This window comes from Microtetraspora glauca (assembly GCF_040656155.1).
Classification (GTDB): Bacteria; Actinomycetota; Actinomycetes; order Streptosporangiales; family Streptosporangiaceae; genus Microtetraspora; species Microtetraspora glauca.
Genome location: NZ_JBFALK010000021.1, coordinates 115,343 through 173,013, shown reverse-complemented (window position 1 = coordinate 173,013; position 57,671 = coordinate 115,343). Strand labels below are relative to the sequence as shown.

Annotated in this window: 54 protein-coding genes and 1 pseudogene (1 of these 55 cut by a window edge); 28 read left to right on the top strand and 27 right to left on the bottom strand. The window is 68.5% G+C overall.

Going from position 1 to position 57,671, the window contains the following annotated elements:
- The first annotated feature begins 370 nt into the window (after positions 1–370).
- The gene (locus AB0I59_RS32580; RefSeq protein WP_358138974.1) at positions 371–766 is read left to right on the top strand and encodes an NUDIX hydrolase; all 396 of its coding nucleotides are present in this window, start codon (positions 371–373) and stop codon (positions 764–766) included.
- Here AB0I59_RS32580 and AB0I59_RS32575 read toward each other — a convergent pair.
- The 6 genes from AB0I59_RS32575 to AB0I59_RS32550 all read right to left on the bottom strand — a co-directional run bounded on the left by AB0I59_RS32575 (position 738) and on the right by AB0I59_RS32550 (position 6,945).
- Positions 738–1,115, bottom strand: a complete 378-nt coding sequence (locus AB0I59_RS32575; RefSeq protein ID WP_358138972.1) for a hypothetical protein — start codon at positions 1,113–1,115, stop codon at positions 738–740. The two genes, AB0I59_RS32580 and AB0I59_RS32575, sit on opposite strands and share 29 nt — an antisense overlap.
- Before the next feature lie 56 nt (positions 1,116–1,171).
- The gene (locus AB0I59_RS32570) at positions 1,172–1,654 is read right to left on the bottom strand and encodes a GntR family transcriptional regulator (RefSeq protein ID WP_358138970.1); all 483 of its coding nucleotides are present in this window, start codon (positions 1,652–1,654) and stop codon (positions 1,172–1,174) included.
- Positions 1,651–5,355 carry an FHA domain-containing protein gene (locus tag AB0I59_RS32565; protein WP_358138968.1) on the bottom strand — a complete coding sequence of 1,235 codons (3,705 nt, stop codon included), beginning with the start codon at positions 5,353–5,355 and terminating at the stop codon, positions 1,651–1,653. The genes AB0I59_RS32570 and AB0I59_RS32565 overlap by 4 nt, the downstream gene beginning before the upstream one ends.
- Before the next feature lie 49 nt (positions 5,356–5,404).
- Positions 5,405–5,848, bottom strand: coding sequence for a CBS domain-containing protein (locus AB0I59_RS32560; protein WP_228642821.1), 444 nt, complete (start codon positions 5,846–5,848; stop codon positions 5,405–5,407).
- A gap of 133 nt (positions 5,849–5,981) precedes the next feature.
- Complete coding sequence (locus tag AB0I59_RS32555) at positions 5,982–6,182, bottom strand: IS3 family transposase (protein WP_358138966.1); 201 nt, start codon at positions 6,180–6,182, stop codon at positions 5,982–5,984.
- A 334-nt stretch (positions 6,183–6,516) separates the two neighbouring features.
- Positions 6,517–6,945, bottom strand: coding sequence for a nuclear transport factor 2 family protein (locus AB0I59_RS32550; RefSeq protein WP_358138964.1), 429 nt, complete (start codon positions 6,943–6,945; stop codon positions 6,517–6,519).
- Between the two features lie 88 nt (positions 6,946–7,033).
- Here AB0I59_RS32550 and AB0I59_RS32545 point away from each other — a divergent pair, with 88 nt between their 5' ends.
- From AB0I59_RS32545 to AB0I59_RS32520, 6 genes and pseudogenes are all read left to right on the top strand, one after another.
- A complete protein-coding gene (locus AB0I59_RS32545; protein WP_358138962.1) occupies positions 7,034–7,597 on the top strand; it encodes a TetR/AcrR family transcriptional regulator in 564 nt (187 codons plus the stop codon).
- Positions 7,598–8,125: 528 nt separating this feature from the next.
- Positions 8,126–8,548: a VOC family protein gene (locus AB0I59_RS32540; protein ID WP_061261050.1), complete on the top strand. Its 423-nt coding sequence runs from the start codon at positions 8,126–8,128 to the stop codon at positions 8,546–8,548.
- A 66-nt stretch (positions 8,549–8,614) separates the two neighbouring features.
- A complete protein-coding gene (locus tag AB0I59_RS32535; RefSeq protein ID WP_358138958.1) occupies positions 8,615–9,649 on the top strand; it encodes an aldo/keto reductase in 1,035 nt (344 codons plus the stop codon).
- Between the two features lie 4 nt (positions 9,650–9,653).
- Positions 9,654–9,844 (top strand): annotated as a pseudogene (locus tag AB0I59_RS42170) (DNA glycosylase AlkZ-like family protein); the annotation flags it as partial.
- A gap of 272 nt (positions 9,845–10,116) precedes the next feature.
- Entirely contained in the window at positions 10,117–10,752 is a 636-nt protein-coding gene (locus AB0I59_RS32525; RefSeq protein WP_358138954.1) for a hypothetical protein, read from the top strand.
- A 334-nt stretch (positions 10,753–11,086) separates the two neighbouring features.
- The gene (locus AB0I59_RS32520) at positions 11,087–11,554 is read left to right on the top strand and encodes a hypothetical protein (protein ID WP_358138952.1); all 468 of its coding nucleotides are present in this window, start codon (positions 11,087–11,089) and stop codon (positions 11,552–11,554) included.
- A 182-nt stretch (positions 11,555–11,736) separates the two neighbouring features.
- On the opposite strand, the gene AB0I59_RS32515 is transcribed toward AB0I59_RS32520, so the two are convergent.
- Complete coding sequence (locus AB0I59_RS32515; RefSeq protein WP_358138950.1) at positions 11,737–12,072, bottom strand: LLM class flavin-dependent oxidoreductase; 336 nt, start codon at positions 12,070–12,072, stop codon at positions 11,737–11,739.
- Here AB0I59_RS32515 and AB0I59_RS32510 point away from each other — a divergent pair.
- On the top strand, positions 12,071–13,345 hold the full coding sequence (locus tag AB0I59_RS32510) for a C39 family peptidase (RefSeq protein ID WP_358138948.1): 1,275 nt from the start codon (positions 12,071–12,073) through the stop codon (positions 13,343–13,345). The two genes, AB0I59_RS32515 and AB0I59_RS32510, sit on opposite strands and share 2 nt — an antisense overlap.
- Positions 13,346–13,675: 330 nt before the next feature.
- Here the strand turns inward: AB0I59_RS32510 and AB0I59_RS32505 are convergent, their stop codons facing one another.
- From AB0I59_RS32505 to AB0I59_RS32480, 6 genes are all read right to left on the bottom strand, one after another.
- Entirely contained in the window at positions 13,676–14,422 is a 747-nt protein-coding gene (locus AB0I59_RS32505) for a GntR family transcriptional regulator (protein ID WP_358138946.1), read from the bottom strand.
- 83 nt (positions 14,423–14,505) lie between these two features.
- A complete protein-coding gene (locus AB0I59_RS32500) occupies positions 14,506–15,546 on the bottom strand; it encodes a dihydrodipicolinate synthase family protein (protein ID WP_358138944.1) in 1,041 nt (346 codons plus the stop codon).
- 1 nt (position 15,547) lies between these two features.
- Positions 15,548–16,564: an NAD-dependent epimerase/dehydratase family protein gene (locus AB0I59_RS32495; protein WP_358138942.1), complete on the bottom strand. Its 1,017-nt coding sequence runs from the start codon at positions 16,562–16,564 to the stop codon at positions 15,548–15,550.
- Between the two features lie 60 nt (positions 16,565–16,624).
- Positions 16,625–17,683 (bottom strand): Gfo/Idh/MocA family protein, encoded by a 1,059-nt coding sequence (locus tag AB0I59_RS32490; protein WP_358138940.1) that lies wholly within the window; start codon positions 17,681–17,683, stop codon positions 16,625–16,627.
- Positions 17,680–18,897, bottom strand: a complete 1,218-nt coding sequence (locus tag AB0I59_RS32485; RefSeq protein ID WP_358138938.1) for a BNR-4 repeat-containing protein — start codon at positions 18,895–18,897, stop codon at positions 17,680–17,682. Before AB0I59_RS32485 ends, AB0I59_RS32490 begins: the two co-directional genes overlap by 4 nt.
- 23 nt (positions 18,898–18,920) lie before the next feature.
- Positions 18,921–19,691 (bottom strand): HAD-IIA family hydrolase, encoded by a 771-nt coding sequence (locus AB0I59_RS32480; protein ID WP_358138936.1) that lies wholly within the window; start codon positions 19,689–19,691, stop codon positions 18,921–18,923.
- A 498-nt stretch (positions 19,692–20,189) separates the two neighbouring features.
- Between AB0I59_RS32480 and AB0I59_RS32475 the strand changes: the two genes are divergently transcribed.
- From AB0I59_RS32475 to AB0I59_RS32465, 3 genes are all read left to right on the top strand, one after another.
- Positions 20,190–21,578: an iron-containing alcohol dehydrogenase gene (locus AB0I59_RS32475; protein ID WP_358138934.1), complete on the top strand. Its 1,389-nt coding sequence runs from the start codon at positions 20,190–20,192 to the stop codon at positions 21,576–21,578.
- A 10-nt stretch (positions 21,579–21,588) separates the two neighbouring features.
- Complete coding sequence (locus AB0I59_RS32470; RefSeq protein ID WP_358138932.1) at positions 21,589–22,272, top strand: beta/alpha barrel domain-containing protein; 684 nt, start codon at positions 21,589–21,591, stop codon at positions 22,270–22,272.
- 324 nt (positions 22,273–22,596) lie between these two features.
- Positions 22,597–24,135 (top strand): hypothetical protein, encoded by a 1,539-nt coding sequence (locus AB0I59_RS32465; RefSeq protein ID WP_358138930.1) that lies wholly within the window; start codon positions 22,597–22,599, stop codon positions 24,133–24,135.
- A gap of 294 nt (positions 24,136–24,429) precedes the next feature.
- On the opposite strand, the gene AB0I59_RS32460 is transcribed toward AB0I59_RS32465, so the two are convergent.
- Positions 24,430–25,188: a glycerophosphodiester phosphodiesterase gene (locus tag AB0I59_RS32460; protein WP_358138928.1), complete on the bottom strand. Its 759-nt coding sequence runs from the start codon at positions 25,186–25,188 to the stop codon at positions 24,430–24,432.
- Positions 25,189–25,781: 593 nt separating this feature from the next.
- Between AB0I59_RS32460 and AB0I59_RS32455 the strand changes: the two genes are divergently transcribed.
- The 5 genes from AB0I59_RS32455 (at position 25,782) to AB0I59_RS32435 (ending at position 32,997) form a co-directional block, all read left to right on the top strand.
- Positions 25,782–27,017, top strand: coding sequence for an extracellular solute-binding protein (locus AB0I59_RS32455; RefSeq protein ID WP_358138926.1), 1,236 nt, complete (start codon positions 25,782–25,784; stop codon positions 27,015–27,017).
- The gene (locus tag AB0I59_RS32450; protein ID WP_358138924.1) at positions 26,999–27,994 is read left to right on the top strand and encodes a carbohydrate ABC transporter permease; all 996 of its coding nucleotides are present in this window, start codon (positions 26,999–27,001) and stop codon (positions 27,992–27,994) included. Before AB0I59_RS32455 ends, AB0I59_RS32450 begins: the two co-directional genes overlap by 19 nt.
- A 122-nt stretch (positions 27,995–28,116) precedes the next feature.
- Positions 28,117–28,905 carry a carbohydrate ABC transporter permease gene (locus tag AB0I59_RS32445; RefSeq protein WP_358138922.1) on the top strand — a complete coding sequence of 263 codons (789 nt, stop codon included), beginning with the start codon at positions 28,117–28,119 and terminating at the stop codon, positions 28,903–28,905.
- 218 nt (positions 28,906–29,123) lie between these two features.
- Positions 29,124–30,656: a trypsin-like serine peptidase gene (locus AB0I59_RS32440; protein ID WP_358138920.1), complete on the top strand. Its 1,533-nt coding sequence runs from the start codon at positions 29,124–29,126 to the stop codon at positions 30,654–30,656.
- 250 nt (positions 30,657–30,906) lie between these two features.
- Entirely contained in the window at positions 30,907–32,997 is a 2,091-nt protein-coding gene (locus AB0I59_RS32435; protein ID WP_061259494.1) for a hypothetical protein, read from the top strand.
- A gap of 53 nt (positions 32,998–33,050) precedes the next feature.
- Here AB0I59_RS32435 and AB0I59_RS32430 read toward each other — a convergent pair whose 3' ends face one another.
- From AB0I59_RS32430 to AB0I59_RS32410, 5 genes are all read right to left on the bottom strand, one after another.
- Positions 33,051–34,373: a HEAT repeat domain-containing protein gene (locus tag AB0I59_RS32430; protein WP_358138918.1), complete on the bottom strand. Its 1,323-nt coding sequence runs from the start codon at positions 34,371–34,373 to the stop codon at positions 33,051–33,053.
- A 154-nt stretch (positions 34,374–34,527) separates the two neighbouring features.
- A complete protein-coding gene (locus AB0I59_RS32425) occupies positions 34,528–34,953 on the bottom strand; it encodes a hypothetical protein (RefSeq protein ID WP_061259492.1) in 426 nt (141 codons plus the stop codon).
- Between the two features lie 2 nt (positions 34,954–34,955).
- Positions 34,956–35,339 (bottom strand): protealysin inhibitor emfourin, encoded by a 384-nt coding sequence (locus AB0I59_RS32420; RefSeq protein WP_358138916.1) that lies wholly within the window; start codon positions 35,337–35,339, stop codon positions 34,956–34,958.
- A 119-nt stretch (positions 35,340–35,458) separates the two neighbouring features.
- Complete coding sequence (locus tag AB0I59_RS32415; RefSeq protein ID WP_358138913.1) at positions 35,459–36,940, bottom strand: trypsin-like serine peptidase; 1,482 nt, start codon at positions 36,938–36,940, stop codon at positions 35,459–35,461.
- A 332-nt stretch (positions 36,941–37,272) separates the two neighbouring features.
- Positions 37,273–37,719 carry a MarR family winged helix-turn-helix transcriptional regulator gene (locus tag AB0I59_RS32410; protein ID WP_228642901.1) on the bottom strand — a complete coding sequence of 149 codons (447 nt, stop codon included), beginning with the start codon at positions 37,717–37,719 and terminating at the stop codon, positions 37,273–37,275.
- Positions 37,720–37,770: 51 nt separating this feature from the next.
- On the opposite strand from AB0I59_RS32410, the gene AB0I59_RS32405 reads away from it, so the two are divergent.
- The 4 genes from AB0I59_RS32405 to AB0I59_RS32390 all read left to right on the top strand — a co-directional run bounded on the left by AB0I59_RS32405 (position 37,771) and on the right by AB0I59_RS32390 (position 40,803).
- Entirely contained in the window at positions 37,771–38,424 is a 654-nt protein-coding gene (locus AB0I59_RS32405) for a TIGR03086 family metal-binding protein (RefSeq protein ID WP_358138911.1), read from the top strand.
- A 67-nt stretch (positions 38,425–38,491) separates the two neighbouring features.
- Entirely contained in the window at positions 38,492–38,926 is a 435-nt protein-coding gene (locus AB0I59_RS32400; RefSeq protein ID WP_358138909.1) for a RidA family protein, read from the top strand.
- A 131-nt stretch (positions 38,927–39,057) separates the two neighbouring features.
- Positions 39,058–40,512: an alpha/beta hydrolase gene (locus AB0I59_RS32395; RefSeq protein WP_358138907.1), complete on the top strand. Its 1,455-nt coding sequence runs from the start codon at positions 39,058–39,060 to the stop codon at positions 40,510–40,512.
- Between the two features lie 114 nt (positions 40,513–40,626).
- Positions 40,627–40,803, top strand: a complete 177-nt coding sequence (locus AB0I59_RS32390) for a hypothetical protein (RefSeq protein WP_358138905.1) — start codon at positions 40,627–40,629, stop codon at positions 40,801–40,803.
- 21 nt (positions 40,804–40,824) lie between these two features.
- On the opposite strand, the gene AB0I59_RS32385 is transcribed toward AB0I59_RS32390, so the two are convergent.
- Together AB0I59_RS32385 and AB0I59_RS32380 are read right to left on the bottom strand one after the other, a co-directional pair.
- Entirely contained in the window at positions 40,825–42,252 is a 1,428-nt protein-coding gene (locus tag AB0I59_RS32385; RefSeq protein WP_358138903.1) for an MFS transporter, read from the bottom strand.
- Between the two features lie 263 nt (positions 42,253–42,515).
- Positions 42,516–42,695: a hypothetical protein gene (locus AB0I59_RS32380; RefSeq protein WP_358138901.1), complete on the bottom strand. Its 180-nt coding sequence runs from the start codon at positions 42,693–42,695 to the stop codon at positions 42,516–42,518.
- 1,184 nt (positions 42,696–43,879) lie between these two features.
- On the opposite strand from AB0I59_RS32380, the gene AB0I59_RS32375 reads away from it, so the two are divergent.
- The 6 genes from AB0I59_RS32375 to AB0I59_RS32350 all read left to right on the top strand — a co-directional run bounded on the left by AB0I59_RS32375 (position 43,880) and on the right by AB0I59_RS32350 (position 50,468).
- Positions 43,880–45,163, top strand: coding sequence for a PucR family transcriptional regulator (locus AB0I59_RS32375; RefSeq protein ID WP_358138899.1), 1,284 nt, complete (start codon positions 43,880–43,882; stop codon positions 45,161–45,163).
- 117 nt (positions 45,164–45,280) lie between these two features.
- The gene (locus AB0I59_RS32370; RefSeq protein ID WP_061259485.1) at positions 45,281–45,655 is read left to right on the top strand and encodes a N,N-dimethylformamidase alpha subunit family protein; all 375 of its coding nucleotides are present in this window, start codon (positions 45,281–45,283) and stop codon (positions 45,653–45,655) included.
- The gene (locus AB0I59_RS32365; RefSeq protein WP_358138897.1) at positions 45,652–47,937 is read left to right on the top strand and encodes a N,N-dimethylformamidase beta subunit family domain-containing protein; all 2,286 of its coding nucleotides are present in this window, start codon (positions 45,652–45,654) and stop codon (positions 47,935–47,937) included. The genes AB0I59_RS32370 and AB0I59_RS32365 overlap by 4 nt, the downstream gene beginning before the upstream one ends.
- A gap of 598 nt (positions 47,938–48,535) precedes the next feature.
- Positions 48,536–49,555, top strand: a complete 1,020-nt coding sequence (locus tag AB0I59_RS32360) for an AAA family ATPase (RefSeq protein ID WP_358138895.1) — start codon at positions 48,536–48,538, stop codon at positions 49,553–49,555.
- Entirely contained in the window at positions 49,522–50,001 is a 480-nt protein-coding gene (locus AB0I59_RS32355) for a hypothetical protein (RefSeq protein ID WP_358138893.1), read from the top strand. Before AB0I59_RS32360 ends, AB0I59_RS32355 begins: the two co-directional genes overlap by 34 nt.
- 110 nt (positions 50,002–50,111) lie before the next feature.
- Complete coding sequence (locus AB0I59_RS32350) at positions 50,112–50,468, top strand: site-specific integrase (protein WP_358138891.1); 357 nt, start codon at positions 50,112–50,114, stop codon at positions 50,466–50,468.
- Between the two features lie 540 nt (positions 50,469–51,008).
- Here the strand turns inward: AB0I59_RS32350 and AB0I59_RS32345 are convergent.
- From AB0I59_RS32345 to AB0I59_RS32335, 3 genes are all read right to left on the bottom strand, one after another.
- Positions 51,009–51,452, bottom strand: a complete 444-nt coding sequence (locus tag AB0I59_RS32345) for an AAA family ATPase (RefSeq protein ID WP_358138889.1) — start codon at positions 51,450–51,452, stop codon at positions 51,009–51,011.
- Positions 51,453–51,749: 297 nt separating this feature from the next.
- Complete coding sequence (locus AB0I59_RS32340; protein WP_358138887.1) at positions 51,750–52,433, bottom strand: hypothetical protein; 684 nt, start codon at positions 52,431–52,433, stop codon at positions 51,750–51,752.
- Entirely contained in the window at positions 52,369–53,919 is a 1,551-nt protein-coding gene (locus tag AB0I59_RS32335) for a hypothetical protein (protein WP_358138885.1), read from the bottom strand. Before AB0I59_RS32335 ends, AB0I59_RS32340 begins: the two co-directional genes overlap by 65 nt.
- Positions 53,920–54,094: 175 nt before the next feature.
- Here AB0I59_RS32335 and AB0I59_RS32330 point away from each other — a divergent pair, with 175 nt between their 5' ends.
- Positions 54,095–54,829 carry a YybH family protein gene (locus AB0I59_RS32330; protein ID WP_358138883.1) on the top strand — a complete coding sequence of 245 codons (735 nt, stop codon included), beginning with the start codon at positions 54,095–54,097 and terminating at the stop codon, positions 54,827–54,829.
- Positions 54,830–54,942: 113 nt separating this feature from the next.
- Here the strand turns inward: AB0I59_RS32330 and AB0I59_RS32325 are convergent, their stop codons facing one another.
- Positions 54,943–55,314: a DUF5997 family protein gene (locus AB0I59_RS32325; protein ID WP_061259480.1), complete on the bottom strand. Its 372-nt coding sequence runs from the start codon at positions 55,312–55,314 to the stop codon at positions 54,943–54,945.
- Positions 55,315–55,369: 55 nt separating this feature from the next.
- On the opposite strand from AB0I59_RS32325, the gene AB0I59_RS32320 reads away from it, so the two are divergent.
- On the top strand, positions 55,370–56,098 hold the full coding sequence (locus tag AB0I59_RS32320) for a LysR family substrate-binding domain-containing protein (RefSeq protein WP_082777390.1): 729 nt from the start codon (positions 55,370–55,372) through the stop codon (positions 56,096–56,098).
- A 79-nt stretch (positions 56,099–56,177) separates the two neighbouring features.
- Here AB0I59_RS32320 and AB0I59_RS32315 read toward each other — a convergent pair whose 3' ends face one another.
- Both AB0I59_RS32315 and AB0I59_RS32310 read right to left on the bottom strand, forming a co-directional pair.
- Entirely contained in the window at positions 56,178–57,536 is a 1,359-nt protein-coding gene (locus tag AB0I59_RS32315; RefSeq protein WP_358138881.1) for a carboxylesterase/lipase family protein, read from the bottom strand.
- Positions 57,533–57,671 carry the final stretch of a M28 family metallopeptidase gene (locus AB0I59_RS32310; RefSeq protein ID WP_061259509.1) on the bottom strand. Its footprint extends 1,172 nt past the window's final position, so only the last 139 of its 1,311 coding nucleotides appear in the window; the start codon falls outside the window, past its right edge — the gene reads right to left on this strand; the stop codon is at positions 57,533–57,535. The genes AB0I59_RS32315 and AB0I59_RS32310 overlap by 4 nt, the downstream gene beginning before the upstream one ends.

Here is a 57,671-nt window from a genome sequence, read left to right as displayed (position 1 = left end):
ACATGATCAAGCCAGCGGCATGAGGACGAGCATTCCCCGTCAAGATCGAAGAGCCGCTAAGGGACACCTCGGAAGGTCAGGCGCCGGATATGGGCAGGGAGGCTTGCTTGTTCTTGTCGGCTTCGGAGAAGGGGAGGGGGTTCGGCGAGGATGTCGCGGCCTGGTGAACGAGCCGCACCCGGCGCGGCCTCCTGCTTGCTGATCTTCTCCCCGAGAATCCTTATGACCGCGTCAGCCTGTCCAGCGAGTCGATAGCAGACCGCTCTGCTCCTGGAGGGTGTCAAGGTCGTAGTAGTGCAGGTAGACCGGCACGTGGGGATGGCTGACCTCGGGATGGTCCCGCAGCATCCTGGCCGCACCGTCTAACAAAGTGAAGCATCCGGCGTGCTCGCCCAGCAGCACCAGGCCGCGGGCTCGGCGGTACGTGACAGCGTTGCCGCCGGAGTCGCGGCCTTCGATAGGAAAGGGCCGGATCCTCCTACTACGTCGGGCACCGGGCCGCGCTCTGCGGGGCTTGTGGGAGATTCCCTACGGGCAGGTGGAAGACGGCGAGCCACCCGAGCTTGTGGCAAAACGCGCACTCCTGGAGAAAACCAGCCTGGCCAATGTCGACCTCGCTCGATACCCGGGATACTTCGACTATCCGACCGTTGCGGATAGAGAGCCTCACGTCCGCTCACTTACCAGTAAGGGGCCGACGGGAGCGAAGGTGCCGGTTGGGTACTGGAAAAGACTCGCTAGAACGCTTCGCGAGACATTCGCTTGAGCGCGACGATCTGACTGGCCGCGAAGCCGCCAACGTCTATAGCGATGGCCAGAAAGGTCATCAGGACCACGATGCTCGCTGCGGCAAACGAGACGGCGGCGAGCACACTCGCAGCCAGCACATTTGCCGCGAGCACGAGACGCAGGCCGTCACGCAGAGGACGGAAGCTGAGCCACCACACAACGCCGGCCCACAGCACGACACCGCTACCGACCGCCGCGATGACAAGTGCTGGCAGCTGAACTGTAGTCGTGGTCAGAGGTGCGGTAGCAGCGACTATGAGCCCGACGACGAGACAGTAGACCGCATCCGCGCGAAGACTGAGGCGTCCGAATTGACTCCCTGGCATGCACAAATCCTACATATCCGGGCCATATGGTGCTTAGGACTTCTTAGGACGGCAGCTCAGCCAGTTGGATATGCGTCTTCCAGTTCGTGACGGTCGGCGGGAAGAAGCACCTTCACCACGATGATTGGATGCCCCGAGGCGTCACGCACGGCCGCGTGCACGTCCAAGACCGGCGTGTTCTTCGGCATGCCAAGCTGCTTCGCCTCATCCGCCGAGGGCATACGCGCGGTGATCTGCTCGATGATGTGATCAACCCGCACGCCTTTACGCGCCTGGAGATGGTCCCGGATGCTGCCGGCCAGTGCGTCAGCGCTCGTCAGGTCCGTCCCCTCCGACAGGTCCAGGGGCAGCCAGAACGAGACGATCTCGGACGGCTCACCGTCGCGGACGACCAGGCGGCGCCGCAGGAACGCCCGGCTTCTGGCCGGCAGATCGAGCAGCGCGGCGACCCGGTTGGGTACGGCCTGGGCGCCCGCTTCCAGCACCTCACCAGCGGAGCCGGTTTCGGGGTTGGTCAGGTAGGCGTGACCGAGCGTCAATCGGGAAGCGGTAGTGGACCGCCGTGGCCGGGCAGACCCCGGTCGGCCGGGATCGTCTCCTCGACCGCACCGTCGGCGGTGATCCCCTGGCCGCGGGTCTGCTCGGCGAGCCGCCGGTAGTAGGCCGAGACCACAGCGAGCGTCTCGCGTGCCGCGTTCAGCAGCGTGGCTCCCGCCTGCTCGACGACGTCGGCCTCATGGATCTCGAACGCCCGAATTCCTTCCAGCACAGCGGTTTTCAGGTCGCGCAGCAGTTGGACGTCGACCTGCGCGTAGACGCGGCACAGCGCCGTGACCGGCCGGAAGTCGTCCCCGGCGAGCAGTGACTCCTTGACGGCGGATACGGAATGCCGGACCAGCCCGACATCCGGCCGAGCGGACATGGCGGCGAGATCGGTGTCGAAAGACCGGATGTCCTGGTGCGGGTCGCAGAAGCCGACGGTGAGTTGCCACAGGGTGCGCAGGTCGTCGTGCACCAGCCCGTCCAGATAGCTGACCAGGAACCGCCGGTGCGACTCGAGGACGTACTGCGCCTTGAAGGGCGTCAACTCCCGGGGATCTTCACCCAACGTGGTGACCAACGTGGTGAATCCGTAGTCCGCGGTCAACGCGTTCTCCATGCCGACCAGCAGGTACACGAACCGTACCCAGGTCCGGAACAGTTCTTCCAGCGGCAGCGCGTGCAGACCGTCTTCGGTGAGGACGACGCCCCAACGAGAGCCGAACCGCAGCCGGCGCAGATGGCCGATCTGGTACATCGCGAGTTGGGCGTCGATCTCGGCGTGCGCGTGGTGCAGCACTTTTCGATACGCCGCGGTCGCGTCGAGCCCGACGTGATTGCGGACGATGTCCGGCCCGCCGATGTGCAGGTGCAGGAATTCGCTGACGTCGAACACCGCGCCGCCGATCGCCATCCAGTAACCCGCGTCGGAGGTGTTGTGCTGCGCCAGATCCGACACCTCGAAGCGGGGACCCTGCTGCGCGTGGCCCAGATAGGTGGTGAAGACGTCCTCGCCCAGACGCCCGTCGGCCACCAGTTGGCGGAGGAACTCGCGGCCGTCGCCGGGCACGATGCCGGTCAACGCCTGCAGTACGGAGACGGCGAACCGTGCGCTGCCGCACACGTAGACGAATGCGCCGCGACCGCCGTCGTCGGTGGACCGCAACAGCTCCCAGAGTGCGTCCGCCTCGGCGCGGATCACGTCGTCCACCCGGCGCCGCTGTCCGGCCTGGACGACGTGGCGCCGACCGTCGAAACCGACCGCGGCATCGGCGCGGGAGAACGCGACGGAGAATTTCAGCCGGCCCGCGGCCGCCGCCTCGTCCAGGCCTGTGTGCTCGACGAATTCTTCCGGCGTCCGGATCCCCAGATAGAGCAGATTCTCACCAGGCCCGGTGCGCGCGGAGACGAACCCGAGGAACGGGGCGATCCCGGACCCGGCCGCGAACATGACGACGGGCCGGGCAGGATCGGCCGGCAGCCGGAACCGGGGCGTGGAGACGATCTGCAGCGACAGCCGCTGCCGACCCTCGACGCTCGCCCGGCGCAGGAAATGCGATGCCGTGCCTTTCCGTTCCCGCGGGTACGACCATGGCGTCCGGGCGGAGGTGTAGTCGAGACCGGCGACCACCAACTGCAGCGTGGTGGCCGGCCCGCCGGGCGGCGGCGCCGAGGCGATCGAATACAGCCGGAACGGCTCGGGCGGAATCACCGCGCAGAACGCGTCGTCCTCACGCGGATCGGCCTTCCACAGCCGGGTGACGTCATATCCGCCCGCGTACAACAGGTTCAGGACGTCCCACAGCTCCCACTGGTCCTCCATGCGGGCGTCCACCACTCGCTGCCACGAGCCCACGGCTGTCAGTTTCACCAGCCGTTTCGCCAGCTCCCGTCCGATCGGCCGGAGCCGGGCGAAACGCAGCAATGTCCGCAGCGGCAGTACGTCGACCTCGCCGTAGCCTGCCCGGCTGGCCACCGCCGCTCGCCACTTCGGGGTGAGCCGCACCAACTCGTCGCCGGTCGCCTGCAGGGCGGCGACGGTGCGGCGCACCAACTCGTCGTCGTTCTCGGCCAGCACGCCGACCCGGTCACCGGGCAAGTGGTGCACGCCCTGCCCGGTGACGTCGATCTCCAGATAACAGGTCCAGGCGCCGGACTCTCCGCTGACGACACGACCTCGACGGGCGGTCCCGAACACCACCGGCGGACCCACCGGTGGGCGGCGCTCTTCGCGGACGATGGCCAGCTGGCCGTCCACCTTGTCCCAGGTCCGGTCCTTGAACAGTCCGGTGAACCGGGCGCCGGTCGTGACCTGTCGGCCGACCTTGAACGCCACCTCGAGAAAGCCGTACGCCTTGATGCGGTGCAGGCCCATCCAGCCGCGGTCGCCCAGATAGGCGTCGAGCATGGCGTTGTAGATGCCGCGCAGGGTGCTGTTGCGGGTGTCCTCGACGTACTGGCGCACCGACACCTCACGCAACGCGGCCACCAGCTCCTGCCAGTGCCGCGGGAAGAATCCGGCGAGGTAGACGCTCTGTTGCCCGACCAGCGAGCCGTATTCTCGGCGCTCGAGAAACGCGTCCAGCGCGTGGATCTGCGGTTGCGCGGTGCCGCTCGGGCTGGGCGCTCCATCGAAGATCGGGACGCCCGCGGTGCCGACCGTCTTGGCCCACAGCACCTGGTCGAGCGAATGCCGGGCGCGGGGGTTGGGATCGATCTGCGGATAGATGGCCTGGGTGACGTGCTGCAGCCGGTCGAGGATCACCAGTAGCGCGCTCTCCAAGGCGGCCGGATCGTCCGCGACAACGGCCTCCTGAGCATCCAGCATGGCGCCCAGCACGGGCGTGAGGCCCATCGCGAAGTCGGTGGTGGCCAGGTAGAATACCCGCTCCGCCGCGTTGTTCCAGGTCGGCGCGAGCAGGTCCATGTTGTCCAGCGCCCGCGGCCCGGCGGGATCACGCAGCCGCCAGTTGTAGAAGAACAGATCGATGTAGGAGACGGACGGGATCTCCTTGCCCAGTCGGCGCGAGACCGTGGTCCACGGTCGCAGCAGCGACTCGGGCAGAGCGGTCGGCGGATCGATCCCCATGTACTGATAGGCGTGGGCGAAAACGCCGAGCAGAGTCGAGGCGCGCAACAGGTATCGGTCGGGCAACGCCTCGGGCCGGGCGTCGAGCACCGGCATCGCATCGAACGCCCGGCGCAGCGACAGCCGACGGAACAGCTCGGGGAGCTGGTCGGTCATCTCATCCCAGGCTCTGTGCGATTCCGGGAAGGCAAGCAGCGGCGGCTCGGCCGGCAGAAATCCGTGCGCGAGCGACAGGAATCCGTCGAGTTCGTGCCCGACCCGGCGGTTGTGCGCCTCGGCGGCCTCCACCACACGTCGTGCGGCGATGCGCGGCGGCGCAACCGGCCGCAGCACGGTGAACTGGTCCAGACCGACGAGCGCCGTCGCCTCCGGGTCGAGGAAGGTCCACGTCAGCTCGTATCGGCCGATGCGCACTCGATCCCCGGGGACGAGCACCTGGCGAGTCACCCGCGTGTCGTTCACGTAGGTTCCGTTGGAGCTGCCGAGATCGGTGAGCACCAGATCGTCGTCGACGATCTCCAGCCGCGCGTGGCGCCGGGAGACGGTGCCGTCGTCCAGCACCACCGCCGCCGCGCCGCTGTCCCGGCCGAGAGTAGCCGGCAGTGTGCACACCCGCTCGTTGGTCTCTCGGGTGTGCCGATCGGTGAGGATGAGCCGGAGTTCAGGAATGGTAGATCACCGCACGACACAGATCGGCCCGGGACAGCGTGCCCACGAGGGTCCCGTCGTCGACCACGGGAAGCCTTCGGATCCCGCGGTCGATCATCACGATCGCCGCCCGCGCGAGTTCGTCGGCCGATCGGACCGTCGCCGTGTCGCGCACGACGAGGGGATCGATGACGCGGTCGGCGAGGTCGCGGCCCCGCTCCAGGAAAATCCGGAACGCGTCGGCGAGCGTGCCTCCGGTGGCGGTCACGTCGTCGAAGCCGGGCAGCATGGCCCGCACCAGGTCCTCCTCGGACAGTGAACCGACGAACCGGCCGTCGTGGTCCAGGACCATCAGTTGGCCGACCTCCGACACGCTGACCAATTCAGCCGCCCGCCGGATGGTCGCGCCGAGCCGTATATAGGCCGGGAACACCGTCATGACGTCGCTGACCAGCACGCCACCTCCCAGGTCCACCCCATGGTCGTCCCACACAATCGGTTACCTGGCAACTCATCCGAAACAATCATCCGCGAGTATAAATTCATCACGAATGCGGTGTACACCCACCCGAACGCGGTCGGAACGTACGTCAGTTCGGCCACCCAACGCCGGTTCGGCGTCGGCGCGTCGAAGTCGCGTTCCAGCAGGTCAGCCGGTTGTTCCCCGGCGGCCGGCACGGTGGTGCGGGGCCGCTTCCACCGAGCACCCCCTCGATGCCCAGCTCGCCCATCAGCCTCGCCACCGTGCACCGCGCGACCGTGGTCCCCTCGCGATGCAACTCCCGCCACACCTTGCAGCGAGGCGCTGAACGAGGAGTGCCTCGGCCCGGTGACCGTGTTCGTGGAGTACGCCACGGAAGAGGAACTCCTCGCCCTGCTCGACCGCCCACCCGCTCCGCGCACACCTCGGTCGGCGCCACCGCCGTACAGCGGTTCCTATGCTCGATCGCCTGCCAGGACAGGCCGCAGCGTCTGATCCCGCCGAGTCGCGCCACGACAACGCCTCGGCGCTCCCCGCCGCGTGGACGGAGTGCTCGCCGGGACGGCGATCTCGCCTACCGGCTGAGCCCCGTCAGCTATGTGCTTACCACGCTTGCATTTCTCCGAGCGCCTGGCACCGTTCGATCATGATCGCAGGGTCTCGATGAGCTCGTCGAGACCGCCTCGGCGGCGAGCCGAGGAGATGTGGTCGATGTAGTCACGAGAGCTGATGATCTTCCCATCCCGCACGCGGAGTATGAAGACGCAGGGGACCCGGAAGGGTTCACCCCCCTCGGCTGTCCCTCGGTATTCGAACTCGGCGACGATCACCTCGGGATCGGCGGTCTCGTGCACCGTGATGTTGGCCGGCTCCTGGCGAAGAGGCGGCAGGCGTTTGCCGGCCGAAAAGTGCTCACGCAGCTCCTCACGGGTGCGCAGCGGTTCGTCGCCAGACGGCGCAAACGGATGTTCGACGTAGGTCTGCTCCGCGTACAGATCGGGCAACTCGTCCCAGCGCCCCTCCGAGACGCCCCACACGAGTTTGAGGAATACCTCACGAGGAGTGAGCACCATGATGCCTCCTGCTGGCAGGGTAATATCCGAAGTGAAGACTCCATATATCCGGAGTGGAGACTTCGAATATACGGAGTGGGGACTTCGGATGGCAACACAACCGACGCGCGCCGATGCCCGCGGAAACCGAGCCCGGATCCTGGAGGTCGCTGAGGAGGTCTTCGGCAGGGGCGGCTCGACGGCCTCCACCGAGAAGGTCGCCCACCTCGCCGGGGTCGGCATCGCCACCGTCTTTCGCCACTTCCCCACCAAGCAGATGCTGCTGGAGGCGGTTCTGGTAAGGCACTTCGACCATCTGTGCCAGCGAGCACAAAGCCTCGCCGAATCGGATGATCCCGGCCCGGCGTTCTTCGACTTCTTCGGCCAGATCGTGGCCGATGCCGCAGGCAAGCTCGCCATCATCGAGGCGTTCACCGACGCCGGCGGTGACGTCGACGGCAAAGCGGCCCAGGGCCCGCGGGACCTGCGCGAGGCCGTCGGCGTCCTGCTCCGGCGTGCCCAGGACGCCGGCGCGGTCCGTACGGACATCGGCCTCGACGAGGTCCATGCGCTCCTCGTCGGCGTCTCACGGGCCGTCGCCCACATCCGCCTCGACGAGCGGGCCCGCGCCCGTGCACTCGAGATCATCTTCGATGGGCTCGCCCCCCGGTGACAGCGAGAGACAGCCTCGATCGTGACCAAGCACAGGAACGACAGCACATGACACCGCCACCAGTGCCCGAACTCGCCGACATCCGACAGACGTAGAGGGCCTCGCCGAGGTGCCGTACCGGGTGTTGCCGGTCGCGCGCACCCGTCGTATCGCTCCTGGTGGCCGTACACGCCCTGACGGGAGAAGGACTTCGGATCATCGTCCGTACGCGGGGAGAGCCAGCGGCCCGGCGCGCACATGGCGGCGATCTGCCAGGACTCGTGCGATACGAGCCTGCACGAACGCGATCAGATCATCCATCGGGCACTCGGACCTCATCGTACGCCGGCCGACCTCCAGCCGCTCGGCCGGCAACCCCCCGGCGGGTCCCGGCGCGCCTGGAGCAGCGAGAGCAATGCCAGCAGTCGCGTTGAGGTCTTTGGCGTGAAATCCATTGCGCCGTAAGTAGCGGCCACATCCTGACCTCTGCCCCTGCGACTGTTGTCCCGCATCAGGCGCTGCACAGCGTCCAGAACCGATAGGAGCGACATGTCCGTCAAGTCCGTCACTCATCTGAACTTCCGGGGCGACGCCCGCGCGGCGCTGGAGTTCTACCAGTCTGTCTTCGGCGGTCATCTCGCCGTCGTCACATACAAGGACGCCGGAAACGTGCAAGACCCGGCCGAGGCGGACCAGGTGATGTGGGGCCAGGTGGTCGCGGACAGCGGCTTCCATGTGATGGCCTACGACGTGCCCTCGCGGCTGCCGTGGGACCGGGGTGAGAACTCGTTCTTCCTCTCCCTCCGCGGTGAGACCACCGAGGAGATCACCGCGTACTGGGAGAAGCTCTCCGACGGGGCGAGCATCGCGCAACCGCTGGAACCCGCGCAGTGGGCTCCGCTCTACGGAATGCTGACCGACCGCTTCGGCGTCGTCTGGGTCGTGGACGTCGCGCGCGAATACAACAGCTGAGCAGCGGGAGCGTGATGCGGAGGCCCGCACCACGCTCCCGATCGTCCATCGAAGGGAACAACCAGCATGAGAACGCGGCCCTTGGGGCGGACCGGAATCCAGATCAGCCCCTACTGTCTGGGCACCATGATGTTCGGGCGGGTCGGCAACCCCGACCACGACGAGTGCGTGCGCGTGATCCACCGGGCCCTCGACGCCGGGATCAACGTCATCGACACCGCCGACGTCTACTCCTACAGCGAGACCGAGGAGATCGTCGGCAAGGCGCTCAGGGGCCGCCGCGACGACGTCATCCTCGCCACCAAGGTGAACGGGCCGATGGGCGACGATCCCAACCGCGCGGGCAACTCTCGGCGCTGGATCGTCACCGAGATCGAGCACTCGCTGCGCCGCCTCCAGACCGACCACATCGACCTCTACCAGATCCATCACCCCGACCCCAGGACCGACATCGAGGAGACCCTCTCCGCGCTGACCGACCTGATGGCCGCAGGCAAGGTACGTGCCATCGGCACCTCCAACTTCCCCGCCTCCGACATCGTCGAGGCCCAATGGGTGGCCGAGCGACGCGGCCTGGCGCGCTTCCGCACCGAGCAACCCCCGTACTCGCTCCTCAACCGCGGTATCGAACGCGAGGTCCTGCCCGTCTGCGAGCGCCACGGCATGGGCACGCTCGTGTGGGGTCCGCTCGGAATGGGCCTGCTCAGCGGCCGTTACCGCAAGAACCACACGACTCAGGCCCCCGGGCGCCGGATGGCCTGGGTGCCCAGGCACATGACGGACGAACGCACGCTCGACACCGTCGAGCGGCTCGCCCTGCTGGCCGAGGAGGCCGGGATCCCGCTGGCCCACATGGCGATGGCGTTCACGGTCGCCCACCCGGGCGTGACCGCGGCGATCATCGGGCCGCGCACCATGGAGCACCTTGACGACCTGCTGGCCGGCGCCGACACCGTGCTCGGCGACGACCTCCTCGACAGGATCGACGAGATCGCGCCACCGGGCGCCGACATCGGCCCGCTCGACGTGTCCTACGACCCGCCGCCCATCACCCGGGCGGCGCTGCGCCGGCGGTCGGCCGGCGAGCGTGCGGCGGCCTGACCCGATGACCGTTCTCGGCACCCGGGCGACGCTTACCCCTCAGTCACCGCTTGACCGCGCCGACCTGCCGCCCTCGACGCCGTCGCACACTTGTACGGCCTGCAGACGCAGGAACCGCAGGAACCGTTCGCCGGGCTCTGGTCACGGCTGCGCGGGTTCGACCCGGCGGTGCTGTCGGACCTGCTGATCCGGCGCGACGACGAGAACAGGCGATCGCCCCCGTCCCCGTGACCTGCACGGATGAATATTCGGCACCCACACGCATAGACGTCCATGACCGGCGTGTTCTTCGGCATGCCGAGCCGCTTGGCCTCGTCGGTCACGGGCATGTGGGCGGTGATCTGCTCGATGATGTGATCGAACCGCACGCCCTCACGCGTCTTGAGATGATCCCGGATGCTGTCGGGCAGCGCGTCAGCGCTGGTCAGATTCGTCTTTTGGCCGCGCGAGCCGTACGTTTCGCGATCTTGGGTGGCCTCACCGCCTCCCTTCTGCTGGCGCCCGCGGTCCCCGTCCTCGCCGCCGCCCCCGCCAAGCCCCTGACTCCGGCACAGCTGCGCGCGCCCCTCCTCACCCCTGAGGACCTGGGGGACGGCTTCACCCCCAACACGAAACGCCGCCGCGCGGCGCTGGCCCCCGACGCGGCCCACACGAAGAAGTGCGTGCAGGCCATCAAGGCGTTGAAGCCCCTCCTCGCAAGCAAGGCCGCGGTCTTCATCGACAAGGAGGGCGAGCCGTCCGGCGTCAAGCAGTTCGCCCTCAGCGCCGCCCCCGCCCGGTTGATCCCCTGGCAGAGGGTGGGCAAGGTCATGGTCCGTGACTGCGCCGGGGTGAACGCGAGCACCAAGAAGATCAAAGAGAAGATCAGCAAGCTCTCGGTCGGCAAGCTCGGCGACTGGGCATACGGGATCAGATACAGCAAGACGATCCCCGAGATGAACCCCGAGCCGATCCACGCGATGGACGTCGTGCTCATCAGAGTCAAGAACACCGTCACGCTCCTGGTGAGCGACGGCTTCTTCGCGACGTTCGACCCCGACCTGAGCAGGCAGGCGGCGGAGGCGGCCGTGCCGAAACTTCAAGACGCCCAGGAAACGGCTTGAGCGGGGCTGTTTCGCAGCCGATCCGCCGGAAGCTTCCCCTCCGCCTGAGGCCTCTCCGGGCCGGGCGACACCATGGGCGGACGCACGCCGGACGCACGTCGCCCCCCGATCGAGGGGGCCGCTCCGTCGATGAAGTGCGCCGCAACTGAAAATCTAGGGATCGACAAGTGGAAGCCCATAGCTTCTCCCCATGAGAAAGCGATCTTTTATCCTCTTCGTCCCGGCCGCGGTCGCCGTACTCGCCGCTCCCGCCGCGGCCTCGGCCGCAGCAGGGCTTCCGGCGGCAGGGGTCTCCTCAAGTTCGTCGGCATCCACGAACTTCTCCTTCCGGGGCATGAACCTTAAGCTCCCCTCTGGCTGGAAGGTGCACCGCAACGGGGACACGGTCGTGGTGGCAACCGGTAAGTGCAAGAGGCCGGAACCGTTCGCTTCGAACTGCCAGTCGTTCTGGGTGTTCGGTCCGACGGCGTACACCGACCTTCCGGTCGGGGGTGGTTCCCTGACCTATACGGGCAAGTACCAGTTCCACCCCTTCAGCGGCGTGATCCCCTGCCCGTTCAACGCCAAGACCAGCTGGTACGAAGGCGAGAAGGCCACCTCGACAGGTCTGCGCCAGGTCGGACGCGGCCACAAGGCGATGTACAACGCCTGGCCCAACCAGTGCGTGACGAACAACGGCGGGCGCCGGACGGCGAGCTTCACTCAGCGGGAGTGGTTCCTGCCCAAGTCGCGGATCCTGGTGGTGGACGTCTGGAACACCCCGGGGCTGTCGGACGTACTCAAGCGCGCCACCTGGAGCTGACTGTGACGTTCACGTCCAGGGAGATGGTGTGCGGGTGATCTAGGCCCGGCGCTGGCACGGGTGAGATCCATGTGACAACAGACGGCCACTCCGTAATCCTTCGATTCGCTCAGATCAACACGAAGGGGACGAAGTGGCCGTCGCAGGCCCTCGACGGTTGTCAGTTCAGCGCTTTGCCGGTCCTATCGGTGCTGACCAGCCGCCCGAGTTCGCCGGTGAAGACGAACCCGCTGTCGGTCCAGTCCTCCCCCGCTGCACAGCCGTCCGCCGTTCACCTGCACCCTGCCACTGAGAACCGGACGAAGTCCGGCTTCGAGCGTGCCGTACCGCTTGGCGATCGCGAGCGGGTGGTGGAAGACGAGCACCAGCACCTGCGTGCCCAGCCGGATCTGCCGGGTGGGCACCGCGAGGTACCCGAAGACTGCCCAAAGAGGTCCGTTATACGTATTCCTGCCGATGTGCGGGCGGGCGGAGATCTCTACCGTCGGGGACGCCGACGACACCCCGAGGTGAGCCATGCGCGTGCCGAGCGTGTTCCTGCCTGTGTTCCTGTCCGCTGTCCTGATGACATCCGCCCTCACCGTCACCTCCGCCGCCGCCGAGGCCGAGAGCAAATCCCCGCCCTCCGCCGTCGACGTCCTCTACGAGCGGGCCAACTTCGGCCCCGGCACCCGCGAGGGCGTCAAGGGGGGACACACCCTGTCCTTCGCCGCCCCCGCAGGCACGATCTCCTACACCGACGCGCTGGGCACGAAGAGCTGGGAGTACGCCCGGTGGACCGGCCCCGAGCGGCCGATCGGGTTCGCGGCCACCGAACTGGTGGCCTCCTGGAACGCCGACATGCCGGCCGGAAGCTGGCTGCAGGTCGAGATGCGCGGCCGCAACGCTGCCGGGCAGACGAAGTGGTACGTGCTCGGCCGCTGGGCGTACGGCGATGAGGACATCCGCCGCACGTCGCTGTCGGGGCAGCGCGACGCCGACGGCACGGTCTCGGTCGACACGTTCGTGGCCGCGACGGGCAAGGCGATCACCTCGTACCAGTTGCGCGCCACGCTGTACCGTACGCCGGGCTCGTCCGTGACGCCGGTCGTGCGCACGCTCGGCGCGATGGCCTCCGCCGTGCCCGACCGGGCGACCGTCCCGGTGAGCCCCGGCGGCGTCGCGTGGGGCGTCGAGTTGCCCGTGCCGCGCCGCTCGCAGAACGTTCACGAGGGCCACTACCCCGAGTGGGACGGCGGGGGTGAGGCGTGGTGCAGCCCGACCTCGACCACCATGGTCCTCGGCTACTGGGGTAAGTGGCCCAGCAAGCAGGACACCTCCTGGGTGAACCTCCCCGATCCCAACCCCGAGGTCGACTACGCCGCCCGGTACACCTACGACTACGCCTACCAGGGAGCGGGCAACTGGCCGTTCAACACGGCCTACGCGGGACGGTACGGACTGGAAGGGTTCGTCACCCGGCTCCGATCGCTGACTGAGCTTGAGCGGCTGATCCGCGCCGGCATCCCGGTCGTCACCTCCCAGTCGTTCAAGGCGGAGGAACTGCCCGGCGCCGGCTACAGCACCAACGGCCATCTCATGGTCATCGTCGGCTTCACCGCCACCGGCGACGTGATCGCCAACGACCCCGCCTCGCCGGACAACGACGCGGTGCGCCGGGTCTACCCGCGGGCGAACTTCGAGAACGTCTGGCTGCGCAGCACCGGCAGTGGCGGAATCGTGTACATCATCCACCCGAAGCAGGGTCACCCGCTGCCTCCCACCACGCCGGGGCTGCCGGCCAACTGGTAACGGCCGGCGGCAACGCGCGTGTCGATCAGATGGCGTGCCGGCGCTGCTGTTCGGGGGAGCACCCACAGCAGCGCCGGGTCGACCCCGGCAGGTACGGTCCGGCGAACCTCGGCGGTCGAGCAGCGCCACCTGGCCGGACTCGCCGGGGTCGGTCGGCCGCCGAGGCACACTTCGTGCCGGACGACTTCCTGGGCCACGCCAAAGATCCGCCCCTGTTCGAACATGCGACCGAAGCTCTGTGGGCGTCAACCATAAGACGACCTATGGCTTAGGTCGGCAGGTGCGCGCGGAACCGGTCAGCGGGCATATCGTCGCCCGGCTGTCCGGCCCTCAGTGGCCGCTCGGACCGGGGCCGCGCCGATACACGCGTAGTTCGATCACCGACGGGACATGCCATTCGAGGGACCGCATGACCGGCCGACCCTGCTGATCGACGTCGACCTGCTCAAGGTGCTGCAGCGGAGTGCCCACCGTGACATGGAGCAACTGGGCCAGCTCGCGGTCGGCCACCACGGGCATCAGGATCGCCTCTCCGTGCTCGACCGGATGGCGGCGTTCGGCCAGCAGACGGTACAGCGATTCGCGGAAGGAGTCCCGGTCTGCCTCGGCGTCCACGATGTCAGCCGGAATGTAGTCCTCGGAGTAGATGGCCGGCCGCTGATCGGCCGTACGTACCCTGCGGATCTCCACCACATCGGCGTCGACCTCGATCCGCAGCGCCTTCGCCGTCTCGTGGTCGGCGGGGACCACGCGGGCACTGAGGATCTGCTTACTGGCCCGCAGGCCGCTGCTCTCCAGATATTCGGTGTAGCTGAAGTTCGTGTCCAGCGAGTTGCGAAGCGCCGGGCGGTGGGTCACGTACGTGCCAGAGCCATGCCGGCGGACCACCATGCCGTCCTCGATCAACCCGCGCACGGCCTCACGCAGGGTGATTCTGCTGACCTCGAAACGCTCCCGGAGTTGCTCCTCGTTCGGGAGCTTCGAGCCGAGCGGGAACTCGCCCGACATGATCGCCCTGCGCAGATCGGCCCGCACCACATCGGCGAGCAACGGTCTGGTCCGCTTGTCTGGCGTCATGCCATGGCCCCCGGAAGCTAGGATGACTTACCTTACGAGAGACATATCATGTCACACGTCAGCGGACTACGGCACGTCGGCCGTCAGGCCAGCCAGTGATCGAGCCACCGAGCGACGAACTCATCGTCGGTCAACTCCGGGTAGGCGGCACAGACCCGGTCGATCTCCTCAAACTGGCCCGGAGAAAGATCCTCATCGGGGTCGAGACACCAGCGACCGGCCAGTAGTCCCTGTCGGCGCAGGATCTCGTTGATCCCGGCGATGCAGCCGCGGAAGCCCCCCGCCACATCGAAGATCGCGGCGTTGGCGTCGGTGAGCGCCCCGTCCATGACGAGCAGGCGCCGCAACGCGGAGTCGTCACCGGCGCGGGCGGCGGCGGTCTCGGCGTGCAACCGCACGGCGGGTTCGGTCCACACCGCCCACTGGCCGAGCAGTCCGCCGACGAACTCGACGTCCATGCTCCGCCCGTCCACGACGAACCGGTTCCGGATCGCGAGGTCGGCCAGAATATGGTTGTCGTTACCCGTGTAGAGCGCGATGTCCCCCAGCCGTCCCGATCGGCAGACGCCGTGCAGGACATCCAGCGTGCGGTACCGGTCGAACGGCGCGACCTTGATTCCGGCCACCGACGAGATGGCCGCGAACTTCGTCCAGTAGTCCCTGGACAGCACGCGCCCGCCGACGGCCGGCTGCAGGTAGAAGCCGATCACCGGGAGCACCTCGCCGACGGCGCGGGCGCGATCGAGGAGCTCTGCCTCGTCCACCCCCGCCCGCGGAGCGAGCAGGGCGAGGTGGTAGCCCAGTGCGGCGGCGAGTTCCGCCTCCCGGACCGCCTTCTCCGTTGGCCCCTGAACCCCGGCGACCAGGACGACCGGCCGGCCGGCTTCCGCCACGACGGTTTCCGCGGCGAGCTCCAGCACCGGGGAGAGCAGCCCGTTGTCGTGGATCGCGAACTGGGTGGTGTGCACCCCGACGGCGATTCCACCGGCGCCGGCGGCCAGGTAGTAGCGGGTGAGCGCGCGCTGACGGCGCTCGTCCAGGCGGCGCTGGGCAGTGAGCGCCAGAGGGTGCGCGGGGATCGCGCTCCCGCGGGCGAACAGTTCGAGGGCGTCGGTCGCGGACATGTCAGAACCGGCCGTCACGACGCTGGAACCCGGTCGGCTTGTCCAGGAGCGGCCGGCCCGACCCGACCCACGCCGCTGTGTGGTCGACCAGCTCACCAAGGGTGACGTCGGGATAGCCGAAGAGCCGATGGCACCGTCCCGCGTTGGACAGCAGGGCGTTCTCCGCCTCCTGTCCGGTGAAGCGGGCCGGCACCCCGAGGCGAGCCGCCAGGGCGGTCGCCACCTGCCGGATCGAGACCTGCTCGGGCCCGGTCACGTTGAGGACGGTGGGTGGCACGTCCGCCAGCAGGAGAGCCCGGAGCACGACCTCGTTGGCGTAGCCCTGCCACACCACGTTGACGTGGCCCATGGTCAGGTCGATCGGCTCCCCCGCCAGGAGCGAGCGGGCCAGGTCGACGAGCACGCCATAGCGCATCTCCACCGCGTAGTTCAGCCGGATCAGCGCGGTAGGGGTGCCGCTCGTGACAGCTGAGTACTCCAGGATCCGCTCCCGGCCCAGACAGCTCATGGCGTACTCGCCGACCGGCTCGGGCGGCGTCTCCTCGGCCGGGGCGGCGGCGGTGACGGGTGCGAGCGGATAGACGTTGCCGGTGGACAGGGCGACGATCCGGCTGCCGCGGAAGCGTTGCATGACCCGTCCGGGAAGAAAGGTGTTGGTATACCAGGTGGCCGCTTCCCTGCCGCTGGTTCCGAACTTGGCACCGACCAGGAACACCACGTTCGGCGCGTCCGGCAGCGCGCGCAGTGCCGTGTCGTCGGCGATGTCCGCGACGATCGTGGTGGCGCCGGCCGCCCGCAAGTCGTCGGCGAGATCGCCCCCGCCGAACCGGGACACCGCGATCACACGGCGACCGCCACCGGCGGCCTCGGCGGCTCGCACCGCCAGCCGAACCAGGCTGGGGCCGAGCTTCCCGCCGGCGCCGAGCACCAGCAGATCGCCGTCGATCTTCCGCAGGTCGTCGACGAGGGCCGTTCGCGGTGTGCTGAGCCGGTCTTCGAGCTCGGCCACGGATTCCATATCGATCTCCAACGATCCGTTGATGAATATGTCAGGATGGCCGGCCGGGCATGCGGGACATCACGGCACGGCAGCCTGGACGACGTCGACGGACCGCCCGGCCTCGGCGGACCGGTAGATCGCCAGCACGGTGGCCAGGGCGGCGGCGGCGTCGCGCGGACCGATGGGTGGCGCCTCACCGGCCCGAACGGACTCCAGGAAACCGCGTAGCACCTCGACGTAACCATTGAGGACGGGTGAGCTCACCGAGTTCCACCGGCCGGCCGGCATGCCGTCCCATGCCTGTCTCAGGTACACCCGGGCCTGCCCGCCCTGATATGGATCGGCCAGGTCGATCCGGCCGTGCGAACCGTCGATCTCGATGCGCTCCTCCGCCCGCGCGCCAGGGCTGTGCGCGGAAGCGGCGAGGGTGGCCAACGCGCCGCCGGACAGCCTGAGCACGGCCCCCGCGGTGTCCTCCACCTCGACCGGAGCCGTCAAGGTGGCGATCTCCGCGCTGACGCTGACCACCTCAAGGCCGGTCAGACAGCGGACGGCGTCGAACTGGTGCAGGACGTTCATCATGACGACGCCGCCCCCGGCCTGCGCCCGCCGGGACCGCCAGCCGTCCGCCACTCTGCCCGATGCGCCCGACTCCCAGTAGGAGTCCGGTTTGTCGATCACCGCGAGAATCCGTACCGCGCGGATCTCGCCGATCGCACCCGAGACGATCAGGCGGCGGGCAGCACGCACCGGACCGGTCATGCGCAGCGGGAACACGACTCCCAGCCGGCGATCCCGCCCAAGTGCGGCCCGCTCGAGGTCGCGCAGCCCCTCCATGTCGAGCGCCATGGGCTTCTCGACGAGGACATGGCGGTGCGCTCGCAGCGCCTGATGGGTGATGGGCGCCAGCAGGTGGTGGGGGACGGCCACGTAGACGATGTCGACCGCAGGGTCCGCGACCAGCGAGGTGAGCGATCGGTGCACCGCGGCCCGGCGCGGCAGGGCCAGGTCGGCGGCGAGGTGCTCGACAGGATCGAAGGCCCCGGCGAGACACGCGTCGGGCAGCACGTCGATGGCGCGGCACAGGTCAACCGCGGCGCCGCCGCAGCCGACCACGCCCACCCCGAGGCGGCTCATGCGACCGGCCCGGCATCGCCCGCCGGGTAACCGCCACCGGCGACGAGATGCGACAGTGTGCCGAAGTACTCGTCGTCATAGCGCTCGACCGCCAGTGCCACCACCTCGAGTCCGCCGGCCGGATCGGTGATCGCCCACGGTCGGGCGATACGGACCCGGCCGGGCGGCATGAGCTCGTGCGCGGCCCAGGCGCCGGACGCGTTCCGGTCGCGGCGCTCGAAATACCAGATGCCGCCGCTCTCCCGGGTCAGGTAGATCCGGCCGCCTGGACTGCGGTGAGGGAAGGCGACACCCCCGACGTAGAGGCCGGCGTGGATGTAGCCGAAGACGCTCCCGGCCGGAGCCACGTCGTCGGTCTGCCAGCCACCGTCACGATAGGCGCTGACGTGGTAGCGCGCGTCTTCGGTCGCGTCGTCACCCTTGACCTTCGACACGAAGCAGATCTCGAAGTCCGGCCCGTCGGACACGTCGAACAGGTTGACCGTACGGTCCGACAGGGTGCGGTGCGCCACTTCGAGTCGGTCCTGATCGATCGGCAGCGTGGTCTCGTCGTACAGGTTGGCGATGACAGCGCCGTCGCCGGGCCGGCTCACAATGCCGGTTTCGAGGTCGACCTGGCAGGCCCAGACGTCGTGTAGTGGCAATGAGCCGTACTCCTTCGGATGCCCGGACACGCCCATCCGCACCGTGCGGCCGTCCGCGAGCATCGCCGTGGCCAGATAGATCTGCTGATCGGTGTCGAAGGCGAGGAACGGCACCGGATTACGCCAGGTGGCCGCCCAGTCATCGGACCGGCAGTAGTGCCATCCGACCTCGTCGACCCGGGTGAACAGGTGCAACTGGTCGCCGCGTACGTGCACCTGGGCGTAGCTGGTCTCACCGCCGAACTTCAGGTCCCGCTGGGGATGCCAGCCGGCGATGTCGGTGGCGTTCTCCGAGATCCGGAACTGCAGGGTGTCGCCGCGGTCGTGCCGCGAGTAGAACGCGACCAGCGGCTTGCCCGGCACGGCGACCAGGGCGGGGTTGTTGTGATCGTCCGCCTCGTACGCGGCCAGGATCGCCTTGACGGCACGGCGGGTCGCAAGGTTCCAGGTCGCGGCGTAGATCTGGCCTGTGGAGTCCATCGCCCCGAAGAACACCTGGTCCCCGATCCGCACCGCACGCGGCCGGGTCCACCAGCACCATGAGACGTCTTCGATCAGAAGACCCTTCATGAGGACCTCACTTCATAGGGGTGTCAGACGATCTCGCCGGTCACCAGGTGGGCGATGCTGTCGAGAACATAGGTCGGCGGCGGGTCGGCCAGGCCCGCGGCGGCCCGGTCCGTCGCGCCTGAGAGGACGAGGGCCACGTCGATTCCCGCGGTGACGGCCATGGCGACATCGGTCTCCAACCGGTCGCCCACGATCAGGACCTGGTCGGCCGGGAGCCCGAGCCGGGCAAGGATGGTGGCGGCCATCCATGGAGAGGGCTTGCCGACGACCGCCTCCGCGGTCGCTCCCGTGCACGCCTCGATCGCCGCGAGCATGGCCGCGCAGTCCGGGAGCCCACCCTCCGGCGTCGGGCAGTAGCGGTCCGGATTGGTCGCCACGATCGCCGCCCCGGCGGTGACCGCGCGGAACGCGGCGTGCAGCTTGGCATAGTCGAAGGTGCGGTCGAACGACACCACGACCACGTCGGCGTGCTCGGCGTCTGCGGCTGTCAGCACGGTGAAGCCGTGGCGGTTCAACGTGTCGACCAGCAACGGCTCCGACACGCACAACACCGACGTGCCGGGGTGCCTCTCCTTCAGGTAACCCACCATGGCGTCGAGCGAGGAGATCACCTCGTCCGGCGTCGTGGGTATCCCGAGCCGGGTGAGCTTGGCGGCGTACGTGGCGGATGGATCGAGCGGCTTGTTGGTCAGGTAGAGGACCGAGCGATTCGCCCCGCGCACCGCCTCGATCACCGCGCCGGCTCCAGGTAGCAGATGTTCGCCCAGGTAAACGGTGCCGTCGAGGTCGAACACGACACCACGGTAGAGGTCCAGAATATTCGCCAACCCGTTCCCCATCCCGAAAAATGTCTCATAAGACGTATAACGACTTTATGAGCGCACGCCAGGGCTGTCCATACTCGATCCGACCTTGACGCAATGGCATAAGTCGTCATACGTTTTGCGCCGCCGTCCGGCCCGGCCGGTCCTGGACGCGATCACCAGGGGCGCCCGAGAGCCCCTCTCGACGCCACGGTTCGACCGGCGACCGCCGCCGCGCCCCGGTTCACGCTCCGACACCGAGCATGGGGCAGCGGCCGGTTCCCGACAGACAGATCGACGCGAACACCTCGAACTGCGCGAAAGACCACCAAGCCTTGCCCAAAAGTCGTAATACGTCTATCGTCCTACGTACTACGCTTCGCCCTTAGGGAGCTGAGATGGGTGATCCGAAGCGCAGCACCTGCTCATCCTCTGCCACGGCCACGCCGCCTACCGCCGACCGTTCGACGCCACCCGTGAGGCGATGTCATGACCGCTCTCGCCGATCCCCCCGACGCGCTGTCCCAGGTTCGCACGGTCTTCGGTTCAACCGCCGACGTGGGGCTGCGCCGTCTCGTCACCGGCCCGGAGGCGTTGTACCAGCTCGGCGAGCTGGTACAAGAGACACGCCGCGGCAGCTCGCCGATCATGCTGCTGAGCGATACCACTCCGAAGACGGTGTACGGAGCCGACCTCACCGAATTGGTGCTCCACCAGCTCCGCCAGGTGGACGAACCGATCCACGTCACCATCGGATCGCCGGGTCACGAGACGGCGGCCGACCCGGCCACGGTGGCAGACACGATCGACAGGACCGCGGGTGCCGGAGTCCTGGTCACCCTGGGCTCCGGCACGATGTGCGACATCGGCAAGGTGGCCAGCGCCCGCGGCTGGTTCCCACACGTGGTCGTGCAGACCGCGGCCAGCGTCAACGGCTACGCCGACGACCAGTCGGTGCTGCTGCTCGACGGGGTCAAGACCACCGTGCGCAGTCGCTGGCCGGACGTACTGCTGATCGATGAGGGGACGCTGGTGTGCGCCCCGCCGGAACTCACCCGAGCCGGGCTGGGCGACCTGATCTCCGTCTACACCGCGTCCGCGGACTGGGCGCTCGCCGGCGCCCTGGGCGTGGACCGCGGCTACCGGCCGGAACTCGTACGGCTACTGCGACGGGCCGCGGCGGCGGCACTCCCCCTGGCCGACGAACTGCCCACGGGTTCCGCCGCGGTGAACGCGCTGGCGCACGGTCTCACCGTAGGCGGGCTGGTAATGGGCGTCGCCGGGCAGACCGCCCCTTCATCCGGCACAGAACATGCGATCAGCCACCTGCTGGACATGGCAGCGGGCGCCGCCGGACAGCCGCACGCGCTGCACGGCGCCCAGGTCGGGATCAGCTCCCTGGTATCGGCCGCGATCTGGGAGCACGTACGGACGAGGTTCGCCTCGGCGGCGGCGCACGCCCGGGTGCCGCCGGACGCGCCAGGCCGTGACCAGGTGCTGGCCGCGTTCGCGCACGTCGATCCGACCGGCGCCATGGGCGAGCGATGCTGGCAGGGCTACGCCGCGAAGATCGGAGCACTGCGCGCCGACCCCGGCGCCTTCGCCTCGCTGACCGCGCGGTGGGACACCTGGGCCGACGGCGTGGCACCACGGCTGGAGTTTCTGGCCGACGCATTGCGCCGGGCGGGCGCGCCGGCCAGGTTCTCCCAACTCACCCCCGCCGTGAGCCCCGCGCAGGCGCGCTGGGCCATAGCCAGCGCGCCCTTGTTGCGCAGTCGCGTGGGGATCGCCGATCTGGCCGCACTGGCCGGCTTCTGGACGGACGCCGACGTCGACGCCGTCCTCACCCGGCTCACCGATGTAGAGGCAGGCATCTGAAGGAGCACCGTTGATCAACTTCATCTTCATGCTCACCCACCGCGACCGCACTGTGCCGGACGCCGCCGACGTGCTGAAGGACCTGGCCGGCAGCGGGCTCCGTTATGTCGGCTTCAAGGACGTCGGGGTCAGCCCGGTGGAGGTTCGGGCGCTCACCGATCAGGCCCACGATCTGGACATGACCGTCATGCTGGAAGTCGTCTCCACCACCCGGGAGGACGAGCTGGCCTCACTGGACGCCGCGCTGGCGTGTGGGGTGGACTGGATTCTCGGCGGCACCCATGGTGATGAGGGGGCGGCCCTGTTCCGCGGCACCGGCCAACGGTACTGCCCGTTTCCCGGGACGGTGGCCGGCCATCCCAGCATGCTGCGCGGCACGATCGAGGAGATCGCCGCGGATGCGGCCCGGCTCACCGCGCTTGACGGCGTATGCGGTGTCGATCTGCTCACCTACCGGCACGCCGACGCCGACCCGTACGACCTGACCGCCGCGGTGGCCGCCGTGACCGAGGGACCGGTGATCGTCGCGGGGTCGATCATCAGCGCCGCGCAGATCGCGCTCATGGCCCGGGCGGGCGCCTGGGGCTTCACCATCGGCGGAGCCGTCTTCGAAGGTCAGCTGCCTGGTGGGCGACGTGTCGCGGACCAGGTCCGTACCGTCCTCGACCTGTCCGCCCAGGTGGATGCGTCGTGACTTGACGCCGCGACACCGCCGTCTCATGCTGCAGCAAATGATCTCGACGTTCTTGGACGCCCTACTACGGCCGGGCACCACCAGCCGGCCGAGCAACCGATCATGAGCACATGGAGGAATCGCCCTGCGACGACTTGTGAAGCGGTACACGGGAGCACATGGTCACCCCTCACCCCCGCGACATGCACGGACGGATATTCGGCACCCACGGCGTCCCGCGGATGGATCGGAACGTCCTGCTGGACACCGCCCACCTGCTCGCTTCCCCACCGATCAGGCGCGTGAGCTGGAGGCGCTGATCAGGGCGAACAGGAGCGTGCGGGCATGACGGCACCGAATTCACCGGCGGCCGGCATGCTCTCCGCCGCCCAGGCCATGCACATCGGCGCGCTGGCCATCGTCGTGGCCGCCCCAGACGCCCTCCGGCGCATTCGGGACTCCTTGCCACCCCGGCGAAACGACTGGCCCGCGCTCGCGCGGCACACGTTCCCCGGCGAAGAGGAGTACCCGCCCGTCCTCAAGGGGGCGAGAGAGGGGATCGAGGATCTGCTCGGCCCCTGCGGCCCCGACGTCCGGCAGGCGATCGGTGCCGCCGCTGCCGCCCGAGTCGGCAGCCGCTCCTGTGAGGCGGTGGTGCTCGACCTCGGGCTGGCCGCCGCCGACCTGTATGTGGCCGGACGCGCCGCCGAACGTCTTGGGGCGATCCGCGACCTTTTCGCGGACCATGAGCACGCCTCCCGGATCCGAGAACTGTTCGAGCGGGCGATGAACGATCTGGCCATCGCGCGGACTGCAGTGGTCAGGGCCGCCCGGCTGCTGAACAGAATGCCGCGTACGCGGCTCTTCCCTCCGGAGGTCGCACGGTCCGTCAGGTCACTGTCCAGGCTGGCGGGCGGGCCGCTCCCGGCCTTCGACGGTTCGCCCGGCGAGCCGGGCGAACGGCCGCCGGGCCGGCGCCCAGGAGAACGCTGGTGCAAGCGGATCAAACAGGCGATCTGGGCGCTGGACGTGGCCTTCTCTCTCCCGCCGGCCCCGACCTGGCCTCCGCCACCGCCGTCGGCCACGGAGGCGTCCACGCTCGCGGAGATCCTCGCCCGGCCGGACGACACCGAGGCCCGGTCGCGTTGGGCGGAGCTCGCCGAGGCGCGTGGCGCCCCTCAGGCCGCCCTGGTCCGCGCGCAGGTCGAGGCGCGCGAGTGGGTACGGCAGTGGCCCGATCTCGGCCGGCTCGAACCTCGGCAGAGCAGGTTCCTGGTCGAGTGGCATCCGGAGTGGGCGGCGCCCGTCAGACGGCTCGGCGCGCGAGACGTCGCCTTCCGCCGCGGCTTCGTCGAATGGGTGAGCATCGACGCGGGGACCTTCCTGCGCCGGGCGCCCGAGCTCTTCACGGTGGCGCCGATCCTGTACGTCAAGCTCACCGGTGTGGCACCGCTGCTGCCCGACCTGCTCGCTTCCGGGCTGCTGTCCCGGCTGCTCGCGCTGGACCTGTCCGGTGAGGGGCTCGACGATGGTCACGTGGCGGCGATCGCCGGGGCCTCAGGGCTCACCCGCCTCCGGTCGCTGGACCTCAGCTCGAACCCGATCAGCGCCGCCGGCCTGGCTCACCTGTACACCACCGCCGCACTCCCGTCGCTCGTGTACTGCGATCTGGACGGCACCTCCTGCGGCCCGCTGTACCGGCTCGGCTGGACGGCCCAGGAGTATCCGACCGAGGAATGGGTGGCGACCCCGCTTCTGGTGAGCCTCGAAGCGGACTTCGGGAAGAGGGCCTGGACGACGCCGTACCGGACGCCCCCGGACTTCGACACGCTGACGGTGCTCATCGACCCGAAGACCGGAAAGCCCCCCGCTCCGCCGGACTGACGCCCGCGCCGCGGACCGCGAAGCCCACCGCGCTCAACCTCTCGCGGCGCGGTGACGCTAGCCTCCTCTGTCGTCCGTACGCCGTCCTCCACCGCGACGAAGAACATCAGATGTACCTCGTTCATGCCCATACTCAGAACTCCGATCAGCTCATAGCATCCGATCAACCGGAAAACGGTCTCGCCCGCCGGCCCAGACACGTTCATCTCGTCGATCGGGCACACGACGGCCTTGGGCAGGCTCGTGGCCTCTGGTCTGTGCTCCCGTCTCCGCGGCTGCCGTCTGACTCCGCGATCAGGTGAGTGATCGGTCGACCACTCTGACCATCGCCGCCACGTCGTCGCCCATCAAGCCGGCGACGCTCATGACGTGCACGCGTTCGATGGACTCCTCCGACGTCGCCGGCCATGCCCAGATCGCGATCCCGGCCTCCTGGGTGGCCTTCACCGCGGCCGGAGCGAGATCGGCGTGGTGGTGCTGGATGATCTCGGCGCCGATCCGGCGGGCCTGTGCGATCAGGGTCTCGGCCCGGCTCGGCCCGCGCTCGGGAAGCCGGTCGGGAGCCAGCCGCAGTCCGGGAGTGGCGCGGGCCGCCTCCGCGAGCGCCTCGTGGTCGAAGGACGCGACGACGTCGCGGTCCAAGCGGCCTCGGCGGGCCAGTTCCTGGGCGACGGCGGAAGCGACGAACCGCTGCTCCCTCGGTGTCGCGCCCTTGGCCTCCAGGCACAGGGAGATGTCGGCTTCCTCGGCGAAGTCGAGCAGCTCGTCCAGGCAGGGCACGCGTTCGCCGGCGTAGTCCTGGCCGAACCAGCCGCCCGCGTCGAGCTCGCTCAGCTCTGCCCAGGTGAAGTCGGCGACCGGCCCGGCGCCTGTGGTGGTCCGGTCGAGTGTCTCGTCGTGCATGAGAAGGAGCACCCCGTCGCGGCTGCGCCGGACATCAGCCTCGATCATGTCGGCGCCCAGCTCGGCGGCTGCCCGGTAGGCCGCCATCGTCTGTTCGGGAGCGAGGAGGGAGTTTCCCCGGTGGGCGATGATCAGGGGTCGGTTCGGCATGACGGACCTCCGCGTCGGCTGCAGATTCCTTGACAGGGCAAGGCTGTGCCCTGACCGCCACACCTTAGCAAAATCATCAGTCGTCATATGTCTCGGTTTCCAAGGACGGCTCGCCGGTCGCCCGCGGCCAGAAAGGCGGCCGTGGACCTCACTCCCCTATTGGTCATTACTGCGACGGTCTTCGTCCTGGTATGCGGCGCCAACGATGGGAGTGCCCTGCTGGCCCTGGCGGCCAGACACCAGCCGGGCGGTCGATATCCGTTTAATTCCACCGCGGTAACTGTGTCGCAATATCAACCCATACCTGGCAAGTCGCATGTTTCCGCAGGAAAACCCGCTTGACCCACCTATGATCGAATGCAAAGCTAGTCGGCAGACATATTACGTCTATTTACCCGGCGTTCCTGGGTCCGCCATGAGCCGGGTTCCCGACTGTCGCAACGATCCGACGTTCTCATGATTGGCAGGCCGCGATGCACTCCTCCCTGCTACGGACCCTCGTCACTTCAACCCTGATGGTGGGGCTCGCTGCATGCGGCGGCGCCGACACCGGGAGCGGAGGCAGCGGCGCCGACCGCGACAGTGCCCCACCCGTGAAAGTCCTGGTGATCGGCTACCCCGACGAGGACGGGATCGACGCCGTGACCGGCGCGAAAACGCCGGGGATCCAGCAGCTCCAGGCCGCGTTCGACAAGGCCAATCCCGATATCACGATGGAAATCATCAGCATTCCCTGGGGCGAGGGCGCCACTGGATACGCTCCCAAGACAGAGGCGATGATCAAGGCCAACGAGGCCTGCCTCTATGAGATGCCCGCCGCCCCGGCGTACGGGAAGCGCGGATTGCTGGTCAACCTGGACACGATGATCGCCAAGGACCCGGCCTTCACGAACGTCTGGGGAGAGCAAGCCCTTGACGCCGCCCGGTCGTGGGGTCCGGACAACGCGAAAAGCCTCTTCTACCTTCCGAACAACACCGGAATACGCGTGATCAACTGGGACGCGAAACTGTTCAAAGACTGGGGAGTCGAACCGCTGTCGGCCAAGCCGACGCTCCAGGAGATCGAGAGCAAGGCGGCCAGGATGACCGGAAAGAACCCGGTCACCGGTGAACAGAACTACGGCTACTGGTACCAGGGCAAGTACGCGGTGTGGCAGTTCATGGCCATCGCGCACGCGATGGGCGCGGACTGGGGTTCGATCAAGGCCGACGGCAAGCTGGAGATCAACTGGAACACTCCCGGATACCTCCAGGCCATGGAGTGGTTCGTGAGGATGTCCACGTACGCCCCGAAGGGCGCTCTCGCCACGGAGGGCATGCCGCAGGGTTTCGTCACCGACAAGAACACCGTCGCGATCATCCCCGAGGGCGAGCAAAGTTACTTCCTGCCTCAGCTCATCGCACAGCCTGACCTGCGTGAGCGGTTCCGGACCTCCTACAACCTCAAGGGCCCCGACGGGCGCGGCGGCCTCAACAGCGCGTCTCCGCTGGCCATGGCAGCGAGTTGCCCCAACAAGGATCAGGCGTGGACGGTGCTGAAGTGGCTGGCCGGCAGCCCGGAGGCACAGGCCTACTACTTCGACTCCATCGGCCGCCTGCCCGTGGTGGAGGGCAGCGAGAAGATCGTTACGCCGGTCGCCGGACTCCCGGACGGCGCGATCGTGCTCGACCAGGCCCGCACGGCCGACGCCACCTACCCCTGGGCCGCCGAGCAGCCCCGGTTCGCCTTGCAGGCCCAGCTCGAGGCGGCGATCGCCGGGAAGGTGACACCGAGTCAGGCGCTTGAACAGGCCCAGAAGGAGACCGACGAGTGGCTCGCCAGGCAATGAGGACCCGCAAGCCCGTCCGGTCGGCGGACACTCAGGAACGCGGGTCCGCCGGTCACCGGACCGTCATCACAGGCGCCTTCGGCGGGTTCCGCCGAGCGGTCGTGTGGTACGTCTTCGTCCTGCCCCCGTTCGCGTTGCTCGTCCTCTTCGTCTGTCTGCCGACAGCGCAGACCTTCCTGCAGAGCCTCTACCGCGAGGTCGGCCCCGATCAGCAGCAGTTCGTGGGAGTGGACCAGTTCACGAAGCTGGGCACCACCGGTGTCTTCTGGGACGCGCTGATCAACACCGTGCTGCTCGGCGTAGCCTTCCTCGCTCTGGTGATTCCCCTCGCGGCCGTGCTGGCCGCGATGTTGAACCACGTCAGGCGCGGCGCCACCGCACTCAAGGTGATCTACTTCCTACCGCAGCTCACCTCGTCCGTCGCGGTGGCGCTGATCTTCCTCTACGTCTTCCAGCCCGACTGGGGGCTGCTCAACGGCTTCCTCCATGTCCTCGGCATAGAGGACGTGCCGCTGTGGCTGGCCGAACCCAGTTTCGGGTTGACCGGCTCACGCGCGGCGGTGACCATCCTGGCGGTCTGGACAGGTCTCGGATACTTCATCCTGGTCTTCCTGGCCGGTATCCAGTCGATCCCCGTCGAGCTCTACGAGGCGGCCGCGGTGGACGGCGCCAACCCGTTCCAGCTCTGGCGGTACATCACGCTGCCGGGTCTCCGGCCGACGATCATCTTCCTGGTCATGACCGGGGCGTTCGACGCCATGGCTCGCTTCAGTGACCTGTGGACCCTGGGCGGTCCGGGCGGCTCGCCCGCCCGGACGCTGCAGTCGATCGTGATGCTGATGTACCAGGTGGGATTCGTGAGTCATGACGTCAACCAGGCCGCGGCGATAGCCGTGGTGTTCTTCCTCATCATGCTCGCTCTGACAGTGGTGGCCTACCGGGCCTTCCTCAGCCGGGAGTTCAAGGCTCGCTCATGACCACTCAGAAGACCAATCGACGCCCCGAGAGCACGGCCGCGACAGCCCGCCAACGGCGCGGGGCATCCCGCCGGTCCACGCGGAACGGGCCACGAGCGCTACCCCAGATCATCCTGGTCGGCTTGCTCTCGATCGGCGGGCTGGCCATGGTGCTCCCGTTCGTCTGGATGATCACGACGTCGCTGTCTCGCCAGTCGAACAGCGCGATGCCCCGGACCCCGACGTTCTGGCCGCCCGACCTGTCACTGTTCAACTACGAGGTCGCCTCGTCGAGCCTGCCGATCGAGCGTTTCTACCTCAACAGCTTCGTCGTCGTGGGGCTCACCACTGTGGGCTACCTCTTCTGCAGCGCGCTGACCGGTTACGCCTTCGCCAAGGGTCGTTTCCCCGGCAAGTCGTTCTTCTTCATCGCGTTCCTGAGCACGCTGCTTCTTCCGTTCGAGACCAGGATGATCCCGCTCTACGACCTGATGTCCACGCTCAATTGGAACAACACCTATTGGGCGTTGATCATGCCGTTCCTGGCGGGCGGATTCGGTACCTTCCTGATGCGGCAGCACATCAGCGGCCTGCCGGACGAGCTCATCCACGCGGCTCGGATCGAGGGCGCCGGCGAGTTCACGATCTTCCTGCGGATCGTGCTGCCCCTCTGCAAGCCGGCGTTGGCCTCGTTGGCGATCATCAACATCATCTGGCGCTGGAACGACCTGCTCTGGCCCTTGCTGGTGACCACCGAGCGTGACATGTACACCGTCACCCAAGGCCTCGCCATGTCCGGGAGATCCAGCGGAATCCACACCGGGGTCGCTCTCGCGACGGCGACGCTGGCCATTCTTCCCGTCATGATCATCTATCTGGTACTGCAACGGCAGATCATTCGGGGAATCGCCATGTCCGGCATGAAGGGATAGCGGGCAGGCCGGACCCGCCCACTGAGGACGGTGGCGGGTGGGCTGTGGAGGCTGCGGATAGATGTGGACAGATCGACGCGCGCTCACTAAGGTCATATGACGTCTTATGCAATCGTAAGATGTCGTACGACATGAGCCACGCCGTGATCCCAGCGGATCGGCGATGCACTAGCGCCTCTGTCGTCCGCGATCCCCCTCTCCACCAAGGAGCGACCCCCGTGAAACGCATCCTGGCCGCCGGCGGTGCTGCGGCCGGCCTCCTGGCCACCGCCGCGGTCACCTCCCCCGCACAGGCCGCCGGCGACGTCGCCGCCACCCCTCTCGCCAACACCAACCTGGCCGCCCGCCAGGTCGCCACGTTCTGGTACGGCGAGAACAAGGCCAACCTGATCGGCGCCACGCCGTACAACGTCGAGACCAAGGTCGTCGCCAAGCACGTCTCCAAGGGCGGCCCCGCCCCCGACAGCAAGCCCGGCGTCGTGCCCGCGATCGGGGATGAGAAGAAGGCGACCGCCAAGTCCAAGAACGTCAACCTGCCCAAGACCACGGGCAAGGTGTTCTTCATCGGCGCCGACCACAAGCCGCACTGGTGCTCGGCCACCTCCGTGCAGGCCGCGTACCGGAACCTGGTCGCGACCGCCGGGCACTGCGTGTACGACACCGAGTCGAACAAGGCCACCCTCGACAAGTGGGTCTTCATCCCCGGCTACTACCAGGGCAAGACCCCGTGGGGCATCTACGTGGGCAAGCAGGCCTTCACCCACTACGACTACGACGTGTACGAGGACGGCGACCGCGACTACGCGTTCGTGACCGTCTACAACGGTGTCCTGCCCGAAAGCGCGAGCCACACCAAGAACTACGCCAAAACGTTCGAGACCAAAGCCGAGGCTCAGGAGGACGCGGCCAAGATCAAGGCGGACAAGACCACCGCTTGGGCGAACGTCCGCATCGACCGTGTCGTCACCGACAAGGCCGGCGCCGACCCGGCCGGCTCCGAGGTCGAGAAGGCTCCCGCCACCGCACACCAGATGGTCGATGCGGGCATCCCTTGGGCTTACCTGTTCAGCAGGACGAAGACGCAGGCCGATTTCACCGCGAAGAAGGCAGGCACCGGCATCGAGGAAAGCTCGATCACCGAGGCCGAGTGGAACACCGCGGTCGCCGACGCCATCCTCGGCACGAACCCCGAGGGAACCTACGCGCTGAGCAAGGACGACAAGACCATCTACTTCAGGCACAACAATGTCTTCAAGAAGCGCACCTTGTGGATCGAGTTCGATGTGGACTACACGGTCCGTGCCGAGATTCTCGCGATCGGCCTGAAGGACGTCGGTCGTCTCGGTGACAACGTCGGCGGCCAGGGGCTCGCCTACAACCAGAAGGTCGGCAAGCCGGTCTTCGTGTTCGGCTACCCCAGCGGATCGCACCCCGACGGCAACCACGCCTACACCGGCAAGACCCTCAAGTGGACCTACGGCAAGACCTTCGCCGTCCAGGCCCCCGCCATCAAGGGCGAAGAACTCCTCGGCACCAAATCCTCCTTCACCGGCGAGGGCGCCCTCGGCTCCTCCTGGCTGCTCAACTACAACAACGGCCGCCGCCTCGGCTACCTCAACGGCGTCACCATCGGCGTCGCCGACACCGCGGGCAACAACCGCTACGACACCAGCCTCTCGCCCTACTTCGACGGTGAGCTGTACGGCGTCTACAGCGCGGCCAAGAACCTCTGGTCCGGAAAAATCGTCTAAGCGTGTCCAAGCGTCGTACGACGTGATGCGGTGCCGGGCATCACCACCCGCCCGGCGCCATCCCCATCGCGGAAGGGCCCGCCCGGGCTCTTCCGCACCTTACTTATGCCGACCGCGATCGGCGGCTGCCGGCGTCGGACACCGAACACAGAGATCGGGGGCCTGGACGGATGCGACAGACCGCCCGAGAAGCCGCTGGGAGCCATCGTGCTCAAGGGGTCCGAACCCCATCGACGAGGAGGAGCCCGCGATGATGTCGGCACCGCCGGAGCCGGAGTGGGAAGCGCTGTGGGAAGCACTGTGTGCCGAGGCCGAGGCGGTTCTGGACGCGGACGCCGTGCGCTACGAACAGGAGTGGCTCCCGGACGCGCTCGCTCGAGTCGCCGAGTGGCCGACAGAGGTGCGGCGCTGCCCGGACCGCTGGTTCACCACGCGACGGGATCGGGTGGATCTGCTGCTGGCCCTCGGACGTGTCGACACGCAGGTCTTCTGTGCCCGACCACCGATCCGGTCCGACGTTTCCTGGGCGGTGGCCACATCCGAGGGGCTCGACATCGAGCTGCCCGGGGACGAGGACGGCCCGTGCCAGCTCGCCCTGCAGGTCGCGCGGTACGTGCGTGACTCGCTGAGGCGGCTGGAGGCGGAAGGGGCGGCGGTGCTGCATCGGCTGGCAGAGCAGCGTGGCCCCAGGGACCCGTTCGACGAGGGCGGGCTCCACCGGTTCGAACCGGGAGCGACGCGCTACGACTTCTCCGACTCCGTGGCGGTCAGCGCCACGCCGCCGCGCTTCAGCCTGAGATACGACGACTGGGCGCACATGGTCAACGGGTGGCCGTACGGCGAGTGGTGGGTGGACTTCGCCTGGGGCCGGATCGTCGAAGTGCGCGTCGGCCCCGACGACTGCTCCCTGGACATGCTGCCAGATCCGCCGCTGGTCGCTCCGTCGCTCACGTATTCGGCCGATCTGCCGCCCGCCTGGCACGACGCGTACGGGACACCGACGCTCAGCGGCGATCTGGTGCTCGCCGCGTGCGGCTGGGGGCGAGGTACGGCCGGCGAGACGGGCCCGGCGCTGGTCGCGCTGGACGCGGCCACGGGGGTGGAGCGGTTCCGCCTGCGGATCCCGGTGGCGCGTCCGGGTGCGACAGATTGCCAGGTGGGCACCCCCTACCCGCTGCCGGACGGTCGCATCCTGGTGCCGGTCTACCAGTGGGACGCGTCGCTGGTCGTGTACGTCCTCGCCCCCGACGGCGACATCGTCCGTGTCGACGATCTCGGCGCGGGCCGGGAGGTCGAGCTGTGCGTGTTCGGCTCCGACCTGAGTGTCAAGCTGTGGCAGGAGCCGATCATGGCGGGGCAGGACTCCTATGTCGCCTCGTGGGTCTACCGGGCGCGCGCCTACCGCATGCAGTGCCGCGACCTGGAGACCGGCACGCTGAAATGGGAGGCGCCCGAGCGGGTGCTGGCCCGCGTGGCCGACGCCGTCGTCACCGAGACCGCCCCAGACGGCGACGGGAGCGACCACGGTGCCGTGCTCGTCAGGGCGATCGGCGACGGCAGTGTGCTGTGGCGGCTGCCGCCACGCCCGGTTCACCCCGAGCGCTCCTTCTCCATGGGCACCATGACGGTACGGTCACTCAACGCGGAACGGTCAGTGGTCCTGGTGGACCGGCAGCGTCGCATGACTGCGGCCGCGGCCCGCGAGGAGGGAGTCGCCGAGCTGGCGATGGCCTCCTCTCTCGATCCCGACGAGGTGGACTTCGACGAGCTCGAACGCCGGTGGGATCGGGAGCACCCTCCTCCGGGAGAGGAACTCGCCGGATACGCCATGGCGGACGGCAGGGAACTGTGGCGGTTCGAGATGTGCGGCGTCGTCACGTCGATCGCGTCCGTCTGGGCGTCTGTCTTCGCGGTGGTCGTCGACGACGCAGGGCGCCCCCATCTGGAGTGCGTCGACGTGGACGGGGCCGTCCCGTGCCATGCACCCCCGGTCGATCTGGCCGACGTCCCCGGACTCACCGTCGGCTCCGGCCCGGTCACCGGTCCCCGAGCCGACGGTGACCTCGACGGCGACGTGAACCGCCGGTCGCGCGAGGCCATGCGCTCAGCGCCGATCATCACCTATGTCGACACCAATCGGCTGCTCCTGGCGACGGACACCGAACTCGTCTGTGTGTCGACCGCCGACCCACGAAACATCTTCTGGCGCCTTCCCCTGCCCGACAGCCCGCGAATCACCCGCCCCTCGCCCCTCGATCGCCGGATCGCCACCGCGTCGATCAGTTACGACCAGGGCCGTGTTTACGTCCGAGAACACGCCACCATGTGGACGTTCGAGTGACTCCCGGCCCCTCGTGGACGCCTCCCGGGTCTCCGGCCCCATGACCGTCCGCGTCATCCTCCGTCGGGGTGGGTGTCGCGGCCGAGATGGTTCAGGAGGGTGCTGAGCACTTTCGGCTCCCCGCGCGGCCAGCGTTCGGCCGACTCGCGCAACCGCCGGAGCTCGGGCAGTGCCACCTCCAGCCCATCCCATCCAGTGATGGCCTCCAGCAGCCGCTCCACCTCATGCGTCTGCGGCTCGGCGGCCAGACGCGTGCGTACGGCGGGGATCAGCTCGTCGGCGAACCGAGCCGCCGCAGGCAACAGGGACATCAGATACGGCGAGTTCTCCATGGTGCGCGGCCCGTCCAGCCTGAGTGTCATGGACTCCTCGCTGATCATCCGCCGCAGCGGTGGCACGCACCTGGCGTCGCGCTGGGTGATGAGGACGCAGAGTGCCATGCCCTCCAGTTCGGGTACGTCGAGCGCGGCGGCGACCTGGTCGAGGTAGCGCGCGGTGGCCGCATCGTTCTCCGGGTCGCCGAGCCAGCACACGATGCTTCGCATGGCGCCCAGCCGCGCGTCCGTCTCCGGGTGCCCGAGCAGATCGCCGACCAGCGGGCCGAGCGGCGCGCCCAGTCCCGGATGATGGCGGTTCAGGTCGCCCGCGGAGTAGCACAGGCAGTCGGCCCACCCGCTGTGGACCTTCCCTGCCCGTGTCAGGGTCAGCATCATGGTCAGCCAGCGGGCCAGCGCGTCGGGGAGCGGGCGCAGGCTCATGGTGATGACGTCTTCGAGGTGGTTCCACTCCGGTTCGGTCCAGGGCAGCTCCTCCACGTGGGATTCGACGGCGTCGTCGGTGAAGCCGATCGTCAGCGCCTCGATCACGTCGTCGTCGAGGTCGGCGCCCGCGGCCGGGCCGTCGCGGAACCGCCCCACCCCGCATGGCCGCATCACCAGGCCGAGCGCGGCACCGCACCGCGTCAACGGCGGATGATCGCGCGTGGTGAGCTCGCGCAGGTACGCCCGCTGTTCGGGGAACCGGCCGAGCGCGATCAGGAGGGTGAGCGTGGTGGGCGCGTCGGTCTCGGCCTCGATGCGGGCGCGTAGCGCGGCGGGCAGTTCCGCGTCGGAGCAGTAGGTCAGCACGAACGCGGCCGCCCTCCGGATCGACGTGCTGGGGTGCTCCAGCCGGGCCAGGAGCGCGGGTGTCCCGGCTTCGGCCACGGTCTGCAGCCAGTCCGCCCAGTCCTCGGACATGTGCCGCGGCAGGTCCTTGGGCACGAACCTCAGTCCGAGCTCGTCGGTGAGCGCATCAAGCCTCACGGCGGCCTTCGACCCCGGTTCGTCCAGCATGGATCCGAAGTCCAGGATGACGTCGAACCAGTCGAAGCTCATCGCGCTCTCCTCCTGCCATGTGATCGCGATCGCTGGAAGGTGCGGAAGGGCCCGGGCGGGCCCTTCCGCGATGGGATGGTGCCGGGCGGGTGGCGATGTCCGGCGTCGTCACGTCGATCGGCGCCGGCCGGGTCCCCGTCCGGATGGCGTGCCGTCATCCGGTCGTTCTCCGACGCCGGAACACGCGGGTAACGAGCGCGGGACCGCTTCCCTGGCCGTGGAAGACCACGACGAGGTCACCCGGACTCACCTTGGCGTTGCGATGCCACATCCTCTGCGAGAGGGCCGCGGTCACCACCGTCGCGTCGAGCACCCTGACCTGGAAGCGCAGGTCGTACCTACCTTTGGGTCCGGGCCAGAGCGCCAGGACCACACCGAGCGTGTACACGTGCGAGCCGGACGGGCGGGCCAGCTCCGCGGCGGCCGAGCTGCCGGACCTGATGGCCTCGAAAGCCGTGCGCAACTCCCTGTCCGTCCATCGCGGGGGCCGGAACTTCGGCGCCTTCCGGGCGTACAGGTAGGAGCCGATCGGAATCGCCAGCGCCACGACGATGGCGGCGTATCTCGCCCACTCCCCCACGGTCACACTCCTTCGTTCCCTTCGGCCGGGGCAGGATCCGGCGCCGTCATGCCGGGAGCTCCCCCGTTCGCGACATCGAGCAGGAACCGGACGAGCGCCCGCACCTCGGGCGGCAGGCTGCCGTCGTGATACCAGTAGGCCCGCCGCTCGCCGTATCGTTCGACGTGCAGCTCATAGAAAGCCGAGTCGGGCACCGGTGGCGGGAGCAGGCCACGAACGTCCTCGGTGGGCAGTGCCCTCACCAGCGCGTCCAGCTCGCGTGCCCGTTCGGCGGGCAGGTGGAAGCCGTCCACCGGGATGTCCCGATCCAGGGGCGGCATGCCCCCGGAGAGCCGGAGGCGAACCCGTAGCGTCCTGTCGTACACCGCGATCGTCCCTCGTTCCATCGCTGGGTCGTTTTTCGCCGAGCGCCCCGCTGGGGCGGAAGGGCCCGGGCGGGCCCTTCCGCGATGGGATGGTGCCGGGCGGGTGGTGATGTCCGGCACCGCATCACGTCCTACGACGCTTAGACGATCTTTCCGGACCAGAGGTTCTTGGCCGCGCTGTAGACGCCGTACAGCTCACCGTCGAAGTACGGCGAGAGGCTGGTGTCGTAGCGGTTGTTGCCGTCGGTGTCGGAGACGCCGATGGTGACGCCGTTGAGGTAGCCCAGACGGCGGCCGTTGTTGTAGTTGAGCAGCCAGGAGGAGCCGAGGGCGCCCTCGCCGGTGAAGGAGGATTTGGTGCCGAGGAGTTCCTCGCCCTTGATGGCGGGGGCCTGGACGGCGAAGGTCTTGCCGTAGGTCCACTTGAGGGTCGTGCCGGTGTAGGCGTGGTTGCCGTCGGGGTGCTCGCCGCTGGGGTAGCCGAACACGAAGACCGGCTTGCCGACCTTCTGGTTGTAGGCGAGCCCCTGGCCGCCGACGTTGTCACCGAGACGACCGACGTCCTTCAGACCGATCTGGTAGAGGTTGCCGGTGACCATGTAGTCCAGGTCGTAGTTCGCCCAGTACGTGCGGGTCACCCACCGCGTGCTGGCGCCGATGCCGCGTGTGAAGCGGTAGGTCTTGTGGTCGTCGTCCTCGCCCGGCTGCCAGCCGGGGGGCTCCTGGTTCGCGACGTCGTCGTCGACACCGGTGCCGGGAGTCCACGGGCCATTGCCCGCGCGGGGGAGGTTCGGGTTGAGTCGTACGAATTCGGCGATGTCGATGTTCCAGACCTGCACGGATCCAGGTGTGCCGACCGGAACCACCTTGCGGCTCCGTACCTCGGCGACCGTGACGGAGGCGCGCACAGTAGAGGGCGATGACTCCAGCTCGGCCTTCTTGTTCTCGGCTTCCTTCTTGGTGTCGAAGGTCTCCGAGTAGTCGCGGGTCTTGGTCACGCTCTCGGGCAGGACACCGTTGTAGACGGTCACGAACGCGTAGTCGCGGTCGCCGTCCTCGTACACGTCGTAGTCGTAGTGGGTGAAGGCCTGCTTGCCCACGTAGATGCCCCACGGGGTCTTGCCCTGGTAGTAGCCGGGGATGAAGACCCACTTGTCGAGGGTGGCCTTGTTCGACTCGGTGTCGTATACGCAGTGGCCGGCGGTGGCGACCAGGTTGCGGTAGTTCGCCTGCACGGAGGTGGCGGAGCACCAGTGCGGCTTGTGGTCGGCGCCGATGAAGAACACCTTGCCCGTGGTCTTGGGCAGGTTGACGTTCTTGGACTTGGCCGTCGCCTTCTTCTCATCCCCGATCGCGGGCACGACGCCGGGTTTGCTGTCGGGGGCGGGGCCGCCCTTGGAGACGTGCTTGGCGACGACCTTGGTCTCGACGTTGTACGGCGTGGCGCCGATCAGGTTGGCCTTGCGCTCGCCGTACCAGAACGCGGCGACCTGCCGGGCGGCCAGGTTGGTGTTGGCGAGAGGGGTGGCGGCGACGTCACCGGCGGCCTGTGCGGGGGAGGTGACCGCGGCGGTGGCCAGGAGGCCGGCCGCAGCACCGCCGGCGGCCAGGATGCGTTTCACGGGGGTCGCTCCTTGGTGGAGAGGGGGATCGCGGACGACAGAGGCGCTAGTGCATCGCCGATCCGCTGGGATCACGGCGTCGCTCATGTCGTACGACATCTTACGATTGCATAAGACGTCATATGACCTTAGTGAGCACGCGTCGATCTGTCCACATCCATCCGATCAACCTCCGCAGCCCCCCTGTGGTGCTCCCGCCCGCGGAGCCCGAGGCGTGTCTTCAGGGCCCGGACCTCGACGAGCCCTCCGCACGTTCACAGGGCAAAAGCCGATGCCGGAGCGGTGCCGGTCTGGGTGCGCTGGGGCGCACCGGAAAACGCCGCTCGATGTCGTCAGCCGACGATGTCTTCGTGCGACAGCGCCGACAGCGCGCGCACGGCGCGCAGAAAACCACGCCGATCGGCCGGCGGCAGCATGGCGAGCAGACGGTCCTCGTTCGCCTGGATGCCGGCCTGTGCCGATCTGCGCACCCTGCGACCATCCTCGGTGATCAAGAGCAGCCGGGCGCGACGGTCACCGGGGTCCGGCGTACGAGAGATCAGCCCGGATTCCTGGAGTTTGTCGAGTGTGCTGATGATCCGTGTCTTGTCGGCGCCGATCGCCTCCGCGAGCGCGGCCTGCGTGCGCACCGGGTTGTCGTCAAGCGCGCTGAGCACGACGTAGCCCCACATGGAGATCCCGTGCCTCGCCAGCACCGGCAGCTCCGCGGCGATGAGAGACCGCACCAGGGGCTGCAGCATCGCGGCGAGGTCGCGGCGGTCGCCGTCCTGACCCGTCACATGGTCAAGATACCTGTTGACAGATGATAAGCGCCTGTTGATTATAAGCACATGCATATGAATGACGGGGCTCCCGCCATGGGGGCGAACCCGCGCGAACCCAACGCGCTGACGACCGAGGTCGATCTCGTCGCACTCAACGCCCGAGCGGTCCGCACCAGCGTCGACGTGGCCGCACAGGCGACGGCCGCGGACATGGACCGGCCGACGCCATGTGCCGGATGGACGTTGCACGGCCTGCTGACCCACATGACCACGCAGCACTACGGCTTCGCGGCGGCGTCCAGGGGCGAAGGCGACCCGGCGTTGTGGAAACCGCGCCCTCTTGGGGACGACCCCGTCGAGGCCTACCGGGTCTCCGCCCGGCACGTGCTGGCGGCCTTCGCCGCCGATGGCGTCCTCGACCGGATGTTCCCACTGCCGGAGGTCGACGCCGGCAGGCCGTTCCCCGCGATGCGGGCGATCGGCTTCCACTTCATCGACTACGTCGTACATTCCTGGGATGTCGCAAGGACGTTGGGCATCACCGTGGGGTTCGAGCCGGAACTGCTCGACGTCGCGCTCGTCGTGGCCAGGGCCGTACCCGTGGGCGACGCCCGTCTGGCGCCCGGCGCCGCCTTCGCGCCAGAGGTCTCGTGGTCCGGCGGATCACGTCTTGACGAGATCGTCGCGATCCTCGGCCGCTCTCCGGCCTGGCCCCGGTGAACCCGCCGAAACAAGGGCCGTTTGCCGCTTTCCGCACATCTTCCAATTCCGTCCCAAAGGAGCGTTCATGAGCACTGGTGTCAGGCTGATCCGCAACGACCGGCTCACGCAGAATGTGGACTACGCCTACGCGGCGGTCGCCGACACGCCGGTACGTGCCATCTGGGTGGCGGGGGCCTGTCCCCTCGACGCCGAGGGCAAGACGGTCGCGGTGGGGGACTACGCGGGGCAGACCCACCAGGTGATGCGCAATCTCGTCACGGCACTCGACGGGGCGGGAGCGTCGCTGACCGATGTCGTCAAGACCACCGTCTACGTGGCCTCCTCCAAACAGAGTGACCTGGTCGAGGCGTGGGAGGTCTACCGCGACTACATGGGCGCACATGACGTCCCCAGCACACTGCTCGGCGTGACGGTGCTCGGTTACGACCACCAGCTCGTCGAGGTCGAGGCGGTCGCCCTGATCACCGATGATCGCCGAGCACCGGGACGCGTTGAATAACGGATGCTGCGCGGATTCTGGGCGTTCGTCGCTTTTATGACGAGGTCACGGGTGGTCACTGACGAGGTCTCTGGTTCGACGATCATCGGCCCGGCAGAGTCGTGGACATCCGCAGAACCGAAAGGATCCTGATGAAAACCCTTGCCCTCTTGTCCGCGGCTGCCCTGACGACCACGCTGCTCGCGACCCCGGCGCACGCCGCCGTCACGCAGTGGGGCGCCTGCTTGCCCGGCCAGGGCGTCGATCCCCGACAGGAGTGCACGACGATCGAGGTGCCGATGGACTACTCCGCCCCCGGCGGTCCGTCGGTCACGCTGGCGGTGTCGAGAATCAAGACGGCTCGCCCCGAGGTCCGCCGTGGCGTGTTGCTGATCATCCCGGGCGGTCCCGGCAGCCCGGGGTTGAACCGGCCCAGCACCCTGGTCAAGAAGCTGCCCCAGGAGGTGCTCGACCGTTACGACATCATCGGGTTCGACCCGCGTGGCGTGGGAAAGAGCTCACCCGTCTCCTGTGGGCTCGCGCCCGCCGACCTCTCCCTCACGCGGCTCAAGCCGTACCCCGACGCAGACGGCGGCATCGCCGAGAACGCGGCGTGGTCGCGCCGGATCGCCGAGGCCTGCGCCCGCAACGGCGGGCCGCTGATCCGGCACATCAGCACCCGCAACCACGCCAGGGACATCGACCGGATCCGGGCGGCGCTCGGCGAGGAGAAGATCTCCTACTGGGGTGTCTCGTACGGCACCTACGCGGGCGCAGTCCACGCCACGATGTTCCCCGCCACCACCGATCGAGTGGTCCTCGACAGCAATGACGACCCCGATCCACGCAAGGTGTCGCGCCAGTGGCTGGCCAACTACGCCGTCGGTGTGGAGGACAGTTTCCCCGACTTCGGAGTCTGGGCGGCTGCGCGCGACAGCGACTACGGCCTCGGCGCCGACGCGGCCGCTGTGCGCAAAACCTTCCTCGATCTCGCCGCCCGGCTGGACCGCGAGCCGCTGGCGTGGCCGGGCGCCAAGCCGGAGCAGCTGTTGACCGGCAACCTCCTGAGGGAGACCCTGCTCAACGCGCTCTACTCCACGGCCAATTACCCGATGCTGGCCGGGCTCATGAAAGCCGCGCTGAACCGTGCCGAGCTGCCCATGCCGAACCAGCCGGAGGAGGCCGCTCTCCAGAACACCGCCGCGCACGCCGGTGCCACGATGTGCAATGACATCGAATGGCCGAACTCCATCGCCCGGCACGAGCAGCAGGTCAAGCGCAACCGGGCCGTCTACCCGCTGACCGCGGGCATGCCGGTCAACCTCGGGCCGTGCGCGTACTGGCCGTTCAAGCCTGCGGAGCAGGCCACGCGGATCAGCTCGCGCGGCCCGGCCAACGTCCTGCTGATCCAGAATCTGCGCGATCCGTCCACGCCCTACAGCGGGGCGCTGAAGATGCGCGAGGCGTTCGGGCAGCGGGCTCGCATGGTCGCCGTCGACTCCGGCGGTCACGGCGTCTACCTCGCCAACGGCAACGCCTGCGGCGACCGGACCGTCACCGACTTCCTCGTCACCGGCCACCTGCCCGCGCGCGACCGGAACTGCTGATGACTCGGCCATGACACACGACGGCTCGGTTCTGGCGGAAACCATGGCACCGGCGTGAGGAACATCGCCCCCATGTGGTGACATAGCGATCCACCATGATTCTGGAGGGTCGCTGTGTCGCGTCGTGCACGCTGGATCGTCATCGCCGTGCTCGCCGGATTCTCCAGCGTCTACGCGCTGGCCGCCCCCTCTGGCGTCCTTCTGGCGGGCCCGATGTTCGCCATGCAGCTGCCGTACGTTCTGCTCGTAGCCGGTCCGCACGAGGTAACGGAAGGGATCATCCAAGCGTAGGACAACGATCATTCGTGAGACTCAACGGGTGCTCTCTTCGGAGGCGGCGGCGGTCGCGACATCTCGTGCATACGTATGCCGCGCGCGCAGCAGGATGAGCCCGTTGGCCACCAGTGGCGCCAGCATGATGAGGAAGGCGTATTCCAGGCCGCTCACCCGGCCACCGGGGGCGCTGAACATGTCTGCGACGAACCCGAACACCACGGGGGCGCCCGCTTCCGCCGTCCTCCGCAGCAGCGTGCGGGCGCTCTCCGCTCGTCCCCAGAGCCGGGAGTGCATCACATCGAGGCGTGCGGCGTCCAACGGGGGGTTGGCCGCCGCCAGCGCGAACGCCGCGGCCATGAACAGGGGGATCGCCACCGCCAGTGACGTGGTCACTACCGCGGGCAAGAACAGCGCCACCGAGATGATGTAGGCCGACGCGGGCACGAGGACGCGCGCATTGGGATGCCTGTGTCGCATGAGCCGGTCGGCCAAGCGTCCTCCACTCAGCACCCCCGCGAGAGCACCGAGACCAACGATCGGGATCAACCCGCTCACCGCTACCTTGCCCACGCCGTAATGCCCGCTGATGAACTCGACAGCGAACGTGCTCAGCCCGGCGAAGAAGAAGTAGCCGACCGCCGACGCGACGATCATCACTCGGTTGGTCGGAATCCGTAGCGTGTAGACCACTGCGCGCCACATCGACATCCTCGCAGTGTCCTGGTGCAGGACCAGCGCCGGTTCAGGGGCGATCGCTTGCCGCTTGACAGCTACGTGCGCGAGGTCGTCATGCCCGGCGTCGTCTCTTTCGTCGTCGCTCCGTCTGTGCAGCCGATGCCGTCCTCCCTCCGGTTCCATGCGACTCTGGCCGCCACGCGCCGGCTCGGCGAGCCCGCGCTTGACCACCCCGAACATGACGAGCCCGACCAGGGCGAGGAACCAGAAGGAGAAACGCCACGACAGCAGGTAGCCGAGGTCCCCGATCAGGATCAACCCGAACCCGGCGCCGAGCATTTCACCGGCGAGGATTAACCCGTAGATCCGGCCGCGCTCAGAAGTCGGGAAATAGTCACCGACAAGCGAGGCGATGGTCGGCCCGCTGGTCGCGGTCACCGCTCCCAGTGCCACCCTCGAAAACAACAGCATCTGAAACGACCCCGACAGGCCGCATATCACCATGGCCGCGGCCCACATGGCGATGCTCACGAGCAGCAACCTGACTCGGTTAACTCTGTCGGTCAACAGGCCGACGGGCAGCGCCGCCAGCGCTCCGGCACCGGAGGATACGGCGACCAGGGCTCCCACCTGGGTTTCGGTGATGCCGAGATCCCGCTGAAGCTGTGGAGCAAGCGCTCCGACCGTTCCTTTGTCAGCGGTGTCGAGGGCGAGCACGCAGGCGAGAATGACGATCACCTGGGCACGGGCCCGGCCTCCCAGCAGGGTCGTCAACCGGCGCAGCAGCACTCCCACGACCTTGTGGAGAAGGCCGCGGTCACCTCGTGTGACATGCCCCGGCATCGGGCAAGGACTTCACTCGAAGTTCAACCCGGCGGAGTTTCCGGATCTGTCCGGCGCAGGGCGGGCGTCTCACCTCTTGTATCCCGTTGCCGCACAGCGACCCCTTCCCGACACGGGGGAGACTTCAGCCCTGGCAGACGCGATCGGAGCAGCCGACTCGCATTCGGCCGCTGATCCGGGCCGCCACTGACGAGCCCCGACCACCGTGTTCAACTCGTCCGGCCTGGTCGCGCCGCTGTACGCACTACCCGGTACGCGTCGGCGAACACGTTGCTAGGCACTCCATGGATTCCGAGTCGTGCCACATATTCACCGGTCTCGTCGAGGAGCGCGGTGCCGTCAAAGCCACAGACGGTGACGAAGCCGCGCGCTTCGATGGCGGCGTCCACGCTCTCCTATACATTGATCATGACGATGTCCAGCCCCGTCCGGGCTCCCCCGCCGATGCCAGCCGTCGCGGACACGCCCGGCACAGACATCCGCATCGGCTACGCCCGCTGATCGCACATGCCCCAGGAACTCAGTCGCAACTCGACGCACTCACGGCACCACGCCTGCCGAAAACCTCGTCCGTGCAGTTCAAGCCGCATGTACGCACTAATGAGGGACGCCGCCGAGCCTGTCCCGTAGGCGTACCTTCAGGTCAACGATGCGCTCAGGAGCAGATCGTCTCGGCCCCGAACCGGTCGCGGTGTTGCTCGACGAAGGCGGCCATCTGGGCGGTCGGGGGTCGAGTTCCTTCGCGAAAAAAGTGGCGGCGGCCTTGAGGATGTCGTTGGCCCGGCGCAGTTCGCGGACCTCCCGCTCCAGTTCAGCGATCCGCTGGGCGTCCGTGCTGGAGGTGCCGGGCCGTTGTCTGTCGTTGATCTCGGCCTGGCGGACCCAGCCGCGTAGCGCCTAGCGGTGCACACCGAGTTGGTCGGCGACCCGCGCGATCGCGCCGGTGACTTGTCCGGTCTGCTGCCGGATTTCAAAGAGCATCCGCACCGCGCGCTCGCGGAGTTCTTGGGGGGTACTTCCTTGGGGCCGGCATCGCGCGACATTCTCCCTTCCACCAGCAGGATCATGCTGGCTTCAGCGCCTCCACGAAACCCGGCGAGGTTCACTATGGTCCAGCTTGTTGCCTGTGGCTGAGAGGAAGAGCGGACCAGGTGCGGCGCCGCGTTCAGCGAGATAGCCATCAATCCGCTCGCGCACACCACGCGCAGGATCACCGCGACCTCGAGGCCGGCGATCGCCTGGTGGTCGGAAACCAGGAGCGCCGCCATGTAATAGCGGTCGCGGGTGCAGCTCTCGTCCACGTAGGCCAGTGACATGCCAGACAGCGTGACAGCTTTATACTTCTTCCCCCATGACTCAGGCGGCGGAGCAGGCCGATGACTAGGCACATCTCGCCGTGCTCGGCCGCACCTCGAAGTTCGAGCGAGACATGAGTCTCTGGGCGAAGTTCTCGCTCGGCTTCACCTACCTCTCGCCGGTCGCCGGCACAACTCCGGCCATCCGGTGACCGGCCAAGGGTCGTGCCACACGACCGCGCGAGCGGGGCCAGGGCGAGTGTGTCGGGAGGGACCGGATGAGCGCGGAACTGGAAACCGAAAGGACATGCACGTCTTCGGCGGCGAGAGGTTGGGCCGAGGTCGTCGCCTCAGTCGCGACGGAGCTGCTCTCCGAGGTGCCGCGCCTTGCCGACGAGCTGGTCGCCGAACTGCTGGTCCGCTTCCGTGACGACCTCGTCCGTGACCGGCAGGAGACGGCCGCGCTCGAGGCGAGTGTGGCCGACAACCTGCACACGATGTTCCGCATGCTCACCACCGGGGTTCCGAGCGCGAGTCTCACCGTGCCGCCGAGCGCCCTCGCGTGGCCGCGCCGCCTGGCCCACGACAGGGTGTCTTCGCACTCTCTCCAGCGCATCTACTACGTCGGGCACCAGCTCATCTGGCAGCGGTGGGTGTTCCCGCGCCTCGTCGCCGCCGATCTCACTGCGGCCGAACTGGCGAGGGCCGCCGAACTGGCCCAGGCGGAGCTGTTCGAGTACCTCGACCGCGCGGCGCAGCAGGTCCTCATCGAGTACGAGAACGAGCTGGCGGCGCAGGGACTCGGGATGCCCCGAGCGCGGGAGGAGACAGTGCTGGCCCTGCTGGCCGGACGCATCCCGACCGATCGGCAGCTCGCGGAACTCGGGTACCCGTTGTCGGCGACCCACCAGGCGCTTATCGTCTGGCGAGACTCGCGCGTGCGTCCGACCGTTGCCGCGCTCCACCCCACCAACGTCACCGAGCGTCTGTGCCAGGCATCGGGCCGCCGCTACCTGATCATGGACCGCGGCCCGAACGAGACCTGGGCCTGGATGGAGTCGCCGTCAGCAGCCGTCGCGCAGCGCCCCTCCGGCCCCGGCGTGGGGCTCGACGAAATCGGTGACGTGCACGTGGCGATCGGTCAGCCCGCGAGCGGTATCGCCGGCTTCCGTGACTCCCATGAGGACGCGGGCCGCGTGCAGGTGACTGTGGCCCAGGCCCGTCGGCGCGGCCCGTCCATCACCCACTACGCCGAGATCGCACTCGTGACGCTGTTGACGGCCGACCGGAAAGCTGCTGCCGATTACGTCCGCCGGCAGTTGGGCGAACTGGCCGCTGACAGCCCTGACATGAGGCGGCTGCGCCGGACGATCAAGGTCTTCCTGGACAGCGGGAGCGGTCACGCCCGAACGGCTGAGGAACTCGGCATCCACCGCAACACCGTCCGCTACCGCATCCAGCGGGCCGAGCAGCTCCTCGGGCGCCCCGTGCAGGACATCGGACCGGAGCTGTACAACGCCCTGCTCATCACGGAGTGGCTGGGGCAGCGAGGCATTTCCTGACGACTGTGCTCGGTGCACAAATCGGGGTGCGAGGTCGTGCAGCGGGGCCGATGCCGCACGGGTCACAGCTTTCTAGGGTTCTCGCATCCCACCCGAAGAATTGCGAGGAGACGGCGCATGCCTCTACGCAATCCCACCGACTACGCCGACAAGTCAGCCGACTGGATGTCGGCCTTCACCGCGCTGCGGATTCCTGAGCTGCGTGAGCTGACCACCCCCGAGGTTCTCGAGGAGCACCGGCGGGACCCCCGCGGCATTCACGCCGACCACAGCGACGCGCTGCAGCAGCTGCTCAACTTCGCGCGCGGGCTGCCCATCGACGCGAAAATCTTCGTCCGCATGGTCAAGCCGTTCGAGGAGTACCGGCTGGGCACGATGGCCGCGCGCGGTGTCGCAGCCACGGACATCGACGGGCACGTGTACCGGACCGAGGCCGAAGCGGCCCACGCCGCCTTCGTCCTGCGCCTCACCAACCAGGGGGTTCTCCAGTGACCCGCTCGCGCATCGGCATCCGCGGCTACACCGACACCCCGAGCGTCGCTCCTGGGGAGACGGTCAGCTTCCACCTCAGTGCCGACAGGGCCGGCCAGGCAGACGTCCGCCTGGTCCGGCTGCAGCACGGCGACCCGGACCCATCAGGTCCCGGGATTCGGATCACCCCTGTGCCGGCCGAGGTCGACGGGGTCGTCGACGTGGCTCCCCGGTTCACCCAGCACGGCTCCTTCGTCACGGTCGACGACAGCCGGGGAGCGCTGGCGGGAGCCCAGGGGCTGACCGTCCACTGCTTCCTCTGGCCGACGACTCCGGCGAAGGAGCACCAGGGAATCATCGGGCGCTGGTCGGAGGCCGAGCGCAGCGGCTGGGCGCTCACGATCGAGGACGGCCGTCCCACATTCACCGTGGGGGACGGCGAGACCACGGTCAGCGTGACCGGCGCGCCGGTCTTCCCCGAGGTGTGGTACTCGGTGACCGCCCGGTTCGACCCGGCCACCCGACAGGTGACCCTGCACCAGCGGTCGGTGGTCAACTCGGTCAACAGCCGGCTCAGCACGATCGTCGACCTGGACACCGACGCCGACGCGGCCGCCACCTGCACGGTGTCGCCGGCGGCGCCCGCCGTCCCCCTGGTGATGGCCGGCCTGTCGGCGGGCGCACCCACGCCCGAGCGGGTCGTGGGCGCCTACAACGGCAAAATCGACTCGCCGGCGGTCTGGGACCGCCCGCTCGACGACGCCGACGTGGCCCGCCTCGCCACAGGGGAGGACATGTCGGTCCCGGCGTCCGCTCGCTGGGACTTCGCGGCCGGCATCACGAAGGCCGGCATCGCCGACGACGTGGCCCGCGACATCAGCGGAAACGGTCTGGACGGGCGCCTGGTCAACCAGCCGGACCAGGCGATGACCGGCTGGAACTGGACCGGCGAGGAGGAGCACTTCGTCCACGCCCCCGAGCAGTACGGAGCCCTGTGGTTCCATGAGGACAGCCTGGCCGACTGCGCCTGGCCGGTCACGACGACCTGGACGGTGCCCGAAGGCATGCGCAGCGGCGCGTACGCTCTCGAGGTGACGACCGAGGACGGCAACGAGGACCACGTCACCTTCTTCGTCATCCCCCCTCGCGGTACGGCCGAGAACAAGATCCTCCTGCTCGTTCCCACGTTCAGCTACCTGGCCTACGCCAACTCCCAGGTGATGCAGAACGCCGTCATCGGGCAGAGCGTGATGGGCGTCCTGACCACGCTCGACGATCTCGACCTCGAGCTGCACGAGAGCCGGTACGGCTACGGGTTGTCGACGTACGACTACCACGCCGACGGCCGGGGCGTGCAGTACAGCTCCTGGCGTCGGCCGATCCTCAACATGCGGCCGAAGTACCGTCACGAGTTCGGTTCGGTCTGGCAGTTCCCGGCCGATCTGCACCTGATCGACTGGCTGGAGTCCAACGACTTCGGCTACGACATCGCGACCGACCACGAACTGGCGGCCGAGGGGCACGCGCTCCTGGCACGCTACAACGTCGTGATCACAGGGACCCATCCGGAGTACTACTCCGGCCGAATGCTCGACGCGTGGGAGGCCTACCTCGCAGGCGGCGGGCGGGGGATGTACCTCGCCGGCAACGGCTTCTACTGGACCGCCACCCAGCACCCCGCGAAGCCGTGGCTCATCGAGGTCCGCAAGGGCGAGACCGGCGACCAGGCGTGGCGGGGGCGTCCCGGGGAGCTGTTCCACAGCACCACCGGCGTCCGCGGCGGCCTATGGCGCATGAAGGGGCGCGCCCCGCAGAAGCTGTTCGGCACCGGCTACGGGGCCCATGGGCTGGATCGGAGCACCGGCTACCTCCAGCTCCCCGACGCCCGGGACAAGCGCGCCTCGTTCGTGATGGAGGGCATTGACCCGGACGAGATCATCGGGCACTTCGGGCTGGTCAACAACGGCGCCTCGGGGCTGGAGATGGACCGCATCGACTACGCGCTGGGAACACCGCCCAACGTCCTGCTGCTTGCCAGCTCCCGGGGACACAGCGCCAACGCCATGATGGTGCCGGAGGAGCAGTACTTCTCCCATGCCGGGATGAACGGGCGTGAGGATCCCCTGGTCCGCGCCGACATCGTGGTTTTCACCACCAAGAACGGCGGAGCTCAGTTCAGCACGTCGTCCATGGCCTGGTGCGGAAGCCTCTCGCACAACGGCTACGACAACAACGTCTCCCGGATGACTGCCAACGTGCTGCGGCGTTTCGCGCAGGATGGGCCGATCGAGCCGATCGACTGATCGAAGTGCTCCGACGGGACCGCACCCCCGCCTCCAGGGCGTGTTTCGGAGTCTGGGGCGTGAGGGTGTGTCGTGATCGCTAAATAGCGAGGTCTCCGGTGTGAGGGTTTATCGACCAAGAAAGACCTTAACACCGGAGATCTTGTGACCACCCTAGCGGTGACGAGGCGGTTTGACCTGACCGACGAGCAGTGGGCCCGGCTGGAGCCGCTGCTGCCCGCGGGCAACAGACCGGATCGGCCATTGTTATGGACCAAGGGCGTTTACCGCGGCCTGAGCGAGAGCGCTTCGGTGACATCCCCTCGGGTGGTGTAACTCCAAGCTGCTGAAGCAACTCCCGGTCCAGAGCCATCGTGTGACGGTCAGCGAGTACCCGCCAAGGTTCTTGCGAAGGACATCACACGATGGCTCTGGACCGGCCTGCCCCGCTCGAGTTGCTGGAGTCTCTGACAGGCCGTCGACGGCCTGTCGGTAGGTCCAGCGGCGAACCCCGTCTCGGGCAGCGGCGACCTGCCCATCCGCGTCCTGCCAGGACGCGCGCTTGAATTTAGGAGTACACTTTTAAGAACTGTACTCCTAAAAGTAGAACATGATGTCGTTGCCGCGACCAGCGGACATGTTCGACCGTGAGTGGGAGTGGGCGCAGCTCTCGCGGTTCGTCGCCAACGACGCCCAGGGTGCCACGCTCGGCGTGGTCGCCGGACGACGCCGGCAGGGCAAGACGTTCCTGCTGGAAGCCGTCTGCGAGGCGACCGGCGGCTTCTACTACGCCGCCACCGAGGCCGTGCCCAGGGCGGAGGCGCTGCGCCAACTCGGGGAGGCCGTCTCCGCCTTCGCCGGGACGCCGGGACGGGTCAGGTTCGAAAACTGGGAGGAGGCGATCGACGGCCTGCTCTCCCTGGGGGCCGAGCGGACCGTCCCCGTCGTCCTGGACGAGTTCCCCTACCTGGTGCGCGACGCCAAGGACTTGCCGTCGGTCATCCAGAAGGCACTGTCGCCACGCCGCGAGCAGCGGGGGGTGTCCAGGTCACGTCTGCTGCTGTGCGGGTCGTCGATCTCCTTCATGGGCGGCCTGCTCTCCGGTCAGGCGCCGCTGAGTGGGCGAGCGGGGCTGGAACTGGTTGTGCCCACCTTCAACTTCCGGCTGGCCGCCGAGTTCTGGGGGCTGGCGGCCGAGCCTTGGTTGGCGGCCCTGGTCTACTTCGTCGTCGGCGGCACCCCCGCCTACCGCACCGAGTATCTGGCCGGGGCCGCCCCGGCGGGCCTGGCCGACTTCGACCGCTGGGTCGTCGAGTACGTTCTCAACCCGGCCAGTCCTCTATTCCGCGAGGTGCGTTTCCTGCTCGCCGAGGACCCGACGCTGCGCGACACCGGCCTGTATCACACGGTCCTGGCCGCGGTCGCCGAGGGTAACGCGACCCGCAGCGGCATCGCGGGCAGAATCGAGCGCAAAGCCGTCGATATTTCCCACCACCTGACCGTGCTGGAGGACGCCGGCCTCCTGGTGGCGACCCGGACGCCTTCCGCCGGAACCGCTCTGAGTACCGGATCACCGAGCCACTGGTCCGCTTCTATCACGCGATCATGCGCCCCTACTGGGCGCAGTTGGAACGGGTGAGGCAGGGGCGTACCGAGCGGATCTGGCGTGCCGTCCAGCCTCGCTTCCGCAGCAACGTGGCGGGGCCGGTGTACGAGCGAATGTGCCGGGTGTGGTGTGAGGACTTCGCGTCTGAGGAGACCCTGGGCGATATGGCCGGAAGAGTCCAGTCCGGGGTGGTTCACGACGCCACCACCCGCACGGGCCACGAGGTGGACGTCGCAGTCCGTGGCCCTGACGGCGCACTACTGGCCATTGGGGAGGCCAAGTGGGGGGATGTTGTGGGGCTCGGGCACTTGGAGCGGCTGGAGCGGGTGGCGGCGCTACTCGCGGCCAGGGGCGAGGAGCCGGGGCGGCTGCTGCTGTTCAGCGGGACGGGGTTCATGCCGGCGTTGCAGGAGGCCGCGGCGCGCAGCGGTGGGCGGGTGCAGTTGGTGGGACTGGAGCGGTTGTACACAGGTTCGTGACCCCTGTCCAGGGGTCAAGCGCGGTACGGCACCCAGGCCGCACGCCCGGACGGCGGGCGGAGGGCCGGAGGTGTGGCGGCGCGCCGCGGTCCTTGAAGGCGGGCCGGCGTGTGGTCGGCATTCCCAAGAGCATCGTTTCGGCGCTGCGCGAGCACATCGCCACCTACGTTCAGGACGAGCCGGGCGCGTTGCTGTTCCCTGGCGCGAAGGGCGAGCCGCTGCGGCGGAGCGGCTTCAACACCCGCACGCGCTGGGTGGACGTGGTCAAGGAGATAGGTGTGATCCCGCACCGCGTCAAAACCCATCGCACAGGATTGAGCCGGACGTTTTCGAAGCGTCTACACGGCTCGGCGATACTCGTTGATCAGCCCACCACACACCTTCCTGGCCAATCCGATCTTCCAAAACGCGTTCCCACCGTAAATATCCCTAGCGCGACCCCTTCAGGGAAGAGAATATCAAGATAACGCCGATAATTACTGCCGGCAATGAACTCGCGAATACTCCAATAATTAGCGGTCGCATATGAGGATCGCCTACGCTCATCATTGTCATGGAGCATCCGATAAGCAATCCGCCCACGAGGCAGAGCAAAACTCCGGCGACCCTGACTCTCATGCCGACACCACATCTCTGTATGCGACGTCATCGTGACGCCACTTATCCATGAGGAATCCCGCCCACCCCCGAGCCTATTACTATCTTGATGCCTTTCCCATCCTTATGATGGCCCGCGCCTGAGCGCCTGCGAAAACGCGTCAGCCGAGCTCTACGGGCCCGGCTGACGGCGGTTGGGCGCTTACTCGCTCAGGTTGAAGGCTCGGACGGTGGTCTGCTTGATGGTGTTGCCCGCCCTGTCCCAGGCTTTGACCTTGAGGGTCACGGCGCCCTTGGTGGCGTCGAAGGCGGGGTAGCGGGTCCTCGCGGTATAGGTGCCGTCCCTGTCGCTCTTGACGGAGACGGGTGTTTAGGTGGCGCCGTCGTCGGTGCTGGCCCACGCAGCGCCATCAGCTCCTGTACGGCCAGCGGCAGCCCCGACGACAGCTCGTGCAGATGCGCGCCGAAATCGGCGGTGACGCCAGCCTCGCCGAGGATCGCCGCGGCCAGATGGACGCGAGTTCGGGCAGCAGACCGCGTAGCGCGCCCGCGACCGGCGACAGCTCGGCACGCGCCAGCGAGTCGCCGCTGCCACGCAGCGCCTCCACCAGGGGCCCCAAAGGGAACGGCTCCCTGATGCACCGGGTGCGGCCGCGCAGCAGCAGTCTGCCGGCCATCTCGGGCCGCGCTGCCAGCCTGGCCAGCAGCCTGCTCTTGCCGATGCCGGCCTCGCCTTCGAGCACCACCACGGCGGGCGGCATGCTCACCGCCGCGACCAGGCGCCGAAGCTCCTCCTCGCGCCCGATCAGGACCGGGGAGATCACCCGTCCCGTGACCGTGTCGCCGTCCGCCATCGGGACCGCCTCCGCTCACCTCGCCCATGCTGTCCGACATGAATCATCACAGTTGCGATCATTCATACAGCAGACGCCCACAAGGGCTCATGGGAGCGCTCGTACGACGAGCCCTTTCAGCTTGGGCAACGCCCTTTCAGCTTGGGCAACGATCCTCATCGACGAGTCGCAGGCGGGGATCGCCACCTCGTCCCCGCACCCGGCCGGGCGCGGTTGCCCGCGCCCTGGCGGGCCATCAGCGCGTGGCGCGCTTCCGGTGGACGACGACGTCGTCTCCGCGTCCCGGGTAGGCCATGATCAGCAGTCGCTGCACGTCGTCTTCGCCGCCCTGGGACCCGCGCATCGCGTAGTGCACCCGTACGCGATAGTGCCCCGCGCCCCGGACGGCGAGGTCCGGCAGCGGCACACCACCCAGCGGGTCCTGGAACACCAACTCACCGGCGCTGCGATAGCCCGCCTCGACGACGTGGTCCCACCCCTCGACTCCACCGGCGGGCGACGGCGGTAGGTCTCGGTCGTGACGCACAGCGTGACGTCGGGGTGGGTGTGCACGACCAGATGTCCGGGCCCCGCGCTCAGCACGTCGTCCTCGTACGGCAGATCGCCCCCCGGGTCGCCCTCGGCGGTCTCCGGTTCGTACGCCTCCAGGTCGCCGTAGTCGGTCCATATCGGCTCAGTCCGGACGACCACCGCCACCGGCGTGATCAGCGGGCGGTGACGGGGTGCCTCCGCGCACTTGCGCCGCTCGGCATCCTCCCACTCCTGGAACTCGCGTTCCCGTCGCTCATTCGCGGCCCTCATCGTGGCGGCGGCACTCGGGCAGATGTCCGCGAGCAGGTAACTCAGGTCGCGGACCGCCACGCCGTCCGTACGCCGGACCCGGGCGAGCTCGGCCGGGTCGTCGCGGGTGTAGACGTCACACAACCGGCGGCCGTAGGCGACGACGAAGCGGTCCGGGGTGTCCAGGGCGACCTGGAGCACGCGCGACTGGCGCACTGCAGACGAAGGCCGCCTCCGGCGCCGGCTCGGGCTGCTCTCCCCCGCCCCGCGAGCCGCCGAGCGGCGCGCAGCCGTCAGCGGCGGTGACCCGGCCGCCCGCGTGGTCGGCCGCCGGCAGGAAGCTCAGCAGCCCGGCCGTCGCCGCCGCCGTCACGACGCCCCAGAGCCGGGAGCGCCCCACCCCGCCGGCCAGCCACATCAGGAGGAGGGCGGAGGCCGCGTAGGCCACGCCGAACCACAGCGGCGAGACACCGGCGGGGACATCGCCCGGCTCCATGGCCGAATAGTCGGCATAACGCCGGAGGAAGGCGCCGGGTGCGAAACCACCGGCGAGCGCGGCGGCGACCCCGGCCGCGGCGGCGGCGAGCAGGACCCAGGCCGCCACCCGAAGCAGGCCGGGGGTCCTCCGCAGGACCGCGACGAGCACGAGGAGCGGCAGCCCGCCCATGTCGACGAGGAGGTCGACGACCCACGAGAGCATGAGCTCCGCGAGATCCGGGCCGTACCCGAAGAACATCGTGGTCCAGCTCCCCGCCGCCCACCGCGGCATGTCGTACCAGAAGGCGACGACCACGGGCGGGAGCGGTAGCACGATCGCCGCCACGGCGGCGAGCCGGGAGCGGAGCGGCGGCCCGGCCGAGGCCCGCGTCACCGTGGATGCCGCCGTGCCCGGCGGGCTGCCGAGATCGTGCGCGGAACGCGCCTGCCACACCGCCATGAGCGGGTCGGCCACCCGGCCAAGGCCGATGAGCAGCACCGACATCTCTCCGTACCAGGCCAAGGAGAGGTGGAAGATCAAAGACGCGATGAGGAAGGACACCACCAGTGAGGCGGCCCCCGTCCACACCGTGGCACGCGCCCACCTGCCGTCCCGGGCCTGGACGAGGAGGGTCAGCGCCACCCACAGCGCCCACGACAGCCCTCCGAGGCCGGCGACGGCCGAGATCTCCCCCAGAAGCCGGACGCCCAGCGCGTCGGCGGCCGTGCGCGCGATCCAGCTCACCACCACGAGCGTTCCGGCGACCAGCGCGACCGTCGCCATCGCGCGGGACGCGCCGCGCAGGACCAGGAAGAACAGCACCACGAGCACGAGCCGCGCGGCGGCGCCGGCCAGCTCCGCCCACCACGGCAGGACCACCGGGAACAGCCCGAGGACGGAGTAGGCGGCGCCCAGGTACAACATCACCCGGAGCGCGCGGATCGCGCCGCCACGCGCCGTCACCGGTCCGCGCACCCGCCCGCGCAGGATCTGCCACAGCGCCCAGCCCTGGTACGCGGCGACCAGCACGAGGGGCACCACCGGCCACCACGGGACGGGCCCCATGCTGAGCGGGATGCCGTACGCCACGAGGCGGACGAGGGGGACGCCGTCGCCGGTGACCAGCGCGACGACACCGAGCACGACGGCCGCGCCCACGTGGAGGGCGGCGGCCGGGGCGGCGAACCACCAGAGACGATGCCGGCGCAACGGGGACATCCTTGGGGGGTGACGAGGCCCCCGGGCCGGCGGAGCACACGACCCCGGGGGGCGGCCCCGAGAAGCCGGGGACCGGGTCGTCAAAGTACTAGATCACGCCGACAAACCCGGAGCCGAAGACCCCGTCCCAGTGCGGCCGGCCTTCGCGCCGGCGAGACTCGCTCCGATGACGACGATGCCGGGATCGGCACTCAACGTCATGCTCCTAGACGATCTCGAGGTTGGCCCTCATGCCCATGTCCTCATGTTCGGCGTTGTGGCAGTGGAAGAGCCGGTCCGACCGGAAACCTTCCTCACCCTCACCGGCCCACTGGCGGCCTACAAGCGAGCCGCCGCCGTCGCTGATCACCGCGGACGACTCCGCGGTCGGTACGGCGGCCGCGGGCCTGACATCCCCGATAGCTGCGTCGTCGTACTGGTAGCAGCCAAGATTCCCCACCGATTGAAGGGATGGGTACCGATGCCCACGCAACGCGAGGAAGACGAAGCCAGGATCAGGCAGCAGGTCGACAAGATCGTCGAAGGAATCCGGGCCAAGGATCTCGAAGGCCTGAAGCAGCTCTACGCAACGGACGTCGTGTCCTTCGACGTCGAGCCGCCGCTGCAGCATGTGGGGATAGCGGCGAAGTTGAAGAACTGGGCGAAGGCGTTCACGTTCTTCCAGGATGTGAATTATGAGGTTCGCGACCTGACCGTCACCGTGGGCGATGAGGTGGCATTCGGGCACGCTTTCGGTCGGCTCAGCGGCACGCTGAAGAACGGGACGGCGACGAGCGGGATGTGGGTCCGGGGCACCTTCTGCTTCCGGAAGCTCGACGGCGATTGGTTGATCGCGCACGACCAGGTTTCTGTGCCGTTCGATATTGCAAGCGGCAAGGGAGTGGCCGACCTCGAGCCCTGACGAGTCGCAGAAGTTCGCGCGAACCGCATCGCCCCAGTCCCAGTGCGTAAGCTCCTCGGTTCCTCGGAGCGACGAGCTCGTCTCGGGTCGGAGACGCGGAGGATGTCGGCTGTCTAGCGCTGCTTGAGGCGGAGTGCTTCTTTGCGGGTCTCGGCCTGGATGGCCCGCTCGCGCTCCAGCCACGCTGGGTTCTCCGCTTTCAGCGCATCGATCTCAGCGGTGGTGAGCGGTCCGGTGATCCCGCCTCTGGCCAGGCCGGAAATGGAGACCCCGAGCTTGACGGCGATGACCTGCTTGGGGTGCGGGCCGTTGCGGCGCAGGTCAGCGAGCCAGGCGGGGGGCGTCGACTGCAACTCGTTCAGCTCGTCCCGGGAGACGACACCCTCCTGGAACTCGGCGGGAGTGGCCGAGAGGAGGACACCCAGCTTCTTGGCCGCGGTCGCGGGCTTCATCGTCTGGATGGTCTTCGGTTTGGGCGAGGTCATGGCGCCAAGACTAGTCAGTCGGAACGGGTTCCCCTGACATCGGTACCCTGAGGAAGTGACTGATGGGGAGACCGGGAGGGTGTTCCGGCTGGCGTACGTGCCCGGGGTGACACCCGCGAAATGGGTCAACGTCTGGACCGAGAGGATGCCCGGCGTGCCGGTTGCCCTGGTCGCGGTTCCCGCCGCCGAGGTGGTGCCACTCCTGCGGGACGGCGGCGCCGACGCCGGATTCGTCAGGCTGCCGGTCGACCGGGACGGGCTCAGCGTGATCCCTCTCTACGTGGAGACCACGGTGGTCGTGGTGCCCAAGGACCACGCGGTGACCGCCGCTGACGAGGTGACCACCGCCGACCTGACCGACGACGAGGTGTTCCATCCTCTGGACGACACCATCGAGTGGACGGTCCGCCCCGGGCTGCCCGCGTTCACCCGCCCGGCCACAACGGCGGACGCGGTCGGGCTGGTGGCGGCCGGCACCGGGCTTCTCCTGGTTCCGCAGTCGCTGGCACGCCTCCACCACCGCAAAGATCTCACTTATCGGCCGGTGGCGGACGCGCCGCAGTCTCAGGTCGCGCTGGCCTGGCCCACGGACGCGACCACTGACCTGGTGGAAGATTTCATCGGCATCGTCCGCGGCCGGACAGTGAACAGCTCGCGGGGCCGTACCCCCGCCTCCCCTGCGGAGAAACCGGCTCAGCGGCAGGCGCAGAAACCCGCGCAGAGTGGCTCCGGCCGCCGGGCCGTACCGGCCGGCCGTAGAAGGAAGGGCCACCGGCCTCGGTGACCTGCAGCCCCGAACCTCCGGTTCGGACCGGCGATAAACGTGAGACCCGATGCGCCACGCGCCCGAGTAGGGCCGCATGTCACAACCTCCGGTCGGTGGGTTCACCGAAGACCATGGTGTGCCCGAGTGGCCAGCCGGGATCGCCGGTGCGGGCGAAGCGCACCCAGGCGGCGTGCATCGCGTCGGCCACGGCCTGCGGCGCGCCTGGCCCCGCGGTGCGTTCGACGCCGGGCGCGTCGAGCACGTCGAAGACGAAGGGCAGGTCGAGGTTGTGCACCGCGCCCACGCGTCCGCCGCCGACCGGGCTCTCGACGGGCGACTCCCACCGGAACTCGTAGGCGTAGGCGGGCCTGGCCTCACGGATCCAGCGCGTCTCGCGGGTGAACAGGTGCTGGGTGACGGCGCGTCCGACGCGCTCGGCGGGCGTGAGGCCGGGTTCGTCGACCTGGACGCCGAGGTGGTCGAGCGCGGCCTGCGCGGCGGCCTCGTCGAGGTCGGCGGCCAGGCGGCGGACGAACACGTCGGCCTCCTGGGAGGTGCAGCCGACCAGCAGTGGAAGGTGCCCGCTCGCGCCCGCGCGCAGGGCGGCCAGCGGGACGGCCGGGATCAGGTCGCCGTCGACGACCGGCTTGACCGGCACCGACTCGTTCAGCCCGCCGGGGTCGCCGGTCAGCGGCGGCGGCTGTTCGGCGACGAGCGCCTCGGCGGACAACCCGGCGAAGGAGGACCTGGTCGGGTCGATCCCCAGCCGGGCGGCGAGCGTCTTGGCGTAGTCGCGCGCCTCCTGCTCGGTGGCGACCAGGTTGGCCGAGCCGCTCATCACGATCGCGCGCCGGAACAGCCCTTCGGCGCGGGGCATCGTCAGCAGGGTGGCGACGGCGGCGCCGCCCGCCGACTGCCCGGCGATCGTCACGTTGCCGGGGTCGCCGCCGAAGGCCGCGATGTTGTCGCGTACCCATTCCAGCGCGGCCAGCCAGTCGAGGACGCCCCGGTTGAGCGGGGCGTCCTCCAGGGCCAGGAAGCCCTCGAAGCCGAGCCGGTAGTTGACGGCCACACAGACCACGCCGTCGCGGGCGAAACGGGTGCCCTGGTGCCAGGCCGCCCCGTTGCCACCGATGGAGAACGCGCCGCCGTGGATCCAGACCAGGACGGGCAGCCCGGCCCGGCCGGTCTCAGGGGTGCGCACGTCGAGGTTGAGGCAGTCCTCGCCGACCTCGAAGACGTCGGGCGCGTACAGGCCGATGTCCTCACCGGCCGCCTGCGGGGCGGCAGGGCCCCGCGTGACGGCGGGCCGTACGCCCTCCCACGCGGGTGGCGGGACGGGCGCGCCGAAGCGGTGCTCGCCGAAGGGCGGGGCGGCGTACGGCACGCCGAGGAAGGCGAGCACACCCTCCTCGGCCCTGCCCTCGACCAGCCCGGCAGTCGTTCGTACGATCATGCGCGGCGCCATCCGGCCGTCCCTTCGACGATTCTGATCGCCGCCCGGGTGAGCGGCTCAAGGCTGGCCTCGTGCACCTTGTCGAGGGTGTCGGCCGAGTCGAACAGGTACATGGGGGCCGACAGGAAGTGCACG

Bases quoted from the DNA above. Each gene is read 5' to 3' on its own strand.
- AB0I59_RS32495 (WP_358138942.1), bottom strand. From the start codon at position 16,564: ATGGAATCCGTGGCCGAGCTCGAAGACCGGCTCAGCACACCGCGAACG.
- AB0I59_RS32465 (WP_358138930.1), top strand. From the start codon at position 22,597: ATGACGGCACCGAATTCACCGGCGGCCGGCATGCTCTCCGCCGCCCAG.
- AB0I59_RS32535 (WP_358138958.1), top strand. From the start codon at position 8,615: ATGAGAACGCGGCCCTTGGGGCGGACCGGAATCCAGATCAGCCCCTAC.
- AB0I59_RS32500 (WP_358138944.1), bottom strand. From the start codon at position 15,546: ATGTCCGCGACCGACGCCCTCGAACTGTTCGCCCGCGGGAGCGCGATC.
- AB0I59_RS32420 (WP_358138916.1), bottom strand. From the start codon at position 35,339: ATGGAACGAGGGACGATCGCGGTGTACGACAGGACGCTACGGGTTCGC.
- AB0I59_RS32475 (WP_358138934.1), top strand. From the start codon at position 20,190: ATGACCGCTCTCGCCGATCCCCCCGACGCGCTGTCCCAGGTTCGCACG.
- AB0I59_RS32405 (WP_358138911.1), top strand. From the start codon at position 37,771: ATGCATATGAATGACGGGGCTCCCGCCATGGGGGCGAACCCGCGCGAA.
- AB0I59_RS32490 (WP_358138940.1), bottom strand. From the start codon at position 17,683: ATGAGCCGCCTCGGGGTGGGCGTGGTCGGCTGCGGCGGCGCCGCGGTT.
- AB0I59_RS32370 (WP_061259485.1), top strand. From the start codon at position 45,281: ATGCCTCTACGCAATCCCACCGACTACGCCGACAAGTCAGCCGACTGG.
- AB0I59_RS32485 (WP_358138938.1), bottom strand. From the start codon at position 18,897: ATGAAGGGTCTTCTGATCGAAGACGTCTCATGGTGCTGGTGGACCCGG.
- AB0I59_RS32575 (WP_358138972.1), bottom strand. From the start codon at position 1,115: ATGCCAGGGAGTCAATTCGGACGCCTCAGTCTTCGCGCGGATGCGGTC.
- AB0I59_RS32520 (WP_358138952.1), top strand. From the start codon at position 11,087: ATGAACCTTAAGCTCCCCTCTGGCTGGAAGGTGCACCGCAACGGGGAC.
- AB0I59_RS32325 (WP_061259480.1), bottom strand. From the start codon at position 55,314: ATGACCTCGCCCAAACCGAAGACCATCCAGACGATGAAGCCCGCGACC.
- AB0I59_RS32330 (WP_358138883.1), top strand. From the start codon at position 54,095: ATGACGACGATGCCGGGATCGGCACTCAACGTCATGCTCCTAGACGAT.
- AB0I59_RS32545 (WP_358138962.1), top strand. From the start codon at position 7,034: ATGGCAACACAACCGACGCGCGCCGATGCCCGCGGAAACCGAGCCCGG.
- AB0I59_RS32505 (WP_358138946.1), bottom strand. From the start codon at position 14,422: ATGACGCCAGACAAGCGGACCAGACCGTTGCTCGCCGATGTGGTGCGG.
- AB0I59_RS32315 (WP_358138881.1), bottom strand. From the start codon at position 57,536: ATGATCGTACGAACGACTGCCGGGCTGGTCGAGGGCAGGGCCGAGGAG.
- AB0I59_RS32345 (WP_358138889.1), bottom strand. From the start codon at position 51,452: ATGGCGGACGGCGACACGGTCACGGGACGGGTGATCTCCCCGGTCCTG.
- AB0I59_RS32395 (WP_358138907.1), top strand. From the start codon at position 39,058: ATGAAAACCCTTGCCCTCTTGTCCGCGGCTGCCCTGACGACCACGCTG.
- AB0I59_RS32400 (WP_358138909.1), top strand. From the start codon at position 38,492: ATGAGCACTGGTGTCAGGCTGATCCGCAACGACCGGCTCACGCAGAAT.
- AB0I59_RS32375 (WP_358138899.1), top strand. From the start codon at position 43,880: ATGAGCGCGGAACTGGAAACCGAAAGGACATGCACGTCTTCGGCGGCG.
- AB0I59_RS32510 (WP_358138948.1), top strand. From the start codon at position 12,071: ATGCGCGTGCCGAGCGTGTTCCTGCCTGTGTTCCTGTCCGCTGTCCTG.
- AB0I59_RS32430 (WP_358138918.1), bottom strand. From the start codon at position 34,373: ATGAGCTTCGACTGGTTCGACGTCATCCTGGACTTCGGATCCATGCTG.
- AB0I59_RS32540 (WP_061261050.1), top strand. From the start codon at position 8,126: ATGTCCGTCAAGTCCGTCACTCATCTGAACTTCCGGGGCGACGCCCGC.
- AB0I59_RS32435 (WP_061259494.1), top strand. From the start codon at position 30,907: ATGATGTCGGCACCGCCGGAGCCGGAGTGGGAAGCGCTGTGGGAAGCA.
- AB0I59_RS32550 (WP_358138964.1), bottom strand. From the start codon at position 6,945: ATGGTGCTCACTCCTCGTGAGGTATTCCTCAAACTCGTGTGGGGCGTC.
- AB0I59_RS32460 (WP_358138928.1), bottom strand. From the start codon at position 25,188: ATGCCGAACCGACCCCTGATCATCGCCCACCGGGGAAACTCCCTCCTC.
- AB0I59_RS32355 (WP_358138893.1), top strand. From the start codon at position 49,522: ATGCGCCCCTACTGGGCGCAGTTGGAACGGGTGAGGCAGGGGCGTACC.
- AB0I59_RS32515 (WP_358138950.1), bottom strand. From the start codon at position 12,072: ATGGCTCACCTCGGGGTGTCGTCGGCGTCCCCGACGGTAGAGATCTCC.